Origin of the sequence: Metabacillus mesotrionivorans (genome assembly GCF_052171315.1) — a bacterium.
GTDB lineage: Bacteria > Bacillota > Bacilli > Bacillales > Bacillaceae > Bacillus_P.
On sequence record NZ_JBQMFF010000003.1, the window covers coordinates 400,261 to 456,836 of the forward strand.

Consider the following 56,576-nt stretch of genomic DNA (forward strand, 5'->3'; position numbering starts at 1 on the left):
CATGGTCGCTTTCCGCTGATTCAATGTTTTCATCAGCCATTTGCACTGATTGAGTTTAGAAGAAAGATACTGCTTTACATCCGCATCATCAGTGGATGAAAAGGCAGCTTCATACGAAGAATTCACCCCGATTTTTGGTGAACTCCCTTCATTATACATCACTTGCCACTCACCGCTTACTTTCTTTACGATCAGCTCCGGCACAATGTAGCTGTCATGGGCATGATGAAAAGCAAGACCTGGACGGGGATGCAGCTTTTGGATAAAGTCCTGCACACATTGTATCTCTTTCAATTCCAGTTTCGTTTTTTTAGCAAGCTCTTTCCATGACTTTTCTGCAAAAAGATAAAAATAATCGCGGATAATCAGCTCTGCTGTCTGATTGCGCTCAGGCAGCCGCAGCAGCTGAAGGTAGATGCACTCCTGCAGGTTTCTGGCACCCACACCTGCAGGATCAAGCTTTTGAAGATTCTCAAGCTGAATCTGCAGTTCATCTTCGCTGATGCTGAATCTTTCTGCCAGCACCTGCAGATCTTCTTCTATATACCCGTTTGGATTCAGGGCATGAATCAGAATGTGCAGCGCTTTTTTCTCCTCGGGCTGCATTTTCATGCCAAGCAGCTGAGATTCCAGATGCTGCTGCAGAGTCGCCGTCCTGCTCGCTGCATTTTCAAGCAAGTCTCCTTTTTTTGAGGCATTTGCCGTTTTGAGGGCTGAGGTATGATACAATACGCCTGAATCAGGCTTGTCTTTCACATCGATGAGGGGATTTTCAAGGGTAAGGTCCTCTATGTAGGACGCGAGTTCCATAGAAGAGTACTGAAGGAGAGTAATCGCTTGCTTTAGTTCCTGTGTCATATTCAGTTTTAAGGACTGCTCTTGAAATAAACCTGCTTTCATATCCATAGATCGTTCCCCCTGCTGTTCATTTTACACGAAAACGGTCCGTCATTGAATGGAATAAACTTCAAAGGAGAGATCAATTTGAGCGAATTATTTTCAGTTCCCTATTTTGTACAGAATTTCAAAGAACATCTTAGACACAACGAGAACCAGATTCCTGAGCTTGATGCAATGAACCGGTATTACCGGTCGGTTGTTTCCACTCTTGTACAAGATCAGCTGACCAAAAATTCGGTTGTGCTGAAACGGATTCAAAATCTTGATGAGGCGTACAATAAGGTGAAAGCTACCTTGAAATAATTACCTGTTCACAAAATACGGATGATGATTTATCATTGATTATGTTGAGTCGCCAAGCGCGGCAATAAACACTTCTTGTCCAGTGCGGCTTACTGGACTGCTTACATACTATTCACATTCCATTAAAACATGCCCCGCCGGGAATTCCCTGCGGGGCTTTTTTTCCTTATTTTCAGCGAAACAGCCGTGCCCAGGTTGCAGGTCCGACAATTCCGTCAACCTTAAGCCCTTCTCTTCTCTGAAAATCCCTTACTGCCTGGGCTGTGACAGGGCCATAGACCGAATCAGCAGGAACACCAAGTTTCCTTTGGATTTCTCCAATATTGGATCCTCTCATGTACGGAGTCTTCAGTCTGTAAAGAGTCCCCGGAAACGGCTTTGGACGCCTTGGTTTCGCTCTGTTCAGCCTGCTGAACGTTTCCGGTCCGACAATTCCGTCAACGGGGATGCGCTGCTCCTGCTGAAATTGCCTCACCGCAGCCTCTGTTTCAGCTCCAAACGTCCCGTCCGCCCCGAATCTCGGAAGCGAGTATCCAAGGGAAATCAGCTTTTTCTGCAAAAATTGCACATCCGATCCCGAATCCCCGCTTCTTAGCACAGTCGTATCAATCTCACTGCCTGTTTCACGCTCGGGCGGCTGAACCCTGATTGGAGGAGACGTACTGCTGTCCCACGAATTATAGTACGCACGGACATCTCTTAAAAACTGGGCAAACGTTACGCCGTTTGGAACAAGCCAGCTTTCAGGATCTGAACGTCTTCTCGGGTCAAGTGTGCTGTGCGCGACAATTTTAGAAGAAGGATCAAGATTAAACCTCCGGCAAAGATAGGCATGGTACCAGACATAACGGTCATACGCTTCGCGGAAAACCCCCGTACGGCACAGCTCCACTCCAATTGCCGCATTATTCGCATCAGCCCCGAACAGCCGGTTGTCCTCGGGATTTGTATATAAATTATGATAGGCTCTCTCATTTAGAGGGATAATCTCAAGAATTTTTCCGTCATCTATAAATGTATGGGCAGACGCACTCGGCTGTGCATTATTAAAATAGGAAAAATGGTCATCTGCATCAGCAGAGTTATTGGCGGTCTCATGTGCAACAATGAAGAGAGGGCCGGTTAAACTAGTTCCCGGTCTCGCATTTCCAATTCGAATATAGCGCTGTTCAATCTGATATTTATCCGAAACACTCACTATTATCACTCCTTTATATAGTAGATGATAGAGTGAGGAGTTTTGGAAAGGCACTTACCCTGATGCATGAGCCTGTTTCCGTGAAAGTCTAGCAGGTTCGGCTTATCGTTCTTATAAAAAATGAAAAAGAGCTGCTTCCCTAAGGAAACAGCTCTCTATCATTTAGACGCGCTCGAGAGGATTCGAACCTCCGACAGACGTGGTACCGGAAACCACCGCTCTATCCAACTGAGCTACGAGCGCACGTATTGGCCAGTAGCGCTATTATACGACAAAACCTCAGCCTGTTTCAAGCGTTATTTTTCTTTGTGTCCAGAAAGCGCTATATTTTATGCACTTCCAAAATATACAGGCGGGCAGATTCTATTGTATGATTAGAAATACAGGCTTTACAACAGCGGCAGAACGGGTAAAGGGTTTATAACAGCAACAGCAGAATAAAGGAGATAAAACATAATGACAGACCGCTATTCAATAAATGTAAACGGTTCTTCCTTTGATTGGGATTTATCACAGGCAGCTTACCAATTTGAAGGAGATGAAGTCGTATTATTCTGGATTAATACGGCATTTAAAACATTTCTTGATTCAATTGAAGAAATTTCCGGGGAACAAGCAGCAAGAGTTGTACTTGAAACTGCAGGGTACCGTACAGGAGAAATTGTCAGCGACTTTTACAAGCGATCCATCGGAAAAACAGAGGATATCTTAAAGAGCCTGCCGAATACATATGTTACAGCCGGTTGGGGTAAAACCGCAATCGATGTTCTGTCCTATGACGACTGCAGAGCTGTAGTGAGGATCGAAAATGGCTGGGAGTATAAGGTTAACAAAGCTCAGGGCAAGACAGTGGAGGGTTCGTTCCTGGCCGGTCACTGGGCCGGCGTCCTAAGCGGACTGTTCGGGAAAACCGTCTGGTACAGGGTGGTGAAAAGCCAGACAAGCGGAGATCCGTATTCAGAATTTGAATTTTCGCCTTCCGGAATCACTCCCCAGCGAAATATCCGCTCACTGATTCAGGAGCAGGAAAGGGCTGACATGCTTGCACTGGAACAAAGTGTTGCTAAGCGGACAGCCGATCTTGTTGATTTGGTAAAGGAAATTTCTTCTCCAATCATCCCAGTTCTTGACAACATCATCGTCCTTGCGATGATCGGAAGATACGACGAAGCGAGAGCTGAGGAGCTTTTAACCAAAACACTCTCTAACCTGCCCGAGTATAAAGCGAGGTTTCTTATTCTCGATCTGACAGCTATTTCACAAGTGGACGAGTTTACAATCGACTTGCTTCAAAAGCTTGTTCAGGCTTCTGCGCTTCTTGGAACTTCATGCATTCTAGTGGGCATTTCACCCGAACTCAGCATGAAAATCGTCAGCTCGCGGTATCAGATGCAGAACATTCCATGCCTCTCTACGCTTAAACACGGCATTCACTACGCCCTGGCACAGGAAGGACTGCATATCTCAAAAAAATAGCTCCTTCTTCTCCAATCGTTTGAAAAAAAGAAAAATTGGGTAACATGGTTACAGTTACTAGCTCTGACATATACATAAGAGGTGCCTTAAAGATGCTCAGGCGGCAGCGTTTCGTTTGACCTTTATTGACCTTAGTTGTATGATGAGAGTACATAAATTTACCTTTACTTTAAAGGAGGAAATACGATGAATTTAATTCCTACAGTTATTGAACAGACAAACCGCGGTGAACGTGCATATGATATTTACTCACGTCTTTTAAAAGACCGCATCATCATGCTTGGAAGCGGAATTGATGATAACGTTGCAAACTCAATCGTTTCTCAGCTATTATTCTTAGAAGCAGAAGATCCAGAAAAAGACATTTCTATCTACATCAACAGCCCTGGCGGATCCATCACTGCCGGTATGGCCATTTACGATACAATGCAGTTCATCAAGCCGCAAGTATCAACAATCTGCATCGGTATGGCAGCTTCAATGGGAGCATTCCTTCTTGCAGCAGGCGCCAAAGGCAAGCGTTATGCCCTTCCAAACTCTGAAGTCATGATCCATCAGCCTCTTGGAGGAGCGCAAGGCCAGGCTACGGAAATTGAGATTGCTGCAAAACGCATCCTTTTCCTTCGCGACAAGCTTAATCAAATTCTTGCAGACCGCACAGGCCAGCCGATTGAAGTCATCGCGCGCGACACAGACCGCGACAACTTCATGACAGCAGAGCGTGCACTTGAGTACGGCCTGATTGACAAAGTCATGGACCGCAATACGTTAGCAGACAAAAAATAAGAAGCGCAAAAAGAACGGCATCGTGCCGTTCTTTTTTTATTTGGATTTTACAGCCAACTCCCCATACAGGTGCAAACTGCCTCTTTTTCTAGCAAGATCTTGACCATTTGGCCGTTGATTTTCGGCTCTGTACCTGGTCGGGCAGCTATCTCATGGTTCTGAACAATTCCAATTAAGAGAGATTAGTGCGTTACATCCAACAATCAATGCAATACGACCAACTTCGACTATTTTACAACCAACTTTGACTGCGTAACGACCAGCTTCCCCCGATTTACAGCCAACTCCCCATGCGAACGCCAAATACCTCTTTTTCTAGCAAGATCTTGACCATTTGGCAGTTGCTTTGCTGCACCGGACCATTACAGTCACCTGCCGGTAAACTTGCGCCATAAAAAAAACGGCCCAAAGGCCGTTTTTAAGCTTCCTGCTTTACGTATTCTGTTAAAACTTCAAGTGCTTCGTTTTCGTCGTGGCCTTCTGCAATCAGTGTTACGGTTGATCCTGAGCTGATGGCAAGGCTCATGAGCCCCATAATGCTTTTTGCATTCACCTTTTTTCCATCCTTCTCAAGGAAGATATCTGATGCGTACCTGTTGGCCTCTTGTACAAATAATGCTGCGGGACGTGCTTGTAAGCCTGTTTTCAAACGAACTTCGACCTGTTTTTGAGCCATGTGAATCCCCTCTGCTTTCCCCTTTTATTTGATTGTTACCGGCTGGCCGTTTCTAAGCTGTTCTGCAATTTCGTCCAATTTTCTCAGGCGGTGGTTTATGCCTGATTTGCTGATTTTTCCGCTCGAAACCATTTCTCCGAGCTCTTTCAGCGTGACATCCTGATACTCTACCCGCAGCCTTGCAATTTCGCTTAATTTATCAGGCAGAGCTTCAAGACCCATTTTTTCATCAATGTATTTAATATTTTCAACCTGGCGGATCGCAGCACCAATTGTTTTATTTAAGTTAGCGGTTTCACAATTGACGAGCCTGTTTACGGAGTTTCTCATATCCCTCACGATGCGTACATCTTCAAAGCGCAGCAGCGCCTGATGGCCTCCGATAATACTCAAAAACTCAGAGATTTTTTCCGCTTCCTTGAGATAGGTGATATACCCCTTTTTCCGCTCAAGTGTTTTGCTGTTCAGGTTAAAAACATTCATCAGCTCGCACAGTGCATCATTATGCTCTTTGTACAGAGAGAAAATTTCCAGATGATACGAGGATGTCTCAGGATTATTCACTGAACCTCCAGCAAGGAACGCCCCTCTGATATACGATCTTCTGCAGCACTTCTTTTTAACGAGATCTTCTGAAATGCTTCTAATAAAGGTGAAATTCTCCCCAAGGATGCTTAAATCCTCTAAAATTTCACGGGCTTTCTCTATCAGCCGAACGATATAGACATTATTCTTTTTCAAACGCATTTTTTTCCGGACAAGCAGTTCAACAGAAACGTCATACTGCTTTTTTAAGAGAGTATATATTCTTCTGGCTATTGCTGCATTTTCAGTCTGAATATCTAGAATCAATTTTCGATTCGAAAAAGAAAGAGAGCCATTCATCCGGATGAGTGCAGACAGTTCTGCTTTTAAACAACATGGTTTAAGTTCTATGTTAGTCAGTTCTTTTTTTGTTTCAGAAGCAAAAGACATCGTTCTGCACCCTCCAATCAGTATGAATGCATTCGTTTGCACTCTTTATTTTATTGCCGTTTTCCGCGGATTGTCAGGAAAGGCTCCGCGGAAAGCCTGGGTCTTATCAAGTAATCATCTCATACAGGAGCTTTGCTACCTTTACGGTGTCATGCCGGATGACGTTATTTTCATAGGAGACAATCTTATCGTGGACAATTTCAAGCCCCAGTTCACGGAGTGCCTCGAGATCATAGTTTACCGGTTTTGCCAGTTCTTCTGCATATAATGCTTTCATCATATCAGGAATCACTTCATCATTCACTAATATTGTATCGATGAACTTGCATTTCATATGGTCATTGAGTGCTCTTACATGATCAGATGCTGTGTAATCAAGGGTTTCACCCGCCTGTGTCATCACATTGCAGATGTACACTTTTTTGGCTTTTGCCTTGCATACCTCATCACCGATTTTTGGCACGAGCAAATTCGGCAGGATACTTGTATATAGACTTCCCGGTCCTATGAGAATGAGGTCTGCCTTCCGGATGACGTCAATTGCTTCGTCGAGGGGCTCAATCGTTTCGGGTGAAAGAAAGACCCGTTTGATTTTTTTCCCTGAGTAAGGAATTTTTGATTCTCCCGAGACGATAGTTCCATCTTCCATCTCTGCATGGAGCACAACGCTCTTGTTCGCAGCCGGAAGGACTTTTCCCCGGACATTCAGCACCTTGCTCATCTCGGTGACCGCGTGGAAAAAATCTCCCGTGATGTTCGTCATGGCGGCAAGAATCAGGTTCCCAAGAGAGTGCCCAGTCAGGCTGTTGCCTTTATTGAAGCGGTGCTGAAACAAATTTTCAACAAGGGGCTCCACATCTGAGAGCGCAGCTAACACATTGCGTATGTCACCTGGCGGCGGAATACTCAGTTCATCGCGGAGCCGGCCAGAGCTTCCGCCGTCATCTGCTACAGTCACAATCGCAGTAATATCCACAGGGTATACCTTTAAGCCCCGCAGAAGAACAGATAAACCGGTTCCTCCGCCGATTATGACAACGTTTGGCCGTTTAGAAGGAGCTGTCATTAATGACGGCTTCTGCGCTCAATATCACGGTGTGATACGTGCGTCTGGTAATCGTTTTTGTAATGCTTCGCAATGTGTTCCGCCAATGTGACCGAACGGTGCTGTCCGCCTGTGCACCCGATCGCAATAACAAGCTGGCTCTTGCCTTCCCGCTTGTAGTAAGGCAGCATGAACGTCAGCAGATCGAGCACTTTTTCAAGGAACTTCTGCGTTTCCGTCCATTTAAGGACATAAGAGGACACTTCCTCTTCAAGTCCTGTTTTTGGCCTCATATGGTCAATATAGTGAGGATTCGGGAGGAATCTGACATCAAAAACCAGATCCGCATCAATCGGAACCCCGTATTTAAAACCAAATGATAGCACATTGACCGAGAAGGTATGCTCGGCATCTTCCGCAAACTGCTTCAGAATTTTTTCTCTGAGTTCGCGCGGCTTCAGTTCTGATGTATCAAAAATAAGCTGTGCACGGCCTTTCAGCTCCTCAAGCAGCTCCCGCTCATTTTTGATGCCTTCAAGCGGCAGACCTGTCGTTGCAAGCGGATGGGATCTCCGTGTCTCCTTGTAGCGTGTCACAAGAGTTGCATCCTTTGCATCTAGGAACAGGATCTGCGGGCTGATCCAGGTTGTCTCAGCTATATCATCAAGCGCCTGAAACAGGCTTTCGAAAAACTCTCTTCCCCTAAGGTCCATTACAAGGGCAACCTTGTTCATCTTTGATCCCGATTCTTTCATCAGTTCAAGGAATTTAGGCAGGAGCGTCGGAGGAAGGTTATCCACGCAGAAATAGCCCAGATCTTCAAAGCTCTGAATCGCTACGGTTTTTCCAGCTCCGGACATGCCTGTAATAATGACCATCTTGATGTCCTGAACACTGCCTGTACTCATTTTGATTGCCTCCTCTCACATTCTCGTTACGTGTATATTGGTATGTCTGAGCAGACTACTGCGGATCCAGGCGGTAGGCAAGCAGCTCAAAATCAGGTGTATATGTGAATGTGCCGTAGATCAAGCCTGCCCCCTTCATCATGAATTCAAGAATATGATGATCTCCCGGAGCCATTGGAAGCTCTGCGACTTCTTCAAGCGAATGCCACTTCAGCTTTCCTTCTTCGGACTGGTCCACATTTTCGCCTGTAAATTCAGTAGCGAAAAACGTAAACATCATCCATTCGGAAACAATTTCATTTCCTTCTTTAATAATAAAGGTAAAGATGCCTTTGATTTTTGGGTTTTTTAAATATATGCCTGTTTCTTCGCGATATTCCCGTATGACAGTGTCCTTAATTGATTCACCCTGCTCCATCTTTCCGCCGGGTGCCACCCACCATCCTCTTCTCGGTTTTTGCAGGAGAAGAATTTTATCGTCCTGTACTAATACGCAATTCGTCACTCTTTGCAAAACTCTTCACCTCTGGATTTAATCGGCAGGCCGTCATTGTTTTTCTTCCTTTTTATTATACTATTTTGCGCACAGCCTCACAATGAACGGGGGCTTGCGGCACGATTTTATTTTCTTGTTTTCTGCTGGAAACAGCACTTATGTATATATACGGCATGTACGAAGGAATGTTTCAGTTTTTTGGACAAAAAAAAGGAGTACGGGAAAGGGCGCCCGTACTCAAAAAATATTTATAAAAGGGGGTCAATTACTATTTATATAGTACCCCATTATTATTTCAGTGGTGTTACAGGAGAGTTAAAACAGAGTTACGTTTTTATGAACTTGTTTAAAGCTTTAACGTTTTATTAGTTTGCCGCTTTAATTTTTTCCATCAGTTCTTCTACGTAATGCTGTACACTCTGTGCGGCAATAGAACCGTCGCCTGTTGCTGTAACAATTTGGCGAAGGGATTTCTCACGGATATCGCCTGCTGCAAAAATACCCGGCACCTTCGTTTCCATGCGGTCGTTTGTTTCAATATAGCCCTCTTCGTTTGTAATGCCGATTGACTGGAACGGTTTAGAAAGCGGCAGCATGCCGATGTAGATGAATACGCCGTCTGTTTTCATGTCTGTTTCTTCGCCGGTTTCCGTATTCACAAGAGTGGCACTTCCTACCTTGCCGTCTTTTTCGTTAATTTCTTTCACCGTGTGGTTCCAGATAAAATCAACCTTTTCGTTATCAAACGCGCGCTGCTGCAGAATCTTCTGCGCGCGGAGCTCATCACGTCTGTGGACGATTGTTACTTTAGATGCGAAGCGTGTCAAGTACACCCCTTCCTCAACCGCAGAGTCACCTCCGCCGATAACGATCAGCTCTTTGTTTTTGAAGAATGCGCCGTCGCATACTGCACAGTAGGAAACGCCGCGTCCGCCAAGCTCTTTTTCGCCCGGAACGCCGATTTTTTTGTATTCGGCACCTGTTGAGATAATGACGGCACGCGTTTTGTACTGCTTGCTTCCGGCAACAACGGTTTTGTATTCTTCGCCGTCGATGATTTCTTTAATGTCTCCGTAAGCATATTCGGCACCGAATTTCTTCGCATGATCAAACATCTTTGTTGATAGGTCCGGTCCGAGAATATGGTCAAAACCCGGATAGTTTTCAACATCTTCCGTATTGGCCATCTGGCCGCCCGGCACGCCGCGCTCAATCATCAATGTTGAAAGATTTGCCCTTGACGTATATACAGCTGCTGTCATTCCGGCAGGTCCAGCACCGGCAATAATGACATCATAGATTTTTTCTTCAGACATCGTTCAATCACTCCTTGGATTCGCACAAATAATTCGTATACGGGACGCTTCTCCCATACTTCTATCCTATAAAAGATAAGGATTTCATGCCATTTATTTGCTCACGACCAGAGGTTCCGGATGTAAGCTGAATATTTGGACAGGGTTTTGCCGGATATGGAGTATTGCTTAGCCGTTTCCGTCTGTGTCACTTTATAGCCGTTTTCCTTCTTCCAAACATACTCAAGTGCTCCTGCCCATGCAAGATGGTTGCTTAAAGGCAGCTCTTCACGTTTTGCTTTCAGAGCCGTCTTAAAGAAAAACAAGTAAAGTCCTTCATTCAGACCCTCGTTGTTTTTAAAGAGAACCTGTGCTGCCTGGTAGGTGAATCTGGATTTCTCCGACACGCTTTTTTTGATCTCCCCATTAACATGCGCAATTGCGAGATCCATAAACTCTCTTTCGAATGCAGACTGGGGAATTTTTGATGTTTTAAAAACCTGAATTTGATCGAGCTGATTCGTTTCAGCTGCTAAAAAAATTGCCAGCAGACGCTCTTCAATCGGCATGGTCATCGGCCGCTCCACTGACACTGTCTCTTTAGCCCACGGCTCTGATCCCTCTTTTTCGGGATTCATCTCAAGAACGCGGTCAAAGCAGCTTCTTGCAAACTGTTCTCTTCCAGTAAAATAAGCGGAATAAGAAAGCCAGTAGTAAAACGTTTCATCACCGTCAAATCCCTGTCTGTAGATTGCCTTCAGCCATTTATAAGCAAGCTCGTACTGTCCGACAAGAGCAAATGTCGCACCAAGCTTATATCTGTGTTCAAACAGAATCGGGTGGATTCTCCCCATGCGCTGTGCGAGTTCTTCCACTTTGTCATCCTGGCGTTCATAATAATAAAACACCATTAAGTTGCACAATGCATGAAGGTTGCCGGGGTTTTTATCCAGCACCATATCAAGGTGTTCTTTCGCCCGCTCGACATCTCCCATGTAAAAATAGGCCAGGGATAAGTTATTGTAGGCAGACCAGAACTCAGGAAAGTCTGCGGTAATTTCCTTCAGAAGCACAATCGCTTCTTCAAGCTTTCCGTTCTCAAGAAGGGATTTTGCTGCATCCTGCTTCACGATCAGTTCGTCAGAGTCAGAAAACAGATCTTCCTCATCCGCGCTTTCAATTGTCAAAAGCTCCAGAAGATCCTCCGTTTCTTCGATAAATTCGCCGTCCGGCTCCTTAGACTGGTATTCTGTCGCACATTTATAGGCTTCATGAAAAAGACCCAGATGCGCGTAATTATTGGCCATAAAGTAATGGCACTCTGATAACCCGCTATCAAGGTTTTTTAGAATATATGTTAAAAGCTCGTTTGATTGCTGATATTTTCCAAGTTCGGTATAGATGGCTGCAAGCTGGCTGAGCATTACGATATGATCAGGCTCAAGCTTTATGGCACGCTCAATCCACTTGCCCGCTCTTAATAGGTCTCGCTCCCGATAGGCTTTCATGCCCTTACGGTAAAAGTACTGTCCGTCTTGGAAGAAAGGGACAATCTGCGCTTTCTGTTCACTGTTGGTTGATTGTTTACCCACTGAAATCCTCCATTTCTTTACTTCTGCCGTAGGTTAGTATACCACACTGGGGAAGTACAACAATAGCAGGCGGCAAAAATTAAAATCTCTTGTTCTATCATGGTCAAAAGAACAGCGGGGCAAACAATTTACAAGCAGAACAGGATAATCCGCTTGTACCTTTTTCCGCAGGATTGCAGGGAACTTAACCTGTCACACACAACAAAAAAAGCCCCAAAATGAAGGGCTTTACTTTGATGCATGACGCTCTTTCAATACACTTAAAACTTCATCGAGAGGCAGCTTCTGTTCTCTGAGGAGCACCATGAGATGAAACAGCAGATCGGCTGCTTCCCATTTCAGTTCCTCCGCGTCGCGGTTTTTGGCAGCAATGATGACCTCAGATGCTTCCTCGCCGACTTTTTTGAGGATTTTGTCTACTCCCTCTGTGAAAAGGTAGGTTGTATAGGAGCCCTCAGGCATTTCAGCTTCGCGCTCTGCAATCAGCTTTTCAAGAGTGCTCAGGATGTTAAAGCGGTCGGGACCTGATTCCTGCGCCTTGCCGAACAGCGTTTCGGAAAAACAGGAATAGGCGCCGGTATGACATGCAGGACCTGCAGGCTTCACTAATACAAGAAGGGCATCCTGATCACAGTCATACTTCAGCCCCTCAACCTCCTGGGTGTTACCTGAAGTTGCCCCTTTGTTCCAGAGCTCCTGTCTTGAACGGCTGTAAAACCAAGTCTGCTTCGTCTCGATTGTTTTTTGAAGCGATTCCTTATTCATATAAGCAAGCGTAAGAACTTCTTTGCTTGCTGCATCCTGTACGATGGCAGGGACTAAGCCATTTTGATCGAATTTTACGGATTCCAGGTTCATCTGACTAACACTCCCTGCGTTTTTAAGTAGTCTTTTACTTCTTTTACGGACGTTTCTTTATAGTGAAAAATAGAAGCCGCCAGTGCGGCATCCGCTTTTCCCTCTTTAAATGCATCAGCAAAGTGATCCGCATTGCCGGCACCCCCGGACGCAATCACGGGAACCGTTACAGCGTCGCTTACCATCCGGTTCAGCTTCAGGTCAAACCCGCTCTTTTCTCCGTCGCTGTTCATGCTCGTCAGCAGAATTTCCCCGGCTCCGCGCTTCACTGCTTCTCTTGCCCATTCGGTTACTTCCCAGTCTGTTTTCTCTCTTCCCCCATGTGTGTACACCAAATAAGTTCCCGATTCCGCATCAAACCTTGCATCGATTGCAACGACAATGCACTGGGAGCCAAAAAAGCGGGCGCCTTCTGTAATAAGCTCCGGACGCAGAACCGCCGAAGTATTGACAGACACCTTATCAGCTCCTGCACGAAGAATTCGTTTCATATCCTCAAGGGAGTTGATGCCTCCGCCAACCGTAAAGGGAATCGCAAGCTGAGCGGCTACACTCTCCACAACGTCTGCCATTGTTTTTCTGCCTTCATGGGATGCAGAAATATCGAGGAACACAAGCTCGTCTGCCCCCTCTTTGTCGTAAAACTTCGCCAGTTCAACAGGATCTCCCGCGTCACGAAGCCCTAAAAACTGGATGCCCTTTACGACCCTGCCGTCTTTGACATCAAGGCACGGGATAATACGTTTTGTGATCATGCCCGCTCCACCTCTTCCAGCGCTTCCGCCAGATCAAACTGGTTTGTATAGAGCGCTTTTCCGACGATAGCTCCGGCAACTCCGTTTGCCGCAAAGGCAGCTAAAATGACGAGGTCATTCAGCGAACTGACTCCTCCTGATGCGATTACTTCTTTGCCTGTCGCTTTTGCCATTTCACACACAGCATCTACATTCGGTCCGGAAAGCATGCCGTCTGTTGCGATATCTGTGAAAATGAAGGTTTCAGCACCGGCTGCAGCAAGCTCCATTCCAAGTTCAGTCGCTTTAACAGTCGAGGTTTCCACCCAGCCTTCCGTTGAAACAAAACCGTCTTTCGCATCAATGCCAATTGCAATTTTCTCTCCGTACTTGGAGAGCATTTTTTTCACAAATTCAGGATTTGAGATGGCAGAACTGCCAAGAATGACGCGGGAAACGCCATTTGCAAGGTAATAGTCCACATCTTCCTCAGAGCGGATCCCTCCGCCTATCTGCACCTTCACATCAAGCTTTCGTGCAACTTCAATCACATGATTGTCATTCACACGTCTGCCTGCTTTTGCACCGTCAAGGTCCACCATGTGAATCCACTCGGCTCCTTTTTCAGCAAATACTTTCGCCATTTCAAAAGGAGAATCGCCATACACGGTTTCCTTTGCGTAATCTCCCTGTATGAGACGGACACATTTGCCGCCCCTCATATCAATGGCGGGATAGATGATAAATTCACTCATGGTTTCACCTTCTCTTCAACAATTTTAACAAAGTTCCTTAAGATTCCGATTCCAGTATGACTGCTCTTTTCAGGATGGAACTGTGTTCCGTAGACATTTCCTTCGCCAACCACTGCAGGTACTTCCACACCGTAATCTGCGGCTGCGATCACTGTTGCATCAGCTTCTGCTTTTACGTAATAGGAGTGGACAAAATAGGAGTACCCTTCCTCAATCCCATCCAGCAGTTCACTCTCTCTGTTCAGGCGAAGCCTGTTCCAGCCCATGTGAGGAACCTTCAGCTGTTCTCTTTTCATGACATCTTCCGGAAAATGAACGACGGTCCCCTTCAAAAGGGAAAGTCCCTCTGTGAGGCCGTTTTCCTCGCTCGAATCAAACAGCAGCTGCATGCCAAGGCAAATGCCGAGCAGCGGTTTTTCTGCACGTGCAGCCTTCTGTATGTACGCCGCCAATCCTGTTTCGTTTAAAATGGCCATTGCGTCTTTAAATGACCCTACTCCCGGAAGAATAAGACCGGACGCCCGGTCAAGCTCTTCAGGGCTGTCAGAAATGAAATAGGAAACATTCAGGCGTTCAAGCGCCTTGCTGACGCTGTAGAGGTTCCCCATGCCATAATCTATAATCCCGATCATTTACAACATTCCCTTCGTCGACGGCACTCCTTTGATCCGCGGATCAATCGTTGATGCTTCATCAAGCGCTCTTCCCAGTGCCTTAAACACAGCTTCAATCATGTGGTGGGTGTTGCGCCCGTAATGAACAATGACGTGAAGGTTGATGCGTGCTTCAAGAGCAAACTTCCATAGGAATTCATGAACAAGCTCTGTATCAAAATTGCCGACTGTCGGACTCGGGAACTCTCCCTTCAGCTCGAAGTGAGGACGGTTGCTGAGGTCCACCACAACCTGGGCGAGTGCTTCATCCATCGGAACCATCGCCTGACCGTAGCGTTTAATGCCTCTTTTGTCTCCAAGAGCTTCTCTGAAGGCCTGTCCAAGACAGATGCCGATGTCTTCTGTTGTGTGGTGGCCGTCAATTTCCGTGTCGCCGTTAGCTGCAACGGTCAAATTAAACTGGCCGTGTTTTGTAAAAAGGTCCAGCATGTGCGTCATAAACGGCACGCCTGTATTGAGTTCTGAGATTCCTTCTCCATCTATGGCAAGAGAAAGGGAAATATCGGTTTCATTCGTCGTTCTTTGCAGACTTGCTGTTCGTTCCATTTTGACATCCTCCTATTTTAAGCGCTCCTCAATGGCGCGTGCATGTGCTTCAAGACCTTCAAGACGGGCAAAGGCCGCAATCTTTTCTGCTGACTGCGCAAAAGCTTTTTCACTATATGAAATGATGCTCGTTTTCTTGATAAAATCATCGACAGAAAGCGGACTTGAGAACCGTGCCGTACCGTTAGTAGGCAGAACATGATTCGGGCCTGCAAAATAATCGCCGACGGGCTCAGAGCTGTACCTTCCAAGGAAAATGGCTCCCGCATGACGAATACTGCCAACCAGCTCCATCGGATTCTCTGTCAGAATCTCAAGATGCTCAGGCGCCAGTTCGTTGACAGCCGCAACTGCTTCTTCAAGTGAATCCGCGACGTAGATATACCCGTAATTTTCAATCGATGCAGACGCGATATCTCTGCGCGGCAGCGTCTGGAGCTGCTTTTGCACTTCTGAAGAAACGGCCTCGGCAAGCTCCATTGAATCTGTGACAAGCACACTTGATGCAAGGGCATCGTGTTCTGCCTGTGATAAAAGATCTGCCGCCACTTCTCCCGGAACAGCAGTTTTATCAGCAAGAACGACGATTTCGCTTGGACCTGCTATCATATCGATCGCGACATCTCCAAATACTTCTCTTTTTGCCAGAGCCACATAAATGTTTCCGGGCCCCGTTATTTTATCAACCGGTCTGATGGTTTCCGTGCCGTATGCAAGGGCTGCAACCGCCTGCGCTCCGCCGGCCTTATAGATCTCCTCCACGCCAAGCTCTTTTGCGGCGACGAGGACGCCTGCAGGCAATGTGCCTTCTTTATTCGGCGGAGATACAAGCACGATCCGTTTCACACCTGCTGCCTGAGCCGGAATGACGTTCATCAGAACAGAGGAAGGATAGGCAGCCGTTCCGCCCGGTACATAAACACCCGCCGCGTCAAGTGGCGTGATTTTCTGCCCGAGCATCGTCCCGTCCTCTTTATACGTCATCCACGACTCGCGCTTTTGCTTTTCGTGAAATGACCGGATATTTGCAGCCGCTTCGCGGATAATGTCCGCCGTTTCCTGATCTATTTCCTGATAGGCAGCCTGAGTTTCAGCTTCCGTTACCTTTAAATCAGACAGTGACACGCCGTCAAATTTTTCCGTAAAAGCAAACAGGGCTGTATCTCCCTTTTGCTTCACCTCTTCAATAATTGATTTCACCGCATCACGCTGAGTTTCTGTCCCTGAATCAATGGATCGTTTTAATGATGCGGACGCGCCTGAAAGTCGCTCAATTCTCATAGCGCCTCCCCCTCTACAACAGCTGAAAGACGGCTGACAAGCTCGTCAATCTGTTCATCCTTCATTCTGTAGCTTACAGGGTTTACAATCAGCCGCGAGGTAATGCTGCAAATTTTCTCAAACTCCACAAGACCGTTTTCCTTCAGCGTGCGTCCTGTTGAAACAATATCGACAATCCTGTCAGCAAGCCCGATCAAAGGTGCAAGCTCAATGGATCCGTTAAGCTTAATAATTTCAACCTGCTCTCCCTGCTCCCTGAAATAGGAGGAAGCTACTCCCGGATACTTCGTGGCCACTTTAGGAGCCACTGCACCTGTGCCGCTGCCCCCCGGCAGACCAGCTACAGCCAGGTAGCATTCGCTGATTTTCAGATCAAGCACTTCGTACACATCCCGCTCTTCCTCAAGCATCACGTCTTTACCGGCAATCCCGATATCCGCAACCCCGTGCTCAACATATGTGGCAACATCCATCGGCTTAGCGAGGATAAATCTCATCTTTTCGGCCGGCACCTCAAGAATGAGTTTACGCGATTCATCAAATTCAGGCGGCAGCTTGTACCCTGCTTTTCTGAGCAGGTCAGCCGCTTCGTCAAAAATTCTTCCTTTCGGCATGGCAATCGTCAGCATGTTACTCATCCTGCTCTCCCTTTCTTGATCCGATAAAATAACTCACGTCCGTAAACTGCTTCGTATAGGAGTCAACATCATTGACACCCGTAATATCCTGCATCGTCACCCGTTTTCCCTGTCCGCGGAGTTGAGCAGCCTGTGTAATGGCTTCTGCTCTTCTCTCCCCGCTGTAAAGGATACAGTGAATGTCAGGATGTTTGTCTTCTTCTCCAAGCGATTCAATGAGCCTGTCGAGCCTGATACCGAATCCTGTTGCCGGAGCCGGAGTGTTAAAGCGTTCAAGAAGCTTGTTGTACCGACCTCCGCTGCCGACAGGAAATCCGATGTTTCCTGAGTATACTTCAAACAGAATGCCTGTGTAATAGCTCATATGGCTGACAATATTCAAGTCAAGTTTCACAGATTCCGCTGCTCCAAAATCCTTCAGATGCAGCCACAGTTTTTCAAGCTCCGCTGCCGCTTCTTTTGCTTCTTTGCTTGAAGCAAGCTCAGACGCAAGTGCGAGTTTATCCTCGCCGCCTCTAAGCTGAAGGAGCTGAAGCAATCTTCCTTTATCAATGGAAGACAGAGGCAATCCTTTCACATGTTCTCTGTACCCCACGTAGTTCTTTTCGTAAAGAAAACGGCGAAGTACATCTGCCCGCTCCTGATTCCCGAGAATTTCCTTGAAAAGAGCATCTGCAAAGCCGATGTGGCCGATGGCAACCTTGAAATCACGCAGACCGGCCTCTTTCAGAACGGCAATCATAAGGGCAATTACTTCCGCATCACCGCTTGTCGTTGCATCTCCAATGAGTTCCGTTCCGATTTGCTCAAACTCTGCCGGACGCCCTCCCTCGCGCTGCTGTGCGCGGAAGACGTTCGCATCATACGCCAGTCGCAGCGGGTAATCATCCTGATAAAAACGGGATGCTGCCACACGTGCAATCGGCGCGGTCATATCAGGCCGGAGGACCAGCGTATGTCCCTGCTGATCGAGAAGTTTAAATAGCTTGCTTTCTGAAATGGCGGATTGAACACCGACAGTATCGTAAAATTCAAGTGTAGGCGTTTCAATAAACTGAAATCCCCATTTTCCAATTGCATCGGTCATCCGTTCCTTGACCTGTTTTTTTGTATGATAGAGCGATGGCAGTGTATCCCTCATGCCAAGCGGTTTTTCAAACATAAACATTCTCTGCTGCACCTCTTTCACGAAAAGTTCCGAATCCTTTAGTTCGCTAATATAGTAACATGCTACCAAAATAAAGCTGGGTTCGCAAGTCATAATGTTTCTTTCTTATTCTTTCTGTTTGTTTGATTTCCTTTTTAAAAAAATTTTTAAACAAACGTTTGATTAGGTTTAACTGGCTGAAATCCGGGTATATAGAAAGTAATATTTCCCCCAATGATCATAGAAAACCGGCCTGGATGTTGCAGGCCGGTCCTTTTTTTGTCTTTTTTCTTGTAGGTTGTTTGTGTGCTGATTGTAGATTTCAAAACGTACCCGTTCCCTTTCGCTCCAGAAAATCAGCTTCGCACCGCACTTGTCTCCGCTCCCTGAAAGGAACAATCCAACTGCTTTTGTGCCCTTCACACTGGTTTTCGCTCCCTGAAGGGAACAATCCAACTGTTTTTGTTCCCTTCGCACTGGTTTCATCTCGCTGAAAGAAACAATCCTACTGCTTTCGTGCCCTTCGCACTGGTTTCATCTCGCTGAAAGAAACAATCCTACTGCTTTTGTGCCCTTCACACTGGATTCCGCTCCCTGAAGGGAACAATCCTACTGCATTTGTGCCCTTTACACTGTTTTCCGCTCCCTGAAGGGAACGATCCAACTGCTTTCGTGCCCTTCGCACTGGTTTCATCTCGCTGAAAGGAACAATCCTACTGCTTTTGTTCCCTTCGCACTGGTTTCCGCTCGGTGAAGGGAACAATCCAACTGCTTTCGTGCCCTTTGCACTGGTTTCCGCTCCCTGAAGGGAACAATCCTACTGCTTTCGTGCCCTTTACACTGTTTTCCGCTCCCTAAAGGGAACGATCCAACTGCTTTCGTGCCCTTTACACTGTTTTCCGCTCCCTGAAGGGAACGATCCAACTGCTTTCGTGCCCTTCGCACTGGTTTCATCTCCCTGAAGGGAACGATCCAACTGCTTTTGTGCCCTTAACACTGGTTTCCTCTCACTGGAATTTCGTTTGAATAAACTAACTCTGCAAATTATAAAAGGAACTAATAAAAAAACACCGGCCGCAGCCAGTGTCATTGTTTTTCATATAGCGGATCTTTTTCATTCCGTTCTGCCATTTCTTCTTTTGTGTAGATGATTCTCATCGGGTTGCCTCCGGCGAATGCTCCGGCGGGTACGTCCTTGTGGACAAGGGTGCCGGCAGATACGATTGCGCCGTCGCCGATTTCTACTCCGGGGAGAACGGTGGAGTTTGCGCCGATCATGACTTCGTCGCCTATCACGATGTCCCCAAGCCTGTACTCGCGGATTAAGTATTCATGGGCAAGCAGTGTGGTATTGTAGCCGATGACCGTATTTCTTCCGACTTTAATTTTTTCCGGAAACATCACATCAAGCATCACCATCAGCGCAAAGGATGTCTGCTCGCCGACCTTCATGCCGAGGAGCCTGCGGTACATCCAGTTTTTCATGGATAAAAACGGCGTGTACCGCGCAAGCTGGATGACGGTGAAATTGCGGACAACCTTCCAGAAAGGTACGGTATTATAAACGTGCCAGAGTGAATTCGGGCCTTTAACAGGATACCTAGTCGTTCTTCTCAAGAGTTATTCCTCTCCAAGCACGCTTAACAGATCGCTCATCTTGTTAAGCATGTAGTCCGGCTGAAAGCCTTCCAAATACGCTGCTCCCTTGATGGTCCATGCTACACCTGCTGTCTTGGTCCCAGCTGCTTTTCCCGCATCAATATCATGGTAATTGTCGCCGACCATTATCGCCTCTTCGGGGGAAGCATTCAGCTTTTCGAGAGCAAGCAGGATGGGTTCAGGATGAGGCTTCGCATTTTTTACATCATCAAGTGTTACGACCGTTTCAAAGAACTTGCCGAGTCCGGTCAGCTCAAGCCCCATGTTCACGGTGTTCCGGATTTTTGTTGTCACGATGCCAAGCTTGAAGCCTTTTTCATGCAGAGCCTGAACCGTTTCGTACACCGTTTCAAACTGTGTGACAAGCCGGTCGTGCTGATCATGGTTAAATGTGCGGTAGGTGCTGATCATTTCATCTACGCGCATCGGATCCATTTTCACGAACGTCTCATGAAGAGTCGGGCCAAGAAACGGAAGCACATCCTCCCTCCCGTATTGATTTGGATAGTAAAGATTTAACGTATGCAGGAATGATTCAATAATTAAGTCATTTGTGTTGATCAATGTTCCGTCCAGATCAAACAATACGGTGTTAATTTTCATAAGTTGCTTCCTTTCTGCTTGTATGTTCAAATCTGTCCCAGATCGCCCCGACTGCCATTGTCAAAAGAACGGCCGTCACAATCCTGATAATCAACAGCGGAAGCACAGGAATGCCGAGAGGTACGAAAATCAGCGTATCCTCAACAACCGCATGGCAGGACACCAGAAAAATAAAAGCAAGCGTCAGGTCTCTGTAGCTGACCCCGTCCTCTTCCACCGCTTTGATCATGACTCCGGCACCATACGCGAGACCGATCGTTAAACCCGCAACCATCGTCATAGACGTATTTTCCTTCATGCCGAGCATTCTTGTGACAGGCGCCATCCATCTTGAAAAGGCCGCCAGGAAACCTTTGTCCTTCAAATACTGAATAATGATCATCAGAGGAATGACGATCAGCGCAAGCTGCACGATACCGAGGCCTGCTTTTTGAACGGCGCTGAGCCCAATCTCCAGATAGCCTTCCGGAGCAGCCGCCTGCTTCGGAATAAACCCGTACTGAGCCGTCTCTGCTCCGCCTTTCCACAGGAGATTGATCATAATCGCCGAGCTGACAGCAAGACTGATTCTGACAAGCAGAATCACCCAGATCTTGATGCCGACTTTAGCAGCCACGGTGGATTCAATAATCAAATTATGTGAAAAAGAAAGCATGACAGCTAAGATAAATACTTCTTTCACCGATAAATCAAGCGTTAAAATCGCAGCAATTCCCGCATACAGATTCAGCATATTGCCAAGCACAAGCGGAATGGCCGCTTCCCCTGAAAGCCCGAAAATTCCCATGACCGGCTGGATCAGCTTAATCAGCCAGGGAAGAACGGGTGTGTGCTGAAGCAGGCTGACGATCAGCGTAACGGGGAAAATTACCTTTCCAAGCGTCCAAGTTGTCTGAAGCCCTGCCTGAAATCCCTTTTTTAAGCTAGTAATCAGAAACATCCCCTTATTCAGCTGATTCTAAATAGCGTTCCTTTGAATAGCCTTTGACTCTTCTGAAAATCAAAACAGCGATCGCAGCAGCAATCAGGCCGAGTGAAATGACCTGGGCGATGCGGAGCGACTCCGTCAGCATCAGGCTGTCCGTCCGCATGCCTTCGATAAAATAGCGTCCGACTGAATACCAGATGATATAGGTGAGAAACAGCTCGCCGCGGCGCAGATTCGCTTTTCGGAGAAGCATCAAAACGGCGAATCCGGCAAAGTTCCACAGTGATTCATACAGGAACGTCGGGTGATAGTAAGTCCCCTCAATATACATTTGATTAATAATGAACTCCGGCAAATACAGCCCTTCAAGGAACTGGCGGGTAACCTCTCCTCCGTGAGCTTCCTGGTTAATGAAGTTGCCCCACCTGCCGATTGCCTGACCTAAAATGATGCTCGGCGCGCCAATATCGGCAAGCTTCCAGAAAGAGATTTTTTTCACTTTGGCAAACACAAAGCCCGTCACAAATGCGCCGATCAGACCGCCGTGAATCGCAAGTCCGCCGTTCCAGATCTTCACGATATCTCCCGGATTCTGAGAGTAATAGTCCCATTGAAAAATCACGTAGTAGATCCGCGCGCAGATAATCGCAATCGGAATCGCAAATAAGACAAGATCAACAAATGTATCCTTATGAAGCCCTCTTCTCTCGCTCTCGCGCACCGCAAGCCACAAACCGAGCAGCGCACCCACTCCTATGATCAGTCCGTACCAGTGCACCTGAATCGGTCCAAGCTCCAGAAACACCGGATCTATCGGCGTAAAATTCTCCTCCATGCTTTCTTTCCCCCTATAGATGATTATGCGTCATCGTGTTCTGTATCCGTTATGACATCCGTTAATTTATTTGTAAACTGTTCGGCGGCATTCAGTCCCATGCGCTTCAGTCTGAAGTTCATCGCAGCCACTTCAATGATAACGGCGAGGTTTCTTCCGGGACGGACAGGAACTGTCAGCTTCGGAACATCTGTATCAATAATTTTCATTTTTTCTTCATCAAGACCAAGTCGGTCGTACTGCTTTTTCGGATCCCAGATTTCAAGATCGATGATGAGGGTAATCCGTTTATAGCTGCGGACTGCGCCTGCTCCGAAAAGCGTCATGACGTTAATGATGCCAAGACCGCGGATCTCAAGCAGATGCTCAATCAAGTCAGGTGCATTCCCAATCAGCGTATCCTGATCCTCCTGGCGTATTTCTACACAGTCATCTGCGACTAGGCGGTGGCCGCGCTTAACAAGTTCAAGAGCGGTTTCACTTTTTCCCACGCCGCTTTTTCCGACAATCAGGACACCAACTCCGTACACGTCAACTAAAACACCGTGCACAGCCGTTGTCGGCGCAAGCTTCCCTTCAAGAAAATTCGTCAGATGACTTGATAGGCGTGTTGTCTTTAGCGGGGAACGGAGAACAGGCACCGATTTTTCTTCAGATGCATCTGTCAATTCTTTCGGAATCTCCATCTCGCGTGAGACAATAATAGCCGGAGTAGAGTCCGTGCAGAGCTGATCCATGCGCTTCATTTTTTCCTCGTCCGTCAGCTTCTGAAAAAACGTCAATTCTGTTTTTCCGAGTATTTGGACGCGCTCTTTCGGATAGTATGTAAAAAATCCTGCCATTTCCAAACCCGGGCGGGACAGGTCACTCGTCGTAATCGGCCGGTTAACACCTTCTTCACCGCTGATGAGCTCTAAATGGAACTTTTCAATTAAATCTTTCGTGCGAACTTTCGCCATGATTTGTTCCTCCTCGTTCTAAAAAGTAAGAGAGTATTTCATGGGCACAAACTATTGCCTGACCGGAATGGAAACCAGGTCACGACTCTTGTATTCATGCCTTTTTTTCTAATTCAGAAGGACAATTAAAATCCCTTCTTATTTTAGCACTTTTGCCTTTTAAACGGAAACCGGGATTCCCCGGCCTCCAAATTTTTATAAAAGGGCGGGACAAACACCGCTACTCTAGCATACCGAACGCCATATATTACTAGAGAAAAGAATTTTACTAGGAGGACTGCACGTGAAAATAGCCATTGATGCCGGACACGGCTACACTACTCCCGGAAAACGGACAGTAGACGGGATGAGAGAGTACGAATTCAACCGTGCTGTGGCAAATGAAATGAGAACGCTCCTTGCAGGCTACGAAAATGTCACGGTGCTGTTTACACACTCAGACGCGCGTGATGTCCCGCTGCAGGAAAGAACCGACAAAGCCAATACGGAACTTTGTGATGCATTCGTTTCAATCCATGCGAATGCATTCGGAAGCGGAACCGCATGGAATGACGTAAAAGGAATCGAGACATATGTACATGATTCAAGGCCGCAGCAGGCACTTGCCCTTGCAAACGCCGTTCAGAAAGAGCTGATTGAAAAAACGAAGCGGACAGACCGCGGAGTAAAAGCGGCAAACTTCCAGGTTCTGCGCGAAACAAAGATGACAGCCATTCTGATTGAATGCGGCTTTATGACCAATCAGGAGGAAGCTCAGGCTCTGAAGTCAGCCGCATACCGGAAACTCTGTGCAGATGCCATCACAGAAGCTCTTGCCGCCTTTTACAAGTTGAAGAAAAAAGCGCCGCTCCTCCTCCCGCAACCGGCAAGCTTTATAAAGTTCAGGTAGGGGCTTTTGCAGATAAAGCGAACGCAGATGCTCTGGCAGATGAACTTAGAAGCAAGGGGTACAGCGTCATCGTGCTTGCTGAATAGCCAAACTGAGAGAGACAGCCCACAGGCTGTCTCTACTCTTTTAATTCAAGTAAAAAGCGCTCTTTTGGAAGCTTCTTTTTGGACCGGAATTTATTCAAATAAGGAGAATACGTATCAACCTGGATCTGTTTTTGATCCGGCTTAAAAAAAAGCAGTCTCATAAATCCGTTGCCGCCGTGCTTTTCCGCCTGATAATTGGCAAGCATCTGAAAGACCCTCTGATCAGGCGATAACCGTGTTTCAAGGAATCCTGTGCCGTAATAATGTCCTGATAAAACAAGCTGGACATTTTTGTTCTTTAAAACCACTTTCTGGTAGAGTTCCTCCCCTGCGGGACTCCGTTCACTTTTGAAGTTCAAATAATCATGAAAGGCAAGGATCGCTTTGTGGCCGCGGTATTCCCTGAGCACTTTGTTCAGCCATTTAATCGCTCCGCGGTTTAATTCAAAGCCCATATAAATCATGATATAGGGCTGATTCTGTATCGTCAGCAGATCGTAGTGGCCCCGGTTATTCTCAAATGAGCCCCCGTAAAATGGCTGCCTGATAAACCGGTGATAGCCAAAATTGTCTGTAAACACCCGGTACGGATCATCCCCGTGAACGAGGTCATGGTTCCCCGGAAGAACACCATAGGGAATACGGGTCATATCCAGCATTTTCATGATCTGATCTGTCCGTTCCCACTGCACCTCATCATTCGGTTCATTCACAAGATCGCCTGTATGAAATACATACTTAATATTGTATTGATCCCTGTTCTCAATAATCCATTGAATTTGCTTGATCATAATTTCAGGGTAGGTTTTTGCATAATACTGTGTATCCGTGAGCCAAACAACCGTATCATCTCCTTCTTCAAAAGAAATGGCTGCATACGCCGGCCCGGTTGATAGAGAACTGAACAGAAGCATAACGGCAAAACAGATTTTTTTCATGACATTCACCCATTTATAGAGTGCCCACAAGCGTTCTCCTTATGTTTGCGGATTTACATTTGCCCTCATTGGTCTATACTAGAGATGGAAAAACAGGAGAAGGAGACAGATCTATGCTAAAGGATTTTAAAAAGTTTGCCATAAAAGGCAACGTCATTGACCTTGCAGTCGGGGTCATCATCGGTACAGCTTTCGGCAAAATTGTCACATCTCTTGTCAATGACATCGTAATGCCGCTGATCGGGATTCTTATTGGAGGAGTAAACTTTTCGGGACTGGATTACTCCTTCGGAAAAGCAATTGTTAAATACGGTGCCTTCATGCAAACCATTATCGATTTCTTCATCATTGCGTTTTCTGTGTTCTTATTTGTCCGCTTTTTTGAACGATTCAAGACAAAGGACGAGCAAAAGCCTGTCCCCACTCTTACAAATGAGGAAAAACTTCTGACAGAAATTCGTGACCTTCTCAAAACTCAGCAGGAAAGAGAGCATTAAAAAAGGCGGACAAATGTCCGCCTTTTCTATTTCTTCTTGCTTTCCTTCAGGGGTTCAACAACCCCTTTTTGAATCAGCAGGTGAAGCAGGGAAATGACAATCGAAGCAAGCACAGCGGTGCCAAAACCGTCAATGTTAAACGAGTCTCCCATAATCCCCTGCGCAATCATCAGTGTAATGGCATTGATGACAAACAGGAAAAGACCAAGAGTAAGAACCGTAACAGGAAGTGTAAGCAGGATCAAAAAGGGCTTCACTAAAACGTTTAAGACGGAAATGAGCAAACTTGCTATGATCGCAGCGCCCACACCGCTAATATGAAAAGATTCAAAATACCCCGATACAACAATTAATATTAATGCATTGACCAGGATACTGACTGCCCATCTAATCATGGCTATCTGACATCTCCTTCATTCGGCACAAGGAAAACCATCGCTATATAAAGAAGACCAAACGGGAAGAACGCTGTTGTCAGCAGCAGGATGATAAAAATAATCCGTAATAGGGTGGCGTCAATGCCGACATAATCAGAAAGTCCTCCAAGCACACCGCTGATCATTTTCTTCGATTGCGATCTGTACAATTTCTTCTTCATAGTGGATTACCTCTCTTTCAGCGTAATGGAACCTGTTTTTGAATCTGCAATCAGATTCATAACCGGACCTTCCTGTGCAGCTGATTTAACACGCAGTTCTTTCTGCATGGAGTCATTCTTTTCATAGAGCACTTCAAGATCCGGCAGATCAGCAGAAACGGATCCAAGATTTGATTTCAGTTCGCCGTTAATGGCTGTCTGTACGGGAACAAGAACTTCCACGTTCCCAGTTGCAGTTTTGGCATAAAGCGTGCGGCATGTTTGCTCTTCAAGCTTCAGCACCATGTTGCCATTAAAGCTCTGGACATCAAGTCTTTCAGATTCCCCTTCAAATTGAATCATGCCGTGGATCGTTTCTGCTTCTGTATGAGCAGCTTCAATTCCGGCAAGTCTGATCTGGCCGTTGGCCGTTTCGGCTTCAAGCTTTTCTCCCTTAAATGAATAAACGGAGATGAGGCCGTTGGCTGTTTTTGTGCGAAAATCCTTTATCTTTAAATTTTCCCCGCGTATTGGACCGCTAAACAGTTTAATTTTTACAAGCTCATATTGCTGTTCCGGTAAATAAAGAGTCATGCTGACTTTAACGGTTTTCTTTTCTGTATAAAAACGGAATGCGCCATCATCAAGGCTGCAGTTCGTATTTTGGATAAATATCTCCTTCGCCTGTTCGGCGTTTTCAGCTCTGTAAACCTTGATATCACATTCTGCCCGTACATCCTGCTGCGGCCATGACTGCAGCGTGACACTTCCGTTTAAAATCTGAATGTCCAAATCGCGGATATCCGCATTTTCGTAGTGATATACATGCTGGACACTGACCGATTGGCCAAAGTTCAAATCAAGATCCATCTCCTTCACCTTTTTAACGGCGGAATCGATATCGAGTTCTTTGACTTTTTTCACAGCTGTATCAATAAACAAGGCAAGTTTTGACGACAGGGCAGAGGACGGCGCAGCTTTTTCTTTTTCAACAAACGGCCCGCCAAAACCAGTATGATCGGCCATAGATGCCGTCTCTTTTTGGGCATATTCTGATTCAAGACCTTCAATAAGTGTTAACGCTTCGCTTGCTGACAGCTTTCCCTGTTCAACCAATTCCAAGATGCGTTTCTTCTGATCCTTCACAATTCCTTCCCCCTATTTATGTAATGGCAAAGCCTTGAGTCATCTCAAAGCTTATACGGTTTTCAATATTTTAATCCCCTGCACAATGTTGTAGACAAACACTGCAATGTTGACAACCCCAATCAAAATGAACGCAAAAATCATAATCCCAACCGCCAGTGCCTCAGGGGAACCGGCAAGACCTGCAAACAGCATCATGAAAAACGGCAGGATCAATGTTAACAGCGGAACCAAATGAGAAAACAGCGACTTTTTAGCGTGCTGCTTCACATCACGCTCATCCGCAATAAAATACACGATGATCGGAAATAAAAACGGGGCAAAAAAGATACTAAAATAACAGAGTGAAGACAGTAGTTTATTTGTGTTCATTTCACGTCAGCTCCTTATATCAAGTATACGACTGAGTGCAAGATAAGTTTCATTCTTTTTTGGGCTGGAGGCGGAAAAGTACAAACTGCTGGCCATCTCAGGGGTGAGTTGAGTGTGTTTTGATTGGTAAGATGGTCTTTCTCGGAGATGAGTGCCATCAAACTGGAAAATCTTTGGATTGATGGTTTCTATCCCGGAGATAAGTGCCATCAAAACGGAATATCTTTGGATTGATGGTTTCTATCCCGGAGATAAGTGCCATCAAAACGGAATATCTTTGGATTGATGGTTCCTATCCCGGAGATGTGTGCCATCAAAACGGAAAATCTTTGGATTGATGGTTCCTATCCCGGAGATAAGTGCCACCAAACTGGAAAATCTTTGGATTGATGGTTCCTATCTCCGAGATAAGTGCCACCAAACTGGAAAACCTTTGGATTGATGGTTTCTATCCCGGAGATAAGTGCCATCAAATACAAAAAACCACCGCTTGATGGTTCCATCTTAAAGTGTTTTTGTATCATAAAGCCCGGCGCAAAAAGAATATCCCCTATCATAAAAAAACAGCCCCCGCCTTATAAGGCATGGGGGCTGCAGTTATGCTTTCGCAACGGCTTCTTTTTCTTTTAATGCTTTTTTCATCCGTTCGCGGTCGCGTTCGAGGATCGGTTTTAAATATTTGCCCGTATAGGAGCCTTTTACTTTTACTACTTCTTCCGGTGTGCCTGAAGCAACGATCTGGCCTCCGTGATCTCCGCCTTCAGGGCCGAGGTCGATGAGATAGTCTGCTGCTTTGATGACATCCAGGTTATGTTCAATGACCAGCACCGTATCGCCATTTTCAACGAGACGCTGAAGGACTTTCAGAAGACGTGAGATGTCATCTACATGAAGGCCTGTTGTCGGCTCATCCAAAATGTAAAGAGAGCGTCCAGTTGAACGGCGGTGAAGCTCAGAAGCAAGCTTCACGCGCTGCGCTTCTCCTCCGGACAGGGTGGTTGCCGGCTGTCCGAGTGTGATATAGCCAAGCCCGACATCGTAAATGGTTTGAAGCTTGCGCTTGATTTTCGGGATATTTTCGAAGAAGGATACAGCATCCTCAACCGTCATTTCCAGAATATCCGCGATGTTTTTGTCTTTGTATTTGACTTCAAGTGTTTCTCGGTTATAGCGTTTCCCGTGGCATACTTCGCACGGCACATACACATCAGGAAGGAAGTGCATCTCGATTTTGATAATTCCGTCACCGCGGCACGCTTCGCAGCGTCCGCCTTTTACGTTGAAGCTGAAACGCCCTTTTTTGTAGCCGCGCACTTTCGCTTCATTTGTCGTCGCAAATACATCTCGGATATCGTCAAACACTCCCGTATAAGTGGCAGGGTTTGACCTCGGCGTGCGGCCGATCGGAGACTGGTCAATGTCGATGACCTTATCAAGCTCTTCAATTCCTTTGATTTCCTTATGCTCACCGGGCTTCGTTTTGGCACCGTTCAGTTTTTGGGCAAGGGACTTGTGGAGAATTTCATTCACAAGTGTACTTTTTCCTGACCCGGAAACGCCTGTTACGGCAACAAAAGTTCCCAAAGGGAATTTAGTTGTGACGTTCTTCAGGTTGTTTTCGCTTGCCCCTTTAATCTCAATATATCTTCCGTCAGGTTTGCGGCGCTCAACCGGCAGAGGAATGAATTTTTTACCCGACAGATATTGTCCCGTCAATGAATTCTTGTCATTCATGACGTACTCCGGCGTGCCTTCGGAAATGATCTGCCCGCCGTGGACACCTGCGCCAGGTCCTATATCAATCAAGTAATCCGCTGCAATCATTGTATCTTCATCATGCTCGACGACTATGAGCGTATTTCCGATATCCCTCATGCTTTGAAGTGTCTGAATCAGCCTATCATTATCCCGCTGATGAAGGCCGATCGACGGCTCATCCAGAATGTACAGAACACCCGTCAGTCTGGAGCCAATTTGCGTGGCAAGCCTGATCCGCTGGGCCTCACCGCCTGAAAGAGTACCGGCAGCACGGCTGAGCGATAGATAGTCCAGTCCTACATTGTTCAGGAATCCAAGCCTCTCCTCAAGTTCCCTGAGGATCAGTCTTGCAATCTGCATTTCTTTCTCAGTTAAATTCAGGCTTTCAAAGAAAGCGATGGCTTCATGAACCGAAAGAGCTGTGACCTTTCCGATATGATTTCCGTCAACAAGTACTGCAAGACTTTCTTTTTTTAGTCTGTGTCCTTTACATTTAGGGCATGCCTGCTGAGCCATGTATTTCTCCATTTGCTCGCGGATGTAATCAGAGCTTGTCTCTTTGTAGCGGCGTTCCACATTCCGGATGACCCCTTCAAACTGAATGTAGTTTTCGCGCACCTGTCCAAAGTCATTTTCATAGCGGAAGTAGATTTCATCACTGCCGCTGCCGTAAAGAACTTTATCTAAAAGGTGTGCCGGTATATCCCTGACCGGAATATCCATCGGAACACCGTAATGATTACACACTGCTTCAAGCAGCTGCGGATAGTACTGCGAACTTGTCGGCTCCCACGGCGCTAGCGCATGCTGTTTTAAAGACAGGTCTTTATTCGGCATGACTAGATCAACGTCCACCTCAAGCTTTGTGCCAAGTCCGTCGCATTCATTGCAGGCGCCAAACGGGCTGTTGAATGAAAACATTCTCGGCTCAAGCTCGCCAATTGAAAAACCGCAGATCGGACAGGCGTGATGTTCGCTGAACAAAAGCTCTTCTTCACCGATGACATCAATCACAACTCTGCCTTCCCCGAGACCGAGGGCAGATTCAAGAGAATCAGCCAAACGGGCTGAAATCCCTTCTTTTATCACAATCCGGTCAATCACAACTTCAATCGTGTGCTTTTTGTTTTTCTCAAGACTGATCTCATCGCCGACTTCCATCATTTCCCCGTCGACCCGGACGCGCACGTAGCCCTGCTTTTTAATGTCTTCAAACACCTTCGCATGTGTTCCTTTTCTTCCAGAAACAACAGGTGCAAGCACCTGCAGCTTTGTCCGCTCAGGATATTCAAGGATCCGGTCCACCATCTGCTCGATCGTTTGGGACGAGATTTCAATATCGTGGTTTGGGCAAGTTGGTCTGCCGATGCGCGCAAACAAAAGTCTCAGATAATCATAAATTTCCGTGACAGTCCCTACTGTAGAACGGGGATTCCGGCTTGTTGTTTTCTGGTCAATTGAAATAGCAGGTGACAGGCCTTCAATCGAATCAACGTCCGGTTTATCCATTTGCCCAAGAAACTGGCGGGCATAGGCAGAGAGCGATTCAACATATCTCCGCTGCCCTTCCGCATAAATCGTATCAAATGCAAGCGACGATTTTCCTGAGCCCGATAAGCCTGTCAGAACAACGAGCTTATCCCGCGGAATCGTCACATCTATGTTTTTTAAATTGTGAGCGCGCGCACCTTTCACACTAATTTTATCGAGTGCCATCTAGTTTCATCCTTCCGCTTTAAGCTCTAGTATCAGATCGCGAAGTTCGGCAGCACGCTCGAAGTTGAGCCCTTTAGCCGCTTCTTTCATCTCTGATTCCATTTGCTGTATGACTTTTTCGCGCTCTTTTTTAGACAGCTTGCCGAGTTTCGGAAGAGCTGATTCCAGTTCTTCCGCATCTTCAGGGGCAATAACAGCGCGAATCGTCTCGGCAATTTTTTTCTGGATTGTTTTCGGCTCTATGCCGTGTTTTTCATTGAAAGCCTTCTGTGTTTCACGCCGGCGTTTTGTTTCATTTATGGCAATTTCCATGGAATTTGTCATTTTATCGGCATACATAATAACGTGTCCGTTTGAGTTCCGGGCAGCACGTCCGATTGTCTGAATCAGCGAGCGTTCCGATCTCAGGAAGCCTTCTTTATCCGCATCAAGGATGGCGACAAGAGACACTTCCGGAATGTCGAGTCCTTCCCTGAGGAGGTTGATTCCGATTAGAACATCAAATTTCCCGAGGCGCAGCTCCCTGATAATCTCGATTCGCTCGAGTGTTTTGATTTCAGAATGAAGGTAGTTAACCTTGATGCCGATGTCTTTCAAATAATCCGTCAGATCCTCGGACATTTTCTTTGTAAGGGTCGTAACGAGGACGCGCTCGTTGCGCTCTATTCTGGCATGAATCTCCCCGATGAGGTCATCAATCTGACCCTGAATCGGCCTGACATCAATCGTCGGATCAAGAAGCCCTGTCGGACGGATAATCTGCTGCACCATTTCAGGTGTATGATCAAGCTCGTACGGTCCTGGAGTTGCAGATACAAACAGGATGTTATTGATATGCTCTTCAAACTCGCCGAACTGAAGAGGACGGTTGTCTTTGGCAGACGGCAGACGGAAACCGTGATCGACAAGCACCTGCTTTCTCGCCTGGTCCCCGTTGAACATCCCTCTGATCTGGGGAATCGTCACATGCGACTCATCAACAACAATCATAAAATCCTTCGGAAAGAAATCGAGAAGCGTGTAAGGAGTTGAGCCGGCCGGGCGGAGCGTCAGATGCCTTGAGTAGTTTTCGATGCCTGAGCAAAAGCCCATTTCCCGCATCATTTCAAGGTCGTATCTCGTACGCTGCTCAAGGCGCTGCGCTTCAAGCAGCTTTCCGTTTTCGTGAAGCTCTTTCAGCCGCTCTTCAAGCTCTTTTTCAATATTTCCGATTGCGACTCTCATTTTTTCTTCGCGGGTAACGAAGTGGGATGCCGGGAAAATGGAGACATGCTCTCGGTCGCCCTTGATCTCGCCGGTTAATGCATCAACCTCGCGGATGCGGTCAATTTCATCCCCGAAAAATTCAACCCGGATGCACTGTTCGTCTCTTGAAGCAGGGAAAATCTCCACAACATCCCCGCGCACCCTGAACGTTCCGCGCTTAAAATCAATATCATTGCGCTCATATTGTACATCCACAAGCTTCCGGAGAAGCTGATTGCGTTCAATGTCCATGCCCGTGCGCAAAGAAACGACCAGGTCGCGGTATTCTTCAGGAGAACCGAGGCCGTATATGCATGATACACTGGCAATAATAATGACATCTTTCCGTTCAAACAGCGAGGCGGTAGCGGAGTGCCTCAGTTTATCAATTTCATCATTGATGCTTGCGTCCTTTTCAATGAATGTATCCGTCTGCGGGACATAGGCCTCCGGCTGGTAATAGTCATAGTAGCTGACAAAGTATTCGACTGCATTGTTCGGAAAGAACTCTTTAAACTCGCTGTACAGCTGTCCGGCGAGGGTTTTATTATGGGCAATAATAAGCGTCGGTTTGTTCACTTCCTGGATGACGTTTGAAACGGTAAACGTCTTCCCGGTGCCTGTTGCTCCAAGAAGCGTCTGATGCTTCTTCCCTTCTTTAATGCCCTGGACGAGCTGCTTGATCGCGGCTGGCTGATCGCCTTCCGGCTTATAATTTGATACTAACTCAAAACGATCGCTCAACAGGAGGACCTCCATTCGTATGTAATCAGTATTCATATTTTACCATAATCGCAGAGAAAAACACTAAAAATACGAACGATAGTTCGTATTTTTTTTTCGACATTTTGGTTTGATTTTATCATTATCGCCTGAAAAAGCGATTTAAATGCTTATAGTTCTTATTTCAATACCTTTTTAGGACGGATGATAAACCGAAAGACAGTTTTGTTATATGAAGCCTGTTTTGCACAGCAAAAAAAACCCGCTCCCACCGGGAACAGGTTCTAATTGGTTTTTTCATTTCTCGTCCTTTTGGCCATTTTAGCTGCGTACATGAATCCTGCAATAACCGACACCGCGTCAAGAGCGATGAGCAGCCAGGAATCCATGTAGCCTTTTGTGTAGGCTGCAGCAAGCAGGGCGATTGTCAGCACCGCTGCCACGTAGTGATTATACGTCACGCGGGCAAACAGCGTGAGAATGACAAACGGCAGGACGAGAGCCAGAGCTGCTTTCAGTAACATGCGATCAGCCCCCGCTTATTTATCTGTAGCTGAATAGCTTTGATAGTCATTTTCCTGCAGAAGATCGATCAGTTGAATGTCTTTATGGTTTTCACTGAAATGCCTGAAGGTAAATTCGTTCTCAAACAGAACGGCATACTGGTCGTTGCGGTCGCGGACAAGAAGGCTTCTTGAATCAAAGAAGCGCTTTTCAAACTTGTCGTTCCCGATCCATCTTGGAATGCGGTCGCCCATCGGCACGAATTCGATTTCGACGTTATATTCCGCTCTCATGCGGTATTCGAACACTTCATATTGCAGCTGTCCGACTGCACCGAGAATAATGTCGTCGGTAGAATCCTGGCGGAAGTACTGAATCGCGCCTTCCTGAACAAGCTGTTCAATTCCTTTGCGGAACTGCTTTGCTTTCATGACGTTTTTCACGCGCACTTTTTTGAACATTTCAGGCGGGAACTGCGGAAGCTCATCATACTGATAGCCTTCCTTGCCGGCTGTCAGCGTGTCCCCGATCTGATAAACGTTCGGGTCATAGATTCCGATGATATCGCCTGCGAACGCTTCATCAACGGTTTCTCTGTCTTTGGCCATAAATACCTGGGTTTGATTCAGTTTCAGCGTTTTGTTCGTTCTGCTTAGCTGAACACTCATTCCGCGCTCAAAGCGGCCAGAACACACGCGAAGGAAGGCGATTCTGTCGCGGTGAGCCGGGTTCATGTTGGCCTGGATTTTAAAGATGTATCCTGAGAATTCTTCTGTTTCAGGAGAAATAAAGCCTTGATTTGTTCTTCTTGGCTGCGGCGGAACGGCATACTGAAGAAACACATCAAAGAACGACTTAACCCCGAAGTTTGCAAGTGCGCTTCCGAAGAATACAGGCGTCAGTTCTCCGCGCTTCACACGGTCAGCGTCGAACTGGTTTCCCGCTTCTTCAAGCAGCTCAAGCTCATCAAGCGTTTCAAGATACGTCGGATGGCTGCCGATTTCGCTGCCTTCCACTTCATCTGCAGGAATGATTTCCTCCTGCTCGTTTCCTTTAAACTGAACGACTGTGTGCTGCTCGCGGTCAATAATTCCAAGGAACCGCTTGCCCATTCCAACCGGCCAGTTCATTGGATAGGATTCGATGCCGAGCACTTCTTCAATTTCAGACAGAAGCTCAAGCGGATCTTTTCCTTCACGGTCAAGTTTGTTGATAAAAGTGAAAATAGGAATGCCTCTCATGCGGCAGACTTTAAACAGCTTGATCGTCTGAGGCTCAACCCCTTTAGTGGAGTCGATGATCATCACGACGCTGTCAACTGCCGTCAGTGTGCGGTAGGTGTCCTCACTGAAATCTTCGTGTCCAGGAGTATCAAGGATATTAACGTGGAAGTCATGGTAAGGAAAACTCATGACACTTGATGTAACGGAAATGCCGCGTTTTTTCTCAATTTCCATCCAGTCGGAAGCGGCAAATTTGCCGGTCTTCTTCCCTTTTACTGTTCCTGCTTCGCGAATCACTTTCCCGAAGTACAGGAGCTTTTCTGTTAACGTTGTTTTACCGGCATCCGGATGGGAGATGATGGCAAACGTCCGTCTTTTTGAAATTTCGTTATCTATGCTCATATATGATTACCCTCACAAAGTTTACTTCGTTTGAAATATATCACATTTAGAGCAATAGAACAATTTCAGCCCGTACTTTCTTTTACACAGGAGCTGTGAAGAAAAGAACATTGACCGCAGCCATAATGACAGCGCCTACAAGAATGAAGACCGTATCTTTCTTTTTCATAAATCTCTTCCCCTTTCCTTTATTTCAGCCATATTTGTGATCAGTTTACCAGAGAAGTATGAACAAAGTATGAACAGCGCTCTCTACTTCTCTGGAAATTTGAGGATGAAAGTCGTTCCCTGGTTCTTTTCGCTGCTGATCTCAATTTCTCCGTTATGCATGAGGACAAGCTGCTTTACAATGGAGAGGCCAAGGCCGAACTCACCAAATTGATGGCCTGTGCGTGACATATCCGCTTTGTAGAACCGCTGCCAGATGGATTCCACTTCCTCAGGATCCATGCCGATTCCTGTATCCTCGATCACAATAATGGTTTCCTTATACCCCTTTTTCCCGCGAAGGCAAACGGTCCCGCTCTCTGTAAACTGAATACTGTTTTTCGTGATGTTGATCAGAATCTGAATGAGCCGGTCATAATCGGCATAGATCTCTGTATCTTCATCTGCAGCAATATCCAGCCGGACGTTTTTATCTTCTGCCTGCAGCTCCAAATGTTCTTTTATGATTTCAAAAACCTCAATCAGCTTAATCTTTTCTTTAAAAAGCTTCACCTGGTTTGAGCGGATCTTTTCATAATCCAGATTTTCATTGACGAGCCTTATCAGCCGTTTTGTCTCCTGACTCACAAGCTGCAGTCCCCTCTCTTTTTCCTCTTCCTGAATCATGTTGTTTTTCAAACCTTCAATCACACCGCTGATTGTCGTGAGCGGCGTCCTCAGCTCATGTGAGACATCCGCCATAAATTTTCTCCGGCGGTTCTCTAAACTCTCGATTTCTTTATTTGATTTTTTCAGCTGGCCGGCCATAATGTTGAAATCATTGGCCAGTTCGCCAATCTCGTCGATTGTTGAGGACGGGACGGAGATGTCATATTTCCCCTCAGCAATCATAGACGATGCGTTTCGGATGCGCTGAATTCTCTTTACGTGGAGACTTGATAGAATCCAGCTGAGCAGCAGGGAAACAGAGAGCGAAATTAGGATTGTGTAGAGCAGGTACCTGTTGATCTCACTGATCGTCGCGCGGGATCCTTTAATTGGAGACACAAGCAGAATCCCTCCCGAGAGCGAGCCGTTCTCTATGTATGGCAGGGCAACGAGCGATACCTCCTGGTCAAACCGTTTGATTTCATGTCTGACGACAATCCGTTCACCGGATTTCAGATTTTCCCATTCCTCGTCTGTCGGCTGAAATCTTGGCGCATTTCCGGAGTATGGATAAAAAATCATTCCTTTATCATCAAACAGGCTGAAGCGGATGCCGCGTGCACTCAATACATGTTCATATTCTCTAAGCGCCCTCTCGCCCCTGTTGTTTTTCACATCTGCGAGGATTCTGTTTCCATACTGTTCAAGCTCCTCTACTTTGTTTTCATAAACAAAGGACTCCGCATATTGCGCAACAACCAGGCTTAAAATCATGAATGCGATTATCAGAATGCTGATGTGGCTTAAAAACAGCTGGTAAAGATATTTAATCCTCATTCGGATCCGGCCGTTTCGTCAAACTTATAGCCGACTCCCCAGACCGTATGGAAAAAAGGACGCGCCTTCGTGCCGAGCTTTGCGCGGAGCCGCTTAATATGGACATCAACAGTCCGCTCATCGCCGTAGAACTGATAGCCCCATACCCGTTCAAGCAGCTGCTCGCGCGTGAAAACCTGGCGCGGATGCTCTGCAAAATAGCAGAGAAGTTCAAATTCTTTTGGCGTAAGGTTTTCAATTTTTCCGTTATCAAGAAGAACCTCGCGTGTCTGCTTATTAATGTTAAAGTAAGCTGTTTCTAAGCAATCTGTTTCTTCTTTAGGCGTCCGCGCGGCTGCGTGTCTCCTGGATACAGCTTTAATCCGCGCCATCAGTGCAAGCGGACTGAACGGCTTCGTTACATAATCGTCTGCTCCCATTTCAAGCCCGAGAACCTGATCTGATTCACTGTCTTTCGCCGTCAGCATAATAATTGGAACTGTTCCCCCTTCCTCCCTGATCTTCCGGCAGAGAGAAACCCCGTCCATCCCCGGCAGCATCCAGTCGATGATCAGCACGTCCCAGTCCTCCTGCTTATACGCTTTGTAGCCTTCAAGTCCATCTTTTATAAAAGCACCCTTAATGCCTTCTTTTGAAAAAAACAGCTCAAGCATCTCGCTGACGCTCTGATTATCTTCTATTACTAGAACCTTCATCTTTTCACCTTCCAAATCGATCACTTTCTATTCAAAGTAAAGTGAATTTTGTCATTTCGCAAGTATTTTATAGATTGTTTCCATTTTCAGTCTGGAAACTCACGGAAGCACTTCATTTGTAAACAGTTCACTCCTTCTCCTATAATGAAAAGAATCTTGTCTACAAAACTCAGAGGAGTGTTCTACATATGAAAGCATTATTGCTTCAGGGAAAAGGCGAATGGAAAGACATGCAGGTCGGTGAAACTGAAAAGCCGTCGTCAGGCAGAGGCGAAATTCTCATTAAAGTGAAAGCAGTCGGACTGAATCCGGTTGATTATAAAACAGCAACAGGCGGCAATCCGCTTTGGAGCTATCCTCATATTCTCGGCCTTGATGCAGCCGGCATCGTGGAGGAAACTGGCGAAGGTGTTGAACACCTGAAAATCGGAGACCGCGTCGTATATCACGGCGACCTGACGAAGAAGGGCGGATTTGCAGAATATGCTGTGACAACTGCCCACACAGTATCCATCATTCCGGAATCTGTCTCATTTGAAGATGCAGCAGCACTTCCGACTGCAGGCTACACAGCCTATCAGGCTCTTTACAGAAAGCTGCGCATCACAGAAGGCGAATCGATTTTGATCCACGGGGGAGCAGGAGGAGTCGGAGGTTTTGCCGTCCAGATGGCGAAACGCTCAGGTCTGACTGTCTATACAACGGCATCTGCCTACAATCATGAGTTTGTTAAATCTCTTGGAGCTGACTATGCGATTGACTACAACAAAACAGACGTTACGGCTGAAATCATGAATCTGACCGGCGGAAACGGGGTCGATGCTGTCCTTGATACAGTAAGCCGTCAAAACGCAACCGACTCCCTTGACTGCCTCGCCTTTAACGGCCGGATTGCCTATATCGCAGGCGCACCTGATTTTACAAAAGTTAAACCATTTACCAAAGCCATTTCGTATCATGAAATCGCTCTTGGCGCTGCTCACCAGTCAGACAACCTTGAGCAGCAAAAAGATCTGGCTGCAATGGGCGATGACATGCTGCTTCTGCTTGCCGAAAGACAGCTGAACTCCCTGCTTGAGCAGGTTATCCCGCTTGAAGAAGTGCCGCATGCACTTGTTCAGTTATCTGAGCGCCATGTTAAAGGGAAAATTGTTGCGAAAATTTAATAATGGGAAAGACCGGGTTTTTGAGCCCGGTCTTTCTTTTTTGCTCCGGACAGGCAATATGCTCATTCCGGGTTTTTAGGATTGACCCGGGATTGCATCAGACACCATAATGGAGAGAGTGCCTTTTTGCAGGGTTATTATCAGAAAAGTTCAATAACGTATAGAAAATGTTCACAAAGATGCGACATCTTTTTGTCAAATCTATCCGTCTATTACTTTCCAGTTCAAATACCTGTTAAGATAGTAGATAATTAGTTAAGTTAGGTAAGAGTTTTTGTTAGATAAAACCGTGCATGTGCCTGGTCAGATTCTGCAGGCAGCATACAGCTGCGCTTGCATTTATATTTTTTAACACTTGAAAAGGAGAATTGTGATGAAAAGTTCAGAGGTTATCGTAGAAGATTCTCTTTCTATAAAAAGCATCTTTTCCTGGAGCAATCTTAAAGCCATCGTCAAAGACGGCATCGTTAAATCAAACCTTCTCGGCATGTTCGCAGGTCTTTCTGTGGCCCTGTCCGTATATAATGCAAATTTTGTAGACAACATTTTAGTGGTGATTCTTGCCCTGCTTGGAACAGCAGCCGTTGTAGGCGGAGCAGGTGCAATTAATAACTACTACGACAGAGACATTGACTCTCTTATGCAGCGCACGATGGAAAGACCAACCGTTACAGGGTCCATTCATCCTAAGTTTGCGCTCTGGCTCGGAATTGCCCTTTCAATCAGCGGAGCAGTCTTCCTGTATCTTATTTCTCCGCTGACAGCCTTTATCGGTGTACTTGGTCTCTTTCTTTATTTAGTACCCTACACAATGTGGACGAAACGCAAAACGATCTACAACACGGAAGTGGGAAGCTTATCAGGTGCCATTGCTCCGCTGATCGGCTGGGCAGCCATCTCGCCTGACCTGTTTCATCCGGCAGCTTTCGGCCTGTTCGTTCTTATGTTTTTATGGCAGCCTCCGCATTTTTACGCGATTGCCATCAGACGCTTTGATGACTACAAAAACGCAGGCGTCCCAATGCTTCCGGTCGTGAAAGGAACACCGCGCGCCAAAGTTCAAACAATCGTTTATTTAATTGCCCTGCTTGCAGCGTCATTCCTGTTCCTGTCTTTCAGCAAAGTCGTTGCGTTCTCCATGTTCGCCCTGACTCTTGCATGGATGATCGCAGGCCTTGCAGGCTATAAAAAAATGGACGACTACAAATGGGCAACGATGATGTTCATCTTCTCGCTGAATCATCTGACGATTATTTTCACGATGCTTATTATTGTTTCTTTCCTATAAGAAAAGCCAGCCGCTCAGGCTGGCTTTTTCTATTCCGTCATGACACCCCAGCCGTCCGCGTATCCCCCAAGCGGCTTTACAATCGCATCGAGCTTTTTCTGCACGGCCGTAATTTCATTGTGCTTCAAATACATTTTAATGGAACCGAAGCATGTCCACTCTTCCACATCATCATCATACTCCATCATGAACTTATAACCGTTATCAGCAAGCGCCTTGATCATCGCTTCCCCGTTCTTCTCATCTGGCACAGCTACATAAAAATCAACATTGTGAGGCTTTTTAAAATTCAGCCCCTCCCTGTAAAGCATGCTCAGGATCTTGCCGTCCTCATCCTTTGGAAACTTCATTCTTATTCCTCCTGCTACTCAAGTCTCTATCCATTATAAAGCATTCCCCTCCGAAAGACTGAGAAAAGTTCAGTCCGATGCCGAATCTGTTTTTCACGCCGTCTCCCATATAATGAAAGTAACTTAAGGAGGCGGTAAAAAATGAATAACCACGATTTTTATGTCATGGAAGAACTTCATAAGCTCGAAAAGGAAGCACAGCTTAAAAAGATGAGAACTGACGATGCCTTTCATTCCTATTCTAAGGTTCAGCGGAAAAAAGTATGCGCGGACTTCGGGCTATTTAAGATCTGTATTTGAGGGCAATTTTAAATTCACCCCTAGTCCTTCATAAGTAAATATGCTAGAATTGGATATATCTGTAATAATTGGAGGCCTAAAAATGAAAAGAACCATTTTTGGTGCATCAATGTTATTACTTCTCGGAGCATGTTCACAAGATCATTCCATTTATGAAGAAAATGAAAGAGAAAAAGCCATTGGAGAAAAAATCGCTTATGAGCTAAGCAAAAGTGAATACAACAATGTAGCCGAACACATCGTGGCGGAAGGTATTACTGAAGAAAAGAAGACCATCGCTTTCATGATAAGACCGCCGGAAGGTGTCAGTTTCAGCAGACTTAAGCAAAATGCAACTGATGGCATCAACCAGATTCTAAATGAAAATGACATCAGCGGTTACACGATTGAAATAAAAAAAGAACCAAAATGGTAGGTTCGGGAACTCATAACGAGTTCTCTTTTTCGTTTATAATAAGCAACAAATAAAACGGCGATTCCATCAAGAACCGCCGCTCCTTATTACTTTTTATGAGTATCTGCGTAAACGGCCATTGCATCCCGCATGAAAACGGCAAGACCTTCACCGAACTTGTCGATGTTCTTAGTAAACCGCTCATCGTCAATATACAGCTGGCCAAGCCCTTTGAACGCATCAAGTGAATAGCTGCCAAATTCATTGAGAAGGATATACCATTCGCCAATTGCTTCCTGAGCCTCCTTAGAATCAGGTGCTGTATGACGCACATCTGCGAGTCTTCTGTAGAGGTCGTTAAACCTCTCCTGCATATCTTGAGTCATCCCTGCCGCTTTTTGATTCGCCTGATCAACCGCTTTGTCCCCGTAAAGCTTGCGCGCTTCCTCCTCATAAGGATTATGGCTGAAGTCAAAGCCTTCGAATTTTTCTTTTTGTGACATCTCAATTTCTCCTTTCGTATGCTGTATCGTTTTTTCAACCGTCTCAATCATCTGATCCAGCCGCTTTCGCTTTTCGAGCAGCATTAGGCGGTGAATCTCCAGAGCTTCTTTTCTGTTAAATGTCGGACTGCTGATAATCTCATGGATTTTCTTCAAAGGGAAACCAAGCTCTTTAAAAAACAGGATCTGCTGCAGCGTTTCAATATTTTCACTGGAATAGATCCGGTACCCGGACTCTGTTACCTCGTCAGGCACTAAGAGTCCGATCTCATCGTAATGATGCAGCGTGCGCACGCTGATTCCGGTCAAATCGGCCACTTCTTTTACTTTCATGCTGTGAGCCTCCCTTCACTAGTTACTTTAAAGTATGACGCTGAGTGAGGGTCAATAGTCTTTTTTCAAAAAGAAAAGACTTTAGCATTTCGCTAAAGTCTTAAACCGCTTCTATTCCCCACTTCTTATCGTCCTGTACAAACAGGATGCCAAGTTCGTGGTGTTCGCCTTTATAGATGGCACCCTGAACAAAGCGAATTTCTCCGTTGTGGCCGATGACTTCCATTTTGCAGAATGCCCCGTTGATCTGCAGGGCCTGATAAAACTCATCGACTGTTTTAACAGGCGTGCCGTTCGTTTTCATAATAATCTCGCCGACCTCAAGCTGAAGTTTGACCGCGGGTGAATTGGGAAGAATGCCAAGCACCATCAGTCCCTGGTCGCGCTTTGAGAAATAGAAAGCCGCTGAGTTGTCGTTCATGCGCTGGCGGACAGTCAGGAACTCTCTGCCGGCAATCGCAAGGATCGCAGCTGCAAACGCAAGCGGAGTAATCCAAATACTCGCTGCAGCGATGGCAGTAATCCCTATACCAAGCCAAATGATGCGTTTTGAAGTGACCATAATGCTTTCTTTTGGAAGAGAGCCTTGGACACGCTGATGAAATCCGATGATATAAGGAATAAACAAAAGCATGAACGGCTCATTTCCGATTGTGACAACAGGCCACCATGGCAGGCTTTCTGTCAGTGTACCGCCCGGAACAAGCAGGAGCAGCGGTACAAGCCATGTACGGTTGGCAACATGATTGCCGATCGGAAGACCCCTGCTGCTCTTCAGCAGAAAGGGAGATGTCTTCACGTGCCCTGTCTTAAATGCCAGAGATCCCTCAGCGATGAGGAAAAATCCCATAAGCAGCGCAAGAACCGCAAAGCTTGTCCCCTCAAGCGCAAGCCTTCCTGATAATATCCCAGTGTTCAGTAAAATGAGCACCGCGAACATCGTAAGTCCAAGCGTATAGGCAGGAGAAAGAAATCTGAGCTGCATCGTTAATGCCAAGAGTATAGTTACTGCTCCAAGTACGATGACAGCACCGGACGGCATGCCAAAACCAAACGCCAGCGCTGCCGCTGAAAGGACCAAACCTGTAAGCAGCCCTTTTGAATATGTAAACCGAACTTCTTCGTAAAGATCTTGAATTCTTGTATGAAAGGATCTTCGCTCACGCTTCACGCGAATGTATCCAAGCACAAGACTGTAAATAAGGAAAAAATAAACGAGAGGATGAATAAAAAACCTTCCCATTGCAAATAGAAATTCAAGCAGCCAGTTCTCAAGCAAATCCCGTCACCACCTTATATCCTTTCGTCTGACTCTACTGCTATTTTATCAGATAAAAATGGCATTGAGTATCCTGCGAGAGCAAAGTTTACTTTAATTTGCTCCACAAATGCAGATTCGAAAGGGAAAAATCAAGGAGGGAGTCGTCCACTTTTATTTCCAGCACTTCTTCAATCAGCTGCATTGAACGTTTTATATCCGTGAGGTTTAACGAAAGACGCCTGTAGTTTTCCGTCAAATAGTTAAAGTAGTCTTCGACGCAAGACTTGTTCACTTCCTGAAGATGCTTGACGTCGGTGTAATTAGCAAGGTACATGCAGAACAGCTGTACCCATTTGCTGACCTTTGCATGAGAGGAGTTCGCCGTTTGCAGTCTCATCTTAAATTCCTCTGTTAACTGCCTATACGTTTGTTCTCTCATCACACTTGCCCTTTTTTTCAATTGATCTCCCCATCTTTCCATAGGCTGTTTTCGCTCTTTGTTTACGTGATTTAGGAAGCACTAGTGCTCTTTTCCTTTATAACCAAAACGTTTTTGATTATCATGCAACAAAGGGGCACGAAAAGAGCCGTTCGTATTTAGTGTGTTGTAGAACAGTACTTCCATCGTAAAACGAAATATCGAACTATTCAACTAGCTAAAGATTCATTTTTATGTGCCCGAAAAGTCTGTACTAATTATAAAAATACGGAAATTCCCGCTTTTTTGCGTCGTTTTTTCATTAGAAAGTTAGTAAATCGTCCTAAATGTAGATATTATGTTATTTTTATCCACATAAATAGGAGCCAGTTTGCAATGCAGCTGGCTCCTCTTCTCTCAATCATATTCAGTTATAGTATACGTTTCTTTCCGCTCCAGGCTCTCCGCGGGGAGCGCCGGAAGCTTCCTCGAGTCAAGCGTCTTCCGCTGCAATCCACTTAGATTTAAATAGCCATACAAATTGCCAGGCTATAGAAATAATCTACTTTTTCGACATAACTTCAAGTGCTTTGTTGAGCTGGTTATCGTGTTTCCCGTCTGTACGCTGTTTGGAGATTTGCTCATTGATCTCGTTCGCTGTTGCGATATCAATGGTTCCTGACTGTTTAAGGCTGTGTTTTTTCTGGAACGACTTTACAGCATCGGCCATTTTCTTGCCGTAATAGCCGTCTTCTCGTCCCGTGTCATACCCTAGCCCTTTCAGCAGTACTTGTGCTACCTTGATTTGTTCGTCATTCATATCAAGGGCAAGCGGCTTTTCAAGCTGAATTGGCGGAGATGTCAGGTGCTTCGGCTGTGCCACTTTGACTGTCGGCGCAACTCCTTTTTTATGAATCCAGTTTCCTTCAGGAGTAAGCCATTTGTAAAGAGTCAGTTTAATGTTGCTGCCGTCTCCCATTGGTACTGCCTGCTGGACGGTTCCCTTTCCGAACGAGGTTTCTCCGATAATGTCATAGTTGCCCGCTTCTTTAAGGGCTCCTGCAAGGATCTCCGATGCAGACGCGCTTCCTTTATCAATCAGCACGGAAACAGGATAGTCTTTTTTCTCACGCAGATTAGAGAAATAACGTTTCTTTTCGCCATTGCGCTCTTCAATTTGAATGTAAGGCTGTTCCTTCGTGACAAATTGCTTTAATATCTCTTCAACGCTTTGCAGGTACCCTCCCGGATTGCCGCGCACGTCAAGAACAAGGCCCTTTATGTTCTGATCTTCAAGCTTGGCCAGTTCTTCCGTAAAGTCCTCTGCTGTATCTTCTGAAAAAGAGGTGATTTCAAGATAGCCGATTTTCTTCTTGCCCTGCTGTTTAATAGAGCTGAACACTGTCTCAATCGGAATTTCATCACGCGTGACATCAAAGCTCAGTTTTTCCTTTGAGCCTGCTCGCATGACCTCAATTTTAACCGTAGTCCCTTTTTTCCCGCGGATCTTTAACACCGTATCGTTTAAATCACTGCCGACTGTTGATTCACCGTCAATTGAAACGATCTCATCATTCGGCTGGAGACCCGCCTTTTCAGCCGGTGAATTCTTAAACGGGGAAACAATGATGATTTTCCCGCCATCCATTCCAACTTCAGCACCGATTCCTTCAAAAGAAGAATCAAGGCTGTCCGAAAATTGCTTGGCCGTTTGTTTATCCATATAAACCGAATAAGGGTCATTCAGCGTAGAAAGCATTCCCTGAATGGCACCTTCGAGCAGCTGTTCCTCATCTACTTCCTCAACATACTTGCTCGAAATCAGCTCATATGCCTGTTTTACCTTCTCAAGTCCTTCTGTTTCCTGTGAGCGCTCTTCCTTTAAAACATCTGTAACGGCAGGAACGGAAAGCTCTTTTGCTGCTGCATCCTGCTGCTTGTCATGCTCGTAAAACTGGATGCCGGTGTACATGCCCCCTGCACCCAGGACCATGGAAAGAGCCATCAGTAAGGCTGTCATTTTCTGCTTCATCTTGTTCCTCCTTCAATAGGCTTGACGATTGGTTATGTAGATACCAGTACAGCTAGTATATGTAAATTATGGATCAATCATGTAGGACAAGGCAATCTCTATTAAAAAAAGTCAAAAAAAAACTCCTAAAACGCTTTGTTTTAGGAGTTTTCATTCTTATCGAAGATAGTTCATCGGGTTAACTGGATTTTTCCAGGCACCGTCATGAATTTCAAAGTGAAGATGCTTTCCTGTTGAACGTCCAGTGTTGCCCATGTATCCAAGCTGCTGCCCTTTGCTTACAGACTGTCCTGCACTTACGTGACGTGCATCTAAGTGAGCGTATACAGTTGTATACGTCTTGCCGTCGATGTTATGCGTGATAAAGACTGCATTTCCGTAGCTGCTTGAGTAGTATGAACGGATAACCGTTCCGGCTGCTGATGCAACGACAGGAACGTTGGCTGATGCATTGGCAATGTCGATGCCGGCATGCAGTTTGCCCCATCTTTGGCCGTATCCTGATGTAAATGCACCCTGTGCAGGCCACATGAATTTACCGCCAGTTACAGCTGGTGCCGGTGCCGGCTCAGCAGGTGCTGCCGGTGCCGGTGACGAACTTCCGGAAGAGCTGCCTGATGATGATGACTTCTTAGGTGCTGATGCTTTGGCCGCTGCTGCTTGAGCTGCTGCTTCCTGTCTTGCTCTTTCTGCTGCTGCCGCTTCTGCTGCTTCACGGCGTTTGCGCTCAGCTTCTTGTTTTTGACGCTCAATTTCTTTAGCGATCGCTGCTTCCTGCTCTTTCAGGAACGCTGCTTCGTCTTCAAGTTCGTAAATTGCTGCTTCAGTTGATTTATGCTGAGCTTTCACTTGCTCAATTAATTTATTCTTTTCTGCTGCCTGTTTTTTAAGCTGCTGCTTTAAGGATTCAAGCTCAATTAAAGCTGTTTCCAAATTCTGCAGTTCGCTGCTTAGTTCTGCTTCACTTTGCTCAAGAAGTTTCTTATCTTCTTCATGTGCTTTAATGATTTCTTTATCAGCATCGACGATTTGTGTTACAGCACTTACGCGTGTAACAAGATCACCGAAATCCTGAGCACCGAGCAGCACATCCAAATAGCTCACTACTCCGCCTGTTTCCTGCAGGGAACGGACGCGCTTTTCCAATAGCTCATTGCGTTCTGCAATGCGTTTTTTCACTTCCTGAATTTGAACCTTCAGTTCCTGAATCTTTTTCTTTGCTTCTTCAATTTCAGCCTGGCGCACACGGATTTTTTCGTTCGTCTCCGCTGTTTGCTTATCAAGCTTTTCAATGTCTGCGTTCAGCTTTTCTTCTTTGCTTTTAAGCTCAGAAAGCTCGCCCTGTTTTTCTTTAATATCTGAATCTACTCCAGAACGCTCCGTTTGGAGTTCTGATTTCTTCTTTTCTAATTCTGCGTTTGCGTAAGCTTTTTCTTGGGTAACTGGTATAATAACGGAGCTTGTCCCAACCAAAGCCGCAAGGCCAAGTGCCAGTAATTTCTTTCTCACTCTCTAGTTCCTCCCTTTATCTTATCTCTCTATCATTCTCTGAATTTCACGTCATCCAGAGAAAACAAGCAATCCTTAAAGACTGCTTGTTTATACTCTCAAGAACTTGCGGACAGACATTAAGCTTCCCCATACACCGATCAGTGCGCCGATCAGGATCAGAATAGCTGACACCTGGTAGGCAAACGGACTGAACGGCAGGAATTGAACAAATGAACCTGCGACCTTTGGTTCGACCCATGTATATAAATAGTTGTAAGTGGCCAGTACAAGGATAACAGGGATAATGGCTCCCATAACTCCAAGCATCAGGCCTTCTAAGAAGAACGGCCAGCGGATAAACCAGTTGGTTGCGCCTACGAGTTTCATAATTTCAATCTCGTGCCTTCTGGCAAAGATTGTGATTTTAATCGTATTCGAGATAAGGAACATCGCCGTAAAGACAAGTCCGATAATCAGCGCAATACCGATGTTTCTTGAAATTTCAACGAAATCAAAAAGTCTTTTAACTTCTTCTTTTCCGTAAAGAACCCTGTATGCTCCGTCAAAGCTCTCAATTTGCTTGGCGATTTGAGGAGTGTCACGCGGATTCTCTGTTTTTACTACAATAACGTCATTCAGCGGATTATTCTGTTCAAACAGCTGGTACGATTTACCTTGTTCGCCCATGCTGCTGATCAGGTTATCCAATTCTTTTTCTTTTGGTGAAAGTTCTACGGATGCAATCCCGCTCAGATTATCCACCCTGCTTCTGAGCTCTTTCTGCTGTTCAGGTGTGCTTGTCACATCAACCAGCACCCTGATCTCTACATCCTCTTCAACCTTTGTAGCAAAGTTGTTTAAGTTCATCATAATGACCAAGAACGTTCCTACAAGGATTAAAGTGACCGTAACGGCACTGACTGACGCAAAGGTCATCCATGCATTACGGGTTAAGCTTTTCATACTCTCTCTGAAGTGACGCCCAAGGGTTCTAATCATAAATCCCATACTCCCCTCTAGCCTCGTCACGCACAATCTTTCCGCCTTCGATCGCGATGACTCGTTTTTTCATGGTGTTAACAATTTCCCGGTTGTGAGTAGCCATCACAACAGTAGTGCCTCTGTTGTTGATTTCCTCAAAAATGTTCATAATCTCCCACGACGTATCAGGGTCAAGGTTTCCTGTCGGCTCATCAGCAATGACTACGCCTGGATTGTTGATAATCGACCTTGCAATCGATACACGCTGCTGCTCTCCTCCTGAAAGTTCGTTAGGAAAAGACCGGGCTTTATGCTTGAGCTGAACAAGATCAAGTACATCTAGCACTTTCTTTTTGATGACTCTCGGCTGCTCCCCGATTACCTCAAGAGCAAATGCGATATTTTCATAGACTGTCAGCTTAGGCAAAAGCTTGAAGTCCTGGAACACAACGCCGATGCTTCTTCTTAATTGAGGAACTTTTTTCTCTCTTAGTTTTGCAAGATTGACTCCGTTGATCAGGATTTTGCCGTCTGTCGGCTTTTCCTCACGGTACATCATTTTTATAAATGTCGATTTGCCTGCACCGCTCGGACCAACAACATAAACAAATTCGCCCTGATCTATTTTTACATTTATTCCATTAATGGCGAGAACGCCGTTAGAATACGTTTTATAAACGTCTGTCATTTCGATCATATTTTTATCACCCAAAGCTGTTTATTTTGTAGATAACGTGGTGGAATGGCCTGATTTAAGCTAAATTTAAGTATGTAACCATAATTTTCATATATTAATAAGATTTACCCACAAAAGTCATTATACCATCAAAGTTCGGCAAAAATAGACTTAAAAATATTACAGTTTCATTTCAATGTCGTAAATTGTCAAAGGAAATGAAATCCAGGTCTAAAGAAATGTCGATTGATAGCGGTTTAATGTAAATTTTAGAACTTTCTGACTAAAAAGACAATCTTTTTTTAGGAATAATTAAGTGGAAATCATTTCTGACTTTCGGAGGAAGAAACGGGGAATAGGATGCGGCCGGTTATGTCATGCCGTTTAAACAGCAAAACCAGCCGATGCTGCCGGCTGGCTTCTTTTGAAATTATTTCTTCTGCGCAAGCCATTCAGCTACGACAGCTGCATCTGTTTCGTTAATAAGACCTCCAGGCATTCCGCCCTGGCCGTTATTAATGATGCTTTCAATTTTTTCTTTGTCATATTTTGAGCCGACCTTTGCAAGACTTGGTGCGGCCCCGCCGCCTTCAAGATTTTGACCGTGGCAGCTGATGCAGTTCTGCTGAACAATCTCTTCAGCATTCGCTGTATCTTTTGAGCCCGAATCTTTTGGCTCTTCTCCTGCGTTATCTCCTCCGCCGCATGCAGCAAGGACTAAAGATGTTCCGAAAAGAAGGGCAAGTACTTTTGATTTCATCGCCGAAATCCTCCCCAAATAAGGATGTAAAACACACATTTATTATATCCTAACTAGGCTTGCTTGAAACCTTCCCCGAGCACATCAGAAGCATCCATAACGACCACAAACGCAGACGTATCAATGCTTTTTACGAGTTGTTTCAATTTCGTGAATTCTGTCTGATCCACCACACACATCAGGATCGGACGCTCGCTGTCTGTGTAGCCTCCGAATGCAGACAGCTTTGTCACTCCCCGGTCGATTTCGCTCAGAATCGCCTTTCTGACCTCTTCCTCCTGATTTGTAATGATCATCGTCATCTTCGAACGCCCCAGTCCCACCTGAACGACATCAATCGTTTTACTTGTGACATAAAGAGCAACAAGTGCGTAAAGCCCAAGTTCAATATCGAAGACCACCGCAGCAGTCAGAACAATCAGCCCGTCAATTAAAGCCACACACGTTCCGAGAGAAAGCCCCGTAAACTTGTGGATAATCTGAGCAGCCAGATCCGTTCCCCCTGTAGAAGCTTTTCCTCTAAAAACAAGGCCAAGACCGAGACCTACTCCAATTCCACCGAAGATTGCACCGAGCAGCGGATCTGTCGTCGCGGGCGCAACATCCTTTGTCAAAAAAACAACAAATGGCAAAAAGATCGTTCCAACCAGCGTTTTTAAGCCGAACTGTTTTCCGAGCAGCAGTACGCCTGCCACAAACAGAGGAATATTAAATGCCCACTGCACATAAGCAGGCTCAAAACCAAATAAAGCATCTGTAATCGTACTGATTCCGCTCACTCCGCCTGATGCAATGCGGTTTGGCAGAAGAAACAGATTAAAAGCAATGGCAACGATTCCAGAACCGAGCAGAATAAATAAATACGACGTCACTTTTTCAAGCATCGGATTATATGTACGAGTGCGTTTACGCTGAAACATTCTGCATCCTCCATCTGAATCACACATATTTTTGACATAACCTTACAGAGTATAGCACCCGTCTGATTCAGCTGTAAATAACAGCGGGATAACGTGCTAAAGAGGTAAAGCGGTTATGTTAGTTTTAGCATTGCGGGTGGAATTTAGTCTGCGGCGTGTGGATTTGTGTGGAGGATGCCAATCCTTTGGGTTAACAGATTATTTCTTTCACGGCACAGTTTTTCTTTTTCTCACGCTGACTGCGCTGCGCTTTCAAGCCTGCATATCCGGCAGTAATAATCACAAAGCCAGCAAGGAGCAGCGATTGATAATCTGTAATTGTTTTAATGACCGTTTCCGTATCGCCATCATAGAATTGACCGATACTCAAAAACAGAAAGGTCGTCTGTGCAATCCCAGTCATGGTCAGCAATGTATACTGGCGAAGATTCATATTTGAAGCGCCGGCCAAGAAAGGAACGACATTACCTAAATGTAGGGGACTTGAAATAACGACACTCCAGATGCCGTATTTGCTGAAAGTGGCTTTCGCTTTTACGAGCCCGGATCTTTGCTTAGGACTTAATCTAGTCTCAAGCGAATGTCCCAGTTTGTTTCCGATAAAAAAAGGAATATAGCTGCCTGCTGTATAAATGAAGCTTCCCAAGAGCGAAATTCCAGCAATTTCAATCCAAGATAAATTCAAAATAAAGCCTATTGTTATGATAAAAAAAGTTCCGATAAAAGGAAAAGCAGTTCCTTCAATAAATAAGGAAAGAAGCACACCCCATATACCCCAGTCTTCTGCGTGACTCACGATTGTTTGCGTCATACGTTCTGCTCCTGCCGTTTTAGTATGCTTTAAGCATAGAGAAAATTTCATTTTTAAAACAACGGCTGAAGAAGCAATTTCGGCTGCGTCTTGAGTCTTAGAAGGAACGCACCTTTTTATGTTTTTGCTACCCTATATTCCGCTCCACCCCATTTATAGGGAACCATTTCGCTCTTTTGCTGCCCTATATTCCGCTGCATCCAATTTATAGGACAGCATTTCGCTCTTTTGCTGCCCTGTATTTCGCTTACCCCGATTTATAAGGTACCATTTCACCCTTTTGATACCCCATATTCCGCTGCACCACATTTTTAGGGAACCATTTCACTCTTTTGTTACCCTATATTTGGCTCGCTCTAATTTATAGGGCAACATTTCATCTTTATGCTACCTTATATTCCGCTCCATCAAATTTATAAGGTACCATTCCCCCCCTTTGCTGACCCATATTCCGCTGCACCCCATTTATAGGGCAGTTTTCGCTCTTTTGCTACCCTATATCCCTCTCCACAAAATATATAGGTTACCATTTCGACCGTTCGCTCCCTCATATCCTGCTCCACCCCATTTATAAGACAGCAAAGTCCACAAAAAAACAGCCGCCCCCCACAGGGACAGCTGCCTCATTTTTTCTTATGAAAGTTTCGAACGAAGATACGCATCGATAAATGGATCGAGGTCTCCGTCCATGACTCCCTGCACATTTCCGCTTTCGGTGCTTGTGCGGTGGTCTTTGACAAGAGAGTAAGGGTGGAACACGTAGGAGCGGATCTGGGAGCCCCAGCCGATTTCCTTTTGTTCGCCGCGGATTTCATCGAGTTCTGCCTGCTGCTCGTCAAGCTTGAGCTGGTAGAGCTTCGCTTGAAGCATTTTCATTGCGCGCTCGCGGTTTTTAATCTGGGAGCGCTCTGTTTGACATGATACGACCGTGTTGGTCGGCAAGTGAGTGATACGGACGGCGGAATCCGTCGTATTGATGTGCTGACCGCCGGCGCCGCTTGCACGGTAAGTGTCAATTTTCAGGTCCTCTGTACGGATGTCGATTTCGATTTCATCATTGAATTCCGGCATCACTTCGCATGAAACGAAGGATGTATGACGGCGGCCTGATGAGTCGAACGGCGAAATGCGGACAAGACGGTGAACGCCTTTTTCAGCTTTCAAGTAGCCGTAGGCGTTGTGGCCTTTGAAAAGAAGCGTAACGCTTTTAATTCCCGCTTCATCACCTGGAAGGTAGTCAAGAGTTTCCACTTTGAAGCCTTTCTTTTCGCCCCAGCGCGTGTACATGCGGAGAAGCATTGAACCCCAGTCCTGGGACTCTGTTCCGCCTGCTCCCGGGTGAAGCTCCAGGATGGCGTTGTTTTTGTCATGAGGTTCACTTAATAGAAGCTGAAGCTCATAATTGCTCATCGCTTCAGTCAGCTCGGCAATTTCACTTTCAAGCTCTGCATGAAGATCGGCGTCAGGCTCTTCTTTTAAAAGTTCATGCGTGATTTCAAGGTTTTCATGCGTTTCGCTCATTTCTGTGAACTGAACAACGGCCTCTTTCAGCATATTGCTTTCGTTAATAACGGTTTGTGCTTCGTTTTGGCTGTCCCAGAAGTTCGGGTGGGACATCATTTCATCTAGCTCCTGAATGCGAGCCTGTTTGCGGTCGAGGTCAAAGAGACCCCCTGAAAGCCGCTAATTTCTTAGCCATTTTTTCAAGTTCGTTTCGAATTTCTGCAAGTTCCATATTCATTCTCCTCTAAAATGGGGTAAAGAGAGGCAAAGTGCCCCTCTTTGAAAAATTATTTTCCGCTGCCGCAGCAGTTTTTGTATTTCTTTCCGCTTCCGCATACACATGCGTCGTTGCGGCCGATCTCCATCTGCTTTTTAACAGGCTTTTTCTTTGGCGCCTCGTCTCCCTCTTTCGGGTGAACCGCCTGCTGGCCTTTAGCAACTTCCTCGCGCTGAAGGTTGTTTCGGATTTCTGCTTTCATGATGTATTTTGCAGCATCCTCTTCAATCGATGCAATCATGTTTTCAAACATCGCGAAGCCTTCCATCTGATACTCGCGGAGAGGATCTGTCTGGCCGTATGCACGAAGGTGGATACCCTGGCGGAGCTGATCCATGGCATCAATGTGATCCATCCATTTCGTATCAACCGCACGAAGAAGGATGACCTTTTCGAACTCGCGCATCTGCTCTTCTCCGAATGCCTCTTCTTTTTCATTGTAGCGGGCTTTCGTTTTCTCAAGCACAAGTTCTGAAATTTCTTCGGATTCTTTTCCTTTAAAGTCATTAACTGTGAATGTGCCTTCTTCAAGAAGGTTGGCATTCAGGTAGTCAATCAGCCCTTCAAGGTTCCAATCCTCCGGAAGCTCTTCCCTTGGCGTGTACATCGCAACCACACGTTCAACTGTTGACGTGACCATGCTTTCAACAATGTCGCGCAGATTTTCAGAGTCAATCACGTCAAAGCGCTGCTTGTAAATGACTTCACGCTGCTGGCGAAGAACGTCATCGTATTGTAGAAGCTGTTTACGGGCGTCAAAGTTGTTGCCCTCAACGCGTTTTTGCGCAGATTCAACAGCTTTCGTAACAATTTTACTCTGAATCGGCTGTGAATCATCCATGCCCAGACGGTCCATCATCGCCATCATGTTCTCAGAACCGAAGCGTCTCATCAGTTCATCTTCCATAGAAAGGTAGAACTGAGTCACACCAGGATCTCCCTGACGGCCGGAACGTCCGCGAAGCTGGTTATCGATGCGTCGTGATTCGTGGCGTTCTGTACCGATAACAGCCAAACCGCCAAGCTCTCTTACACCAGGTCCAAGCTTGATGTCTGTACCGCGTCCCGCCATGTTTGTCGCGATCGTCACCGAACCCTGATGGCCTGCATTCTCAATGATTTCCGCTTCTCTTTCATGGTTTTTCGCATTCAGCACGTTATGCGGAACGCCTTTTTTCTTCAGGAGTCTTGAAATAAGCTCAGACGTTTCTACCGCAACCGTACCGACAAGAACCGGCTGGCCGGCAAAATAACGCGTCGTTACATCATCAACAACGGCTTTGAACTTGCCTTCCATAGAACGGTACACAAGATCTGCACGGTCATCACGCACAACATCGCGGTTTGTCGGAATCGCCACAACCTGCATGTTGTAAATGTTGCGGAACTCCTCTTCCTCCGTCTTCGCTGTACCTGTCATGCCTGAAAGTTTTTCGTACATGCGGAAGTAGTTCTGGAACGTAATTGTTGCAAGCGTCATGCTCTCGTTCTGAATCTCAAGGCCCTCTTTCGCCTCGATTGCCTGGTGAAGACCATCGCTGTAGCGGCGGCCTTTCATTAAACGGCCTGTGAACTGGTCAACAATGACAACATTGCCGTCTTCAACAACGTAATCAACGTCATTGTGCATCACAACGTGGGCTCTTAATGCCATATTAATATGATGGTTGAGAGACACATGTGTTAAATCAAACAGGTTTTCAATATTAAAGGCTTTCTCTGCTTTTGACATTCCGTCTTCAGTCAGCTGCACACCTTTTGTTTTTTCATCGAACGTATAGTCCTCATCGCGCTTCAATGAACGGACAAAGCCGTTAGCCTGTACATAAAGCATCGTGGATTTTGCAGCAGACCCCGAAATGATCAATGGCGTACGCGCCTCGTCAATCAGGATGGAGTCAACTTCATCAATGACCGCATAATGAAGCGGGCGCTGAACCATCTGCTCTTTGTAAAGAACCATGTTGTCACGCAGGTAGTCAAAGCCAAGCTCATTGTTCGTCGAATACGTAATATCCGCCGCATAGGCAGCCCGCTTTTCCTCTTTGGAAAGACCGTTAGAGTTAAGTCCGACAGTCAGTCCAAGAAACTCATACAGCTTGCCCATCTCAACAGCATCACGGCTTGCAAGGTATTCATTGACCGTCACAACGTGAACGCCTTTTCCGGAAAGAGCATTCAAATAAACAGGCATCGTGGAAGTCAGTGTTTTACCTTCCCCTGTTTTCATCTCGGAGATATTCCCTTCGTGAAGAGCGATACCCCCCATCAGCTGAACCGGGTACGGATAAAGTCCGAGCACTCTCTTTGAAGCCTCGCGCACAACCGCAAAAGCCTCTGTCAAAAGATCATCCGTGCTTTCGCCTTTGGCAACGCGCTCTTTAAATTCCTGCGTCTTCGCCTTCAGCTCTTCATCAGAAAGCCTCTCCATGTCGCCTGCTAAAGATTCTATTTGATTCGCCATTTTTTCGTATCTATTCAATGCACGTTTATTAAAATCAAAGACCTTATTTAAGATTCCAAGCATTATATACGCTCCTCTGTTAGTGAAGTGCCATACGTGAAGCTACTCATAGGCAGGATAATCATCCGTCCTGCAAAACTACCTTCTATTTTACCATATATTAAATAATATCAACAGTTTATCCTGTTTCAAAGCGAAAAACCGTTCTGGATACAAAAAAAAGCCTTAGCTCTCAGCTAAGACTCTGGGTATGCACCTTTAATTAAGAAGCTGCTTTATCAGATTGCGTAACGTTCTTCGTGATGACTTGAAGAGCTTCGTGCATCTTAAACATAACAATGAGCAGCTCGCAATAAATGCGGATAACAAATGGTCCAACAAGAATCATCAACAGTCCCGCAAATACTTGACCGCCTCCGCCGTAAGAGCCCGCTCCGGTAATGATGCTTGTAAAACCTGCGATGATCACTATAGCTGAACCCACGTAAAAAATAACAGATATAATTGCTGGAGTAACCATTTTGTTAAACTTTAGAAAATCCTTCATAATTAATACCCCCCTTTTTAACAATATGTGAATACAATACCATATATAGGTTTTTCAAACTAGTATATTATACCTATTTTTACATTAATTTTACAAATTAAAAATGCAGCCCTGTCTATTTCAGGACTGCATTGAGTATTATTCAGTCGGTTCAATAATCGCGTATTTGCCGTCTTTGCGCTGATACACAACGTTTGTTGTGTTTGTTTCAGCATTGGTAAAGACGAAGAAATTATGACCGAGCATATTCATTTGGAGAATCGCTTCCTCGCTGTCCATCGGCTTTAAGTTAAAGCGCTTTGTTCGGACAACCTGGATCTGGTCTTCTTCTTCCTGAACGGCTGTCTGGGTCTGTGCCCCTTCAGCTTCCTCAGTGCCTGCGGCAAACATGAATTTAGGAGATCCCTGCT

58 protein-coding genes, 1 tRNA gene and 2 pseudogenes (2 of these 61 only partly in view) are annotated in these 56,576 nt (G+C 45.8%); 10 read left to right on the forward strand and 51 right to left on the reverse strand.

Features of this window, described 5'->3' with window-relative positions; genetic code table 11:
* Positions 1-906, reverse strand: partial view of an RNA polymerase factor sigma-54 gene (gene rpoN / locus ACTSEZ_RS11930; RefSeq protein ID WP_369734421.1) — the 5' portion only. Its footprint begins 411 nt before the window's first position; 906 of the gene's 1,317 nt are visible here — the first part of the coding sequence; its start codon is at positions 904-906; its stop codon lies off the left edge, out of view.
* Positions 907-984: 78 nt separating this feature from the next.
* On the opposite strand from rpoN, the gene yvfG reads away from it, so the two are divergent.
* Positions 985-1,203: a protein YvfG gene (gene yvfG, locus ACTSEZ_RS11935; protein WP_369734422.1), complete on the forward strand. Its 219-nt coding sequence runs from the start codon at positions 985-987 to the stop codon at positions 1,201-1,203.
* 172 nt (positions 1,204-1,375) lie between these two features.
* On the opposite strand, the gene ACTSEZ_RS11940 is transcribed toward yvfG, so the two are convergent.
* The 3 genes and pseudogenes from ACTSEZ_RS11940 to ACTSEZ_RS11950 all read right to left on the reverse strand — a co-directional run bounded on the left by ACTSEZ_RS11940 (position 1,376) and on the right by ACTSEZ_RS11950 (position 2,644).
* A complete protein-coding gene (locus tag ACTSEZ_RS11940) occupies positions 1,376-1,801 on the reverse strand; it encodes a peptidoglycan-binding domain-containing protein (protein WP_369734493.1) in 426 nt (141 codons plus the stop codon).
* A 72-nt stretch (positions 1,802-1,873) separates the two neighbouring features.
* Positions 1,874-2,401: pseudogene (locus tag ACTSEZ_RS11945) on the reverse strand (peptidoglycan recognition protein family protein); the annotation flags it as partial.
* Positions 2,402-2,568: 167 nt separating this feature from the next.
* Positions 2,569-2,644: transfer RNA gene (locus ACTSEZ_RS11950), tRNA-Arg, on the reverse strand.
* A gap of 213 nt (positions 2,645-2,857) precedes the next feature.
* Between ACTSEZ_RS11950 and ACTSEZ_RS11955 the strand changes: the two genes are divergently transcribed.
* Positions 2,858-3,877, forward strand: coding sequence for an STAS domain-containing protein (locus tag ACTSEZ_RS11955; protein WP_369734423.1), 1,020 nt, complete (start codon positions 2,858-2,860; stop codon positions 3,875-3,877).
* A gap of 186 nt (positions 3,878-4,063) precedes the next feature.
* Positions 4,064-4,663 carry an ATP-dependent Clp endopeptidase proteolytic subunit ClpP gene (gene clpP / locus ACTSEZ_RS11960; protein WP_029284600.1) on the forward strand — a complete coding sequence of 200 codons (600 nt, stop codon included), beginning with the start codon at positions 4,064-4,066 and terminating at the stop codon, positions 4,661-4,663.
* 418 nt (positions 4,664-5,081) lie between these two features.
* Here the strand turns inward: clpP and ACTSEZ_RS11965 are convergent, their stop codons facing one another.
* From ACTSEZ_RS11965 to hprK, 20 genes are all read right to left on the reverse strand, one after another.
* Complete coding sequence (locus ACTSEZ_RS11965; protein ID WP_029284602.1) at positions 5,082-5,339, reverse strand: HPr family phosphocarrier protein; 258 nt, start codon at positions 5,337-5,339, stop codon at positions 5,082-5,084.
* A gap of 24 nt (positions 5,340-5,363) precedes the next feature.
* Positions 5,364-6,314 (reverse strand): DNA-binding protein WhiA, encoded by a 951-nt coding sequence (whiA, locus tag ACTSEZ_RS11970; RefSeq protein ID WP_203289010.1) that lies wholly within the window; start codon positions 6,312-6,314, stop codon positions 5,364-5,366.
* 106 nt (positions 6,315-6,420) lie between these two features.
* Positions 6,421-7,380 (reverse strand): gluconeogenesis morphogenetic factor MgfK, encoded by a 960-nt coding sequence (gene mgfK / locus ACTSEZ_RS11975; protein ID WP_369734424.1) that lies wholly within the window; start codon positions 7,378-7,380, stop codon positions 6,421-6,423.
* Entirely contained in the window at positions 7,380-8,267 is an 888-nt protein-coding gene (rapZ, locus tag ACTSEZ_RS11980) for an RNase adapter RapZ (RefSeq protein WP_320154711.1), read from the reverse strand. Before rapZ ends, mgfK begins: the two co-directional genes overlap by 1 nt.
* Positions 8,268-8,322: 55 nt before the next feature.
* On the reverse strand, positions 8,323-8,781 hold the full coding sequence (locus tag ACTSEZ_RS11985; RefSeq protein WP_029284610.1) for an 8-oxo-dGTP diphosphatase: 459 nt from the start codon (positions 8,779-8,781) through the stop codon (positions 8,323-8,325).
* Positions 8,782-9,128: 347 nt separating this feature from the next.
* Entirely contained in the window at positions 9,129-10,079 is a 951-nt protein-coding gene (gene trxB / locus ACTSEZ_RS11990) for a thioredoxin-disulfide reductase (protein WP_369734425.1), read from the reverse strand.
* 101 nt (positions 10,080-10,180) lie between these two features.
* Positions 10,181-11,650 carry a tetratricopeptide repeat protein gene (locus tag ACTSEZ_RS11995; protein WP_369734426.1) on the reverse strand — a complete coding sequence of 490 codons (1,470 nt, stop codon included), beginning with the start codon at positions 11,648-11,650 and terminating at the stop codon, positions 10,181-10,183.
* Positions 11,651-11,878: 228 nt separating this feature from the next.
* Positions 11,879-12,508: a bifunctional phosphoribosyl-AMP cyclohydrolase/phosphoribosyl-ATP diphosphatase HisIE gene (gene hisIE, locus ACTSEZ_RS12000; protein WP_369734427.1), complete on the reverse strand. Its 630-nt coding sequence runs from the start codon at positions 12,506-12,508 to the stop codon at positions 11,879-11,881.
* Positions 12,505-13,263, reverse strand: coding sequence for an imidazole glycerol phosphate synthase subunit HisF (gene hisF / locus ACTSEZ_RS12005; protein ID WP_369734428.1), 759 nt, complete (start codon positions 13,261-13,263; stop codon positions 12,505-12,507). The genes hisIE and hisF overlap by 4 nt, the downstream gene beginning before the upstream one ends.
* Positions 13,260-13,997 (reverse strand): 1-(5-phosphoribosyl)-5-[(5-phosphoribosylamino)methylideneamino]imidazole-4-carboxamide isomerase, encoded by a 738-nt coding sequence (gene hisA, locus ACTSEZ_RS12010; RefSeq protein WP_369734429.1) that lies wholly within the window; start codon positions 13,995-13,997, stop codon positions 13,260-13,262. The genes hisF and hisA overlap by 4 nt, the downstream gene beginning before the upstream one ends.
* A complete protein-coding gene (gene hisH / locus ACTSEZ_RS12015) occupies positions 13,994-14,629 on the reverse strand; it encodes an imidazole glycerol phosphate synthase subunit HisH (RefSeq protein ID WP_369734430.1) in 636 nt (211 codons plus the stop codon). The genes hisA and hisH overlap by 4 nt, the downstream gene beginning before the upstream one ends.
* Positions 14,630-15,217 carry an imidazoleglycerol-phosphate dehydratase HisB gene (gene hisB / locus ACTSEZ_RS12020; RefSeq protein WP_029284624.1) on the reverse strand — a complete coding sequence of 196 codons (588 nt, stop codon included), beginning with the start codon at positions 15,215-15,217 and terminating at the stop codon, positions 14,630-14,632.
* Between the two features lie 12 nt (positions 15,218-15,229).
* Positions 15,230-16,498, reverse strand: a complete 1,269-nt coding sequence (hisD, locus tag ACTSEZ_RS12025) for a histidinol dehydrogenase (RefSeq protein ID WP_369734432.1) — start codon at positions 16,496-16,498, stop codon at positions 15,230-15,232.
* Entirely contained in the window at positions 16,495-17,136 is a 642-nt protein-coding gene (gene hisG, locus ACTSEZ_RS12030) for an ATP phosphoribosyltransferase (RefSeq protein ID WP_029284628.1), read from the reverse strand. Before hisG ends, hisD begins: the two co-directional genes overlap by 4 nt.
* Complete coding sequence (locus tag ACTSEZ_RS12035) at positions 17,129-18,304, reverse strand: ATP phosphoribosyltransferase regulatory subunit (protein ID WP_369734433.1); 1,176 nt, start codon at positions 18,302-18,304, stop codon at positions 17,129-17,131. The genes hisG and ACTSEZ_RS12035 overlap by 8 nt, the downstream gene beginning before the upstream one ends.
* 1,065 nt (positions 18,305-19,369) lie before the next feature.
* Positions 19,370-19,900, reverse strand: a complete 531-nt coding sequence (locus tag ACTSEZ_RS12040) for an acyltransferase (protein WP_369734434.1) — start codon at positions 19,898-19,900, stop codon at positions 19,370-19,372.
* 3 nt (positions 19,901-19,903) lie between these two features.
* Positions 19,904-20,545, reverse strand: a complete 642-nt coding sequence (gene ppaX / locus ACTSEZ_RS12045) for a pyrophosphatase PpaX (protein WP_369734435.1) — start codon at positions 20,543-20,545, stop codon at positions 19,904-19,906.
* A complete protein-coding gene (locus ACTSEZ_RS12050; protein ID WP_369734436.1) occupies positions 20,535-21,485 on the reverse strand; it encodes a nucleoside recognition domain-containing protein in 951 nt (316 codons plus the stop codon). Before ACTSEZ_RS12050 ends, ppaX begins: the two co-directional genes overlap by 11 nt.
* Before the next feature lie 4 nt (positions 21,486-21,489).
* Complete coding sequence (lgt, locus tag ACTSEZ_RS12055) at positions 21,490-22,308, reverse strand: prolipoprotein diacylglyceryl transferase (RefSeq protein WP_369734437.1); 819 nt, start codon at positions 22,306-22,308, stop codon at positions 21,490-21,492.
* A gap of 23 nt (positions 22,309-22,331) precedes the next feature.
* Positions 22,332-23,267 carry an HPr(Ser) kinase/phosphatase gene (hprK, locus tag ACTSEZ_RS12060; RefSeq protein ID WP_369734438.1) on the reverse strand — a complete coding sequence of 312 codons (936 nt, stop codon included), beginning with the start codon at positions 23,265-23,267 and terminating at the stop codon, positions 22,332-22,334.
* 283 nt (positions 23,268-23,550) lie between these two features.
* Between hprK and ACTSEZ_RS12065 the strand changes: the two genes are divergently transcribed.
* Both ACTSEZ_RS12065 and ACTSEZ_RS12070 read left to right on the forward strand, forming a co-directional pair.
* A complete protein-coding gene (locus tag ACTSEZ_RS12065) occupies positions 23,551-24,156 on the forward strand; it encodes an N-acetylmuramoyl-L-alanine amidase (RefSeq protein WP_369734439.1) in 606 nt (201 codons plus the stop codon).
* Between the two features lie 20 nt (positions 24,157-24,176).
* Positions 24,177-24,242 (forward strand): annotated as a pseudogene (locus tag ACTSEZ_RS12070) (hypothetical protein); the annotation flags it as partial.
* Positions 24,243-24,274: 32 nt separating this feature from the next.
* Here the strand turns inward: ACTSEZ_RS12070 and ACTSEZ_RS12075 are convergent.
* Positions 24,275-25,180 (reverse strand): metallophosphoesterase, encoded by a 906-nt coding sequence (locus tag ACTSEZ_RS12075; RefSeq protein ID WP_369734440.1) that lies wholly within the window; start codon positions 25,178-25,180, stop codon positions 24,275-24,277.
* Positions 25,181-25,293: 113 nt separating this feature from the next.
* Between ACTSEZ_RS12075 and mscL the strand changes: the two genes are divergently transcribed.
* Positions 25,294-25,677 (forward strand): large conductance mechanosensitive channel protein MscL, encoded by a 384-nt coding sequence (gene mscL, locus ACTSEZ_RS12080; RefSeq protein WP_369734441.1) that lies wholly within the window; start codon positions 25,294-25,296, stop codon positions 25,675-25,677.
* Positions 25,678-25,703: 26 nt separating this feature from the next.
* Here mscL and ACTSEZ_RS12085 read toward each other — a convergent pair whose 3' ends face one another.
* The 11 genes from ACTSEZ_RS12085 to ACTSEZ_RS12135 all read right to left on the reverse strand — a co-directional run bounded on the left by ACTSEZ_RS12085 (position 25,704) and on the right by ACTSEZ_RS12135 (position 37,691).
* Positions 25,704-26,072, reverse strand: coding sequence for a phage holin family protein (locus tag ACTSEZ_RS12085; protein ID WP_369734442.1), 369 nt, complete (start codon positions 26,070-26,072; stop codon positions 25,704-25,706).
* A gap of 2 nt (positions 26,073-26,074) precedes the next feature.
* Entirely contained in the window at positions 26,075-26,275 is a 201-nt protein-coding gene (locus ACTSEZ_RS12090) for a PspC domain-containing protein (RefSeq protein ID WP_369734443.1), read from the reverse strand.
* Positions 26,276-26,281: 6 nt separating this feature from the next.
* On the reverse strand, positions 26,282-27,400 hold the full coding sequence (locus tag ACTSEZ_RS12095; RefSeq protein WP_369734444.1) for a DUF4097 family beta strand repeat-containing protein: 1,119 nt from the start codon (positions 27,398-27,400) through the stop codon (positions 26,282-26,284).
* A gap of 51 nt (positions 27,401-27,451) precedes the next feature.
* The gene (locus ACTSEZ_RS12100) at positions 27,452-27,772 is read right to left on the reverse strand and encodes a magnetosome magnetite crystal formation protein family (RefSeq protein ID WP_369734445.1); all 321 of its coding nucleotides are present in this window, start codon (positions 27,770-27,772) and stop codon (positions 27,452-27,454) included.
* A 344-nt stretch (positions 27,773-28,116) separates the two neighbouring features.
* Positions 28,117-28,329 (reverse strand): hypothetical protein, encoded by a 213-nt coding sequence (locus tag ACTSEZ_RS12105; RefSeq protein ID WP_369734446.1) that lies wholly within the window; start codon positions 28,327-28,329, stop codon positions 28,117-28,119.
* A gap of 40 nt (positions 28,330-28,369) precedes the next feature.
* Entirely contained in the window at positions 28,370-31,246 is a 2,877-nt protein-coding gene (uvrA, locus tag ACTSEZ_RS12110) for an excinuclease ABC subunit UvrA (protein ID WP_369734447.1), read from the reverse strand.
* A gap of 6 nt (positions 31,247-31,252) precedes the next feature.
* Complete coding sequence (uvrB, locus tag ACTSEZ_RS12115) at positions 31,253-33,235, reverse strand: excinuclease ABC subunit UvrB (protein WP_369734448.1); 1,983 nt, start codon at positions 33,233-33,235, stop codon at positions 31,253-31,255.
* A gap of 263 nt (positions 33,236-33,498) precedes the next feature.
* The gene (locus ACTSEZ_RS12120; protein ID WP_369734449.1) at positions 33,499-33,738 is read right to left on the reverse strand and encodes a DUF2198 family protein; all 240 of its coding nucleotides are present in this window, start codon (positions 33,736-33,738) and stop codon (positions 33,499-33,501) included.
* A 15-nt stretch (positions 33,739-33,753) separates the two neighbouring features.
* Positions 33,754-35,343 (reverse strand): peptide chain release factor 3, encoded by a 1,590-nt coding sequence (locus ACTSEZ_RS12125; RefSeq protein ID WP_369734450.1) that lies wholly within the window; start codon positions 35,341-35,343, stop codon positions 33,754-33,756.
* Between the two features lie 252 nt (positions 35,344-35,595).
* Complete coding sequence (locus tag ACTSEZ_RS12130) at positions 35,596-36,996, reverse strand: sensor histidine kinase (protein ID WP_369734451.1); 1,401 nt, start codon at positions 36,994-36,996, stop codon at positions 35,596-35,598.
* Complete coding sequence (locus ACTSEZ_RS12135; RefSeq protein ID WP_369734452.1) at positions 36,993-37,691, reverse strand: winged helix-turn-helix domain-containing protein; 699 nt, start codon at positions 37,689-37,691, stop codon at positions 36,993-36,995. The genes ACTSEZ_RS12130 and ACTSEZ_RS12135 overlap by 4 nt, the downstream gene beginning before the upstream one ends.
* A gap of 188 nt (positions 37,692-37,879) precedes the next feature.
* On the opposite strand from ACTSEZ_RS12135, the gene ACTSEZ_RS12140 reads away from it, so the two are divergent.
* Positions 37,880-38,857, forward strand: a complete 978-nt coding sequence (locus ACTSEZ_RS12140) for a zinc-binding dehydrogenase (RefSeq protein WP_369734453.1) — start codon at positions 37,880-37,882, stop codon at positions 38,855-38,857.
* Positions 38,858-39,230: 373 nt separating this feature from the next.
* Positions 39,231-40,145: a heme o synthase gene (cyoE, locus tag ACTSEZ_RS12145; protein WP_282033791.1), complete on the forward strand. Its 915-nt coding sequence runs from the start codon at positions 39,231-39,233 to the stop codon at positions 40,143-40,145.
* Positions 40,146-40,174: 29 nt separating this feature from the next.
* Here the strand turns inward: cyoE and ACTSEZ_RS12150 are convergent, their stop codons facing one another.
* On the reverse strand, positions 40,175-40,495 hold the full coding sequence (locus tag ACTSEZ_RS12150; protein WP_369734454.1) for a ribonuclease E inhibitor RraB: 321 nt from the start codon (positions 40,493-40,495) through the stop codon (positions 40,175-40,177).
* Between the two features lie 141 nt (positions 40,496-40,636).
* On the opposite strand from ACTSEZ_RS12150, the gene ACTSEZ_RS12155 reads away from it, so the two are divergent.
* Both ACTSEZ_RS12155 and ACTSEZ_RS12160 read left to right on the forward strand, forming a co-directional pair.
* Positions 40,637-40,795: a hypothetical protein gene (locus ACTSEZ_RS12155; protein ID WP_369734455.1), complete on the forward strand. Its 159-nt coding sequence runs from the start codon at positions 40,637-40,639 to the stop codon at positions 40,793-40,795.
* Positions 40,796-40,877: 82 nt separating this feature from the next.
* Positions 40,878-41,210 (forward strand): hypothetical protein, encoded by a 333-nt coding sequence (locus ACTSEZ_RS12160; RefSeq protein WP_369734456.1) that lies wholly within the window; start codon positions 40,878-40,880, stop codon positions 41,208-41,210.
* Between the two features lie 86 nt (positions 41,211-41,296).
* Here ACTSEZ_RS12160 and ACTSEZ_RS12165 read toward each other — a convergent pair whose 3' ends face one another.
* The 14 genes from ACTSEZ_RS12165 to hpf form a co-directional block, all read right to left on the reverse strand.
* The gene (locus ACTSEZ_RS12165; protein WP_369734457.1) at positions 41,297-42,025 is read right to left on the reverse strand and encodes a MerR family transcriptional regulator; all 729 of its coding nucleotides are present in this window, start codon (positions 42,023-42,025) and stop codon (positions 41,297-41,299) included.
* Between the two features lie 100 nt (positions 42,026-42,125).
* Entirely contained in the window at positions 42,126-43,304 is a 1,179-nt protein-coding gene (locus ACTSEZ_RS12170) for a serine protease family protein (RefSeq protein WP_369734458.1), read from the reverse strand.
* 88 nt (positions 43,305-43,392) lie between these two features.
* Complete coding sequence (locus tag ACTSEZ_RS12175; protein ID WP_369734459.1) at positions 43,393-43,767, reverse strand: swarming motility protein SwrAA; 375 nt, start codon at positions 43,765-43,767, stop codon at positions 43,393-43,395.
* A gap of 499 nt (positions 43,768-44,266) precedes the next feature.
* Positions 44,267-45,736 carry a S41 family peptidase gene (locus ACTSEZ_RS12180; protein ID WP_369734460.1) on the reverse strand — a complete coding sequence of 490 codons (1,470 nt, stop codon included), beginning with the start codon at positions 45,734-45,736 and terminating at the stop codon, positions 44,267-44,269.
* A gap of 156 nt (positions 45,737-45,892) precedes the next feature.
* Positions 45,893-47,245 (reverse strand): murein hydrolase activator EnvC family protein, encoded by a 1,353-nt coding sequence (locus ACTSEZ_RS12185; RefSeq protein ID WP_369734461.1) that lies wholly within the window; start codon positions 47,243-47,245, stop codon positions 45,893-45,895.
* 90 nt (positions 47,246-47,335) lie between these two features.
* Positions 47,336-48,226, reverse strand: coding sequence for a permease-like cell division protein FtsX (gene ftsX, locus ACTSEZ_RS12190; RefSeq protein WP_369734462.1), 891 nt, complete (start codon positions 48,224-48,226; stop codon positions 47,336-47,338).
* Positions 48,219-48,905 carry a cell division ATP-binding protein FtsE gene (gene ftsE, locus ACTSEZ_RS12195; RefSeq protein ID WP_029284696.1) on the reverse strand — a complete coding sequence of 229 codons (687 nt, stop codon included), beginning with the start codon at positions 48,903-48,905 and terminating at the stop codon, positions 48,219-48,221. The genes ftsX and ftsE overlap by 8 nt, the downstream gene beginning before the upstream one ends.
* A gap of 409 nt (positions 48,906-49,314) precedes the next feature.
* Positions 49,315-49,644: a cytochrome c551 gene (gene cccB / locus ACTSEZ_RS12200; protein ID WP_029284698.1), complete on the reverse strand. Its 330-nt coding sequence runs from the start codon at positions 49,642-49,644 to the stop codon at positions 49,315-49,317.
* Between the two features lie 53 nt (positions 49,645-49,697).
* The gene (locus tag ACTSEZ_RS12205) at positions 49,698-50,564 is read right to left on the reverse strand and encodes a YitT family protein (RefSeq protein WP_369734463.1); all 867 of its coding nucleotides are present in this window, start codon (positions 50,562-50,564) and stop codon (positions 49,698-49,700) included.
* A gap of 190 nt (positions 50,565-50,754) precedes the next feature.
* Positions 50,755-51,426 (reverse strand): DedA family protein, encoded by a 672-nt coding sequence (locus ACTSEZ_RS12210; protein ID WP_369734464.1) that lies wholly within the window; start codon positions 51,424-51,426, stop codon positions 50,755-50,757.
* 582 nt (positions 51,427-52,008) lie between these two features.
* Positions 52,009-53,110, reverse strand: a protein-coding gene (gene prfB / locus ACTSEZ_RS12215; RefSeq protein WP_139015506.1) for a peptide chain release factor 2 whose coding sequence is annotated in 2 segments (ribosomal slippage) — positions 52,009-53,037 and positions 53,039-53,110 — 1,101 coding nt in all. Because the reading frame shifts where the segments join, the coding sequence is not laid out codon by codon here.
* Positions 53,111-53,165: 55 nt separating this feature from the next.
* Positions 53,166-55,682, reverse strand: a complete 2,517-nt coding sequence (secA, locus tag ACTSEZ_RS12220; protein WP_369734465.1) for a preprotein translocase subunit SecA — start codon at positions 55,680-55,682, stop codon at positions 53,166-53,168.
* A 199-nt stretch (positions 55,683-55,881) separates the two neighbouring features.
* Positions 55,882-56,166: a DUF4282 domain-containing protein gene (locus tag ACTSEZ_RS12225; RefSeq protein ID WP_369734466.1), complete on the reverse strand. Its 285-nt coding sequence runs from the start codon at positions 56,164-56,166 to the stop codon at positions 55,882-55,884.
* A 138-nt stretch (positions 56,167-56,304) separates the two neighbouring features.
* A protein-coding gene (gene hpf, locus ACTSEZ_RS12230; RefSeq protein WP_029284709.1) for a ribosome hibernation-promoting factor, HPF/YfiA family crosses the window boundary here: on the reverse strand, positions 56,305-56,576 show its 3' end. It continues 301 nt past the right edge of the window; only the last 272 of its 573 coding nucleotides appear in the window; the start codon falls outside the window, past its right edge; the stop codon is at positions 56,305-56,307.

Excerpts from the sequence above, each read along its gene's own strand:
- ACTSEZ_RS11955 (WP_369734423.1), top strand. The coding sequence starts at position 2,858 with ATGACAGACCGCTATTCAATAAATGTAAACGGTTCTTCCTTTGATTGG.
- clpP (WP_029284600.1), top strand. The coding sequence starts at position 4,064 with ATGAATTTAATTCCTACAGTTATTGAACAGACAAACCGCGGTGAACGT.
- ACTSEZ_RS11965 (WP_029284602.1), bottom strand. The coding sequence starts at position 5,339 with ATGGCTCAAAAACAGGTCGAAGTTCGTTTGAAAACAGGCTTACAAGCA.
- whiA (WP_203289010.1), bottom strand. The coding sequence starts at position 6,314 with ATGTCTTTTGCTTCTGAAACAAAAAAAGAACTGACTAACATAGAACTT.
- mgfK (WP_369734424.1), bottom strand. The coding sequence starts at position 7,380 with ATGACAGCTCCTTCTAAACGGCCAAACGTTGTCATAATCGGCGGAGGA.
- rapZ (WP_320154711.1), bottom strand. The coding sequence starts at position 8,267 with ATGAGTACAGGCAGTGTTCAGGACATCAAGATGGTCATTATTACAGGC.
- trxB (WP_369734425.1), bottom strand. The coding sequence starts at position 10,079 with ATGTCTGAAGAAAAAATCTATGATGTCATTATTGCCGGTGCTGGACCT.
- hisIE (WP_369734427.1), bottom strand. The coding sequence starts at position 12,508 with ATGAACCTGGAATCCGTAAAATTCGATCAAAATGGCTTAGTCCCTGCC.
- hisF (WP_369734428.1), bottom strand. The coding sequence starts at position 13,263 with ATGATCACAAAACGTATTATCCCGTGCCTTGATGTCAAAGACGGCAGG.
- hisA (WP_369734429.1), bottom strand. The coding sequence starts at position 13,997 with ATGAGTGAATTTATCATCTATCCCGCCATTGATATGAGGGGCGGCAAA.
- hisH (WP_369734430.1), bottom strand. The coding sequence starts at position 14,629 with ATGATCGGGATTATAGATTATGGCATGGGGAACCTCTACAGCGTCAGC.
- hisB (WP_029284624.1), bottom strand. The coding sequence starts at position 15,217 with ATGGAACGAACAGCAAGTCTGCAAAGAACGACGAATGAAACCGATATT.
- hisD (WP_369734432.1), bottom strand. The coding sequence starts at position 16,498 with ATGAGAATTGAGCGACTTTCAGGCGCGTCCGCATCATTAAAACGATCC.
- hisG (WP_029284628.1), bottom strand. The coding sequence starts at position 17,136 with ATGAGTAACATGCTGACGATTGCCATGCCGAAAGGAAGAATTTTTGAC.
- ACTSEZ_RS12035 (WP_369734433.1), bottom strand. The coding sequence starts at position 18,304 with ATGTTTATGTTTGAAAAACCGCTTGGCATGAGGGATACACTGCCATCG.
- ppaX (WP_369734435.1), bottom strand. The coding sequence starts at position 20,545 with ATGAAAATTAACACCGTATTGTTTGATCTGGACGGAACATTGATCAAC.
- ACTSEZ_RS12050 (WP_369734436.1), bottom strand. The coding sequence starts at position 21,485 with ATGTTTCTGATTACTAGCTTAAAAAAGGGATTTCAGGCAGGGCTTCAG.
- lgt (WP_369734437.1), bottom strand. The coding sequence starts at position 22,308 with ATGGAGGAGAATTTTACGCCGATAGATCCGGTGTTTCTGGAGCTTGGA.
- hprK (WP_369734438.1), bottom strand. The coding sequence starts at position 23,267 with ATGGCGAAAGTTCGCACGAAAGATTTAATTGAAAAGTTCCATTTAGAG.
- ACTSEZ_RS12075 (WP_369734440.1), bottom strand. The coding sequence starts at position 25,180 with ATGAAAAAAATCTGTTTTGCCGTTATGCTTCTGTTCAGTTCTCTATCA.
- mscL (WP_369734441.1), top strand. The coding sequence starts at position 25,294 with ATGCTAAAGGATTTTAAAAAGTTTGCCATAAAAGGCAACGTCATTGAC.
- ACTSEZ_RS12085 (WP_369734442.1), bottom strand. The coding sequence starts at position 26,072 with ATGATTAGATGGGCAGTCAGTATCCTGGTCAATGCATTAATATTAATT.
- ACTSEZ_RS12090 (WP_369734443.1), bottom strand. The coding sequence starts at position 26,275 with ATGAAGAAGAAATTGTACAGATCGCAATCGAAGAAAATGATCAGCGGT.
- ACTSEZ_RS12100 (WP_369734445.1), bottom strand. The coding sequence starts at position 27,772 with ATGAACACAAATAAACTACTGTCTTCACTCTGTTATTTTAGTATCTTT.
- ACTSEZ_RS12105 (WP_369734446.1), bottom strand. The coding sequence starts at position 28,329 with ATGATAGGGGATATTCTTTTTGCGCCGGGCTTTATGATACAAAAACAC.
- uvrA (WP_369734447.1), bottom strand. The coding sequence starts at position 31,246 with ATGGCACTCGATAAAATTAGTGTGAAAGGTGCGCGCGCTCACAATTTA.
- ACTSEZ_RS12120 (WP_369734449.1), bottom strand. The coding sequence starts at position 33,738 with ATGTTACTGAAAGCAGCTCTGGCTCTCGTCCTGCCGTTTGTCATTCTC.
- ACTSEZ_RS12125 (WP_369734450.1), bottom strand. The coding sequence starts at position 35,343 with ATGAGCATAGATAACGAAATTTCAAAAAGACGGACGTTTGCCATCATC.
- ACTSEZ_RS12130 (WP_369734451.1), bottom strand. The coding sequence starts at position 36,996 with ATGAGGATTAAATATCTTTACCAGCTGTTTTTAAGCCACATCAGCATT.
- ACTSEZ_RS12135 (WP_369734452.1), bottom strand. The coding sequence starts at position 37,691 with ATGAAGGTTCTAGTAATAGAAGATAATCAGAGCGTCAGCGAGATGCTT.
- ACTSEZ_RS12140 (WP_369734453.1), top strand. The coding sequence starts at position 37,880 with ATGAAAGCATTATTGCTTCAGGGAAAAGGCGAATGGAAAGACATGCAG.
- cyoE (WP_282033791.1), top strand. The coding sequence starts at position 39,231 with ATGAAAAGTTCAGAGGTTATCGTAGAAGATTCTCTTTCTATAAAAAGC.
- ACTSEZ_RS12150 (WP_369734454.1), bottom strand. The coding sequence starts at position 40,495 with ATGAAGTTTCCAAAGGATGAGGACGGCAAGATCCTGAGCATGCTTTAC.
- ACTSEZ_RS12155 (WP_369734455.1), top strand. The coding sequence starts at position 40,637 with ATGAATAACCACGATTTTTATGTCATGGAAGAACTTCATAAGCTCGAA.
- ACTSEZ_RS12160 (WP_369734456.1), top strand. The coding sequence starts at position 40,878 with ATGAAAAGAACCATTTTTGGTGCATCAATGTTATTACTTCTCGGAGCA.
- ACTSEZ_RS12165 (WP_369734457.1), bottom strand. The coding sequence starts at position 42,025 with ATGAAAGTAAAAGAAGTGGCCGATTTGACCGGAATCAGCGTGCGCACG.
- ACTSEZ_RS12175 (WP_369734459.1), bottom strand. The coding sequence starts at position 43,767 with ATGGAAAGATGGGGAGATCAATTGAAAAAAAGGGCAAGTGTGATGAGA.
- ACTSEZ_RS12180 (WP_369734460.1), bottom strand. The coding sequence starts at position 45,736 with ATGAAGCAGAAAATGACAGCCTTACTGATGGCTCTTTCCATGGTCCTG.
- ftsX (WP_369734462.1), bottom strand. The coding sequence starts at position 48,226 with ATGATTAGAACCCTTGGGCGTCACTTCAGAGAGAGTATGAAAAGCTTA.
- ftsE (WP_029284696.1), bottom strand. The coding sequence starts at position 48,905 with ATGATCGAAATGACAGACGTTTATAAAACGTATTCTAACGGCGTTCTC.
- cccB (WP_029284698.1), bottom strand. The coding sequence starts at position 49,644 with ATGAAATCAAAAGTACTTGCCCTTCTTTTCGGAACATCTTTAGTCCTT.
- ACTSEZ_RS12205 (WP_369734463.1), bottom strand. The coding sequence starts at position 50,564 with ATGTTTCAGCGTAAACGCACTCGTACATATAATCCGATGCTTGAAAAA.
- ACTSEZ_RS12210 (WP_369734464.1), bottom strand. The coding sequence starts at position 51,426 with ATGAAATTTTCTCTATGCTTAAAGCATACTAAAACGGCAGGAGCAGAA.
- secA (WP_369734465.1), bottom strand. The coding sequence starts at position 55,682 with ATGCTTGGAATCTTAAATAAGGTCTTTGATTTTAATAAACGTGCATTG.
- ACTSEZ_RS12225 (WP_369734466.1), bottom strand. The coding sequence starts at position 56,166 with ATGAAGGATTTTCTAAAGTTTAACAAAATGGTTACTCCAGCAATTATA.